52 protein-coding genes and 1 pseudogene (2 of these 53 cut by a window edge) are annotated in these 57095 nt (G+C 67.0%); 40 read left to right on the top strand and 13 right to left on the bottom strand.

Features of this window, described 5'->3' with window-relative positions; translation table 11 throughout:
* Positions 1-1535, top strand: the 3' portion of a protein-coding gene (locus HU735_RS14140; RefSeq protein ID WP_346655365.1) for a TonB-dependent siderophore receptor. The gene continues 700 nt to the left of window position 1, outside the view; the window shows 1535 of its 2235 coding nt (coding positions 701-2235); its start codon lies off the left edge, out of view; the stop codon is at positions 1533-1535.
* Positions 1536-1569: 34 nt separating this feature from the next.
* Here HU735_RS14140 and HU735_RS14135 read toward each other — a convergent pair whose 3' ends face one another.
* Complete coding sequence (locus HU735_RS14135; RefSeq protein WP_186713999.1) at positions 1570-2469, bottom strand: bile acid:sodium symporter family protein; 900 nt, start codon at positions 2467-2469, stop codon at positions 1570-1572.
* Positions 2470-2643: 174 nt separating this feature from the next.
* Between HU735_RS14135 and HU735_RS14130 the strand changes: the two genes are divergently transcribed.
* Positions 2644-3522, top strand: coding sequence for a Dyp-type peroxidase (locus tag HU735_RS14130; protein WP_186713998.1), 879 nt, complete (start codon positions 2644-2646; stop codon positions 3520-3522).
* A gap of 121 nt (positions 3523-3643) precedes the next feature.
* Here the strand turns inward: HU735_RS14130 and HU735_RS14125 are convergent, their stop codons facing one another.
* The 6 genes from HU735_RS14125 to HU735_RS14100 form a co-directional block, all read right to left on the bottom strand.
* Positions 3644-4930 (bottom strand): alginate export family protein, encoded by a 1287-nt coding sequence (locus tag HU735_RS14125; protein ID WP_238349819.1) that lies wholly within the window; start codon positions 4928-4930, stop codon positions 3644-3646.
* 168 nt (positions 4931-5098) lie between these two features.
* Positions 5099-5866: an SDR family oxidoreductase gene (locus HU735_RS14120; RefSeq protein WP_186713996.1), complete on the bottom strand. Its 768-nt coding sequence runs from the start codon at positions 5864-5866 to the stop codon at positions 5099-5101.
* Positions 5863-6654 carry an SDR family oxidoreductase gene (locus HU735_RS14115; RefSeq protein WP_346655364.1) on the bottom strand — a complete coding sequence of 264 codons (792 nt, stop codon included), beginning with the start codon at positions 6652-6654 and terminating at the stop codon, positions 5863-5865. Before HU735_RS14115 ends, HU735_RS14120 begins: the two co-directional genes overlap by 4 nt.
* Positions 6651-7469 carry a molybdenum cofactor biosynthesis F family protein gene (locus tag HU735_RS14110; RefSeq protein ID WP_186713995.1) on the bottom strand — a complete coding sequence of 273 codons (819 nt, stop codon included), beginning with the start codon at positions 7467-7469 and terminating at the stop codon, positions 6651-6653. Before HU735_RS14110 ends, HU735_RS14115 begins: the two co-directional genes overlap by 4 nt.
* 76 nt (positions 7470-7545) lie before the next feature.
* On the bottom strand, positions 7546-8205 hold the full coding sequence (locus HU735_RS14105; protein ID WP_186713994.1) for a helix-turn-helix transcriptional regulator: 660 nt from the start codon (positions 8203-8205) through the stop codon (positions 7546-7548).
* 2 nt (positions 8206-8207) lie between these two features.
* On the bottom strand, positions 8208-9695 hold the full coding sequence (locus HU735_RS14100; RefSeq protein ID WP_186713993.1) for an aldehyde dehydrogenase family protein: 1488 nt from the start codon (positions 9693-9695) through the stop codon (positions 8208-8210).
* Between the two features lie 287 nt (positions 9696-9982).
* Between HU735_RS14100 and HU735_RS14095 the strand changes: the two genes are divergently transcribed.
* The 7 genes and pseudogenes from HU735_RS14095 (at position 9983) to HU735_RS14065 (ending at position 18537) form a co-directional block, all read left to right on the top strand.
* On the top strand, positions 9983-11152 hold the full coding sequence (locus tag HU735_RS14095) for a p-hydroxyphenylacetate 3-hydroxylase oxygenase component (protein ID WP_186713992.1): 1170 nt from the start codon (positions 9983-9985) through the stop codon (positions 11150-11152).
* 120 nt (positions 11153-11272) lie between these two features.
* A pseudogene (locus HU735_RS14090) lies at positions 11273-11779 on the top strand (flavin reductase family protein); the annotation flags it as partial.
* A gap of 302 nt (positions 11780-12081) precedes the next feature.
* Entirely contained in the window at positions 12082-13428 is a 1347-nt protein-coding gene (locus tag HU735_RS14085) for a hypothetical protein (RefSeq protein ID WP_186713991.1), read from the top strand.
* A gap of 26 nt (positions 13429-13454) precedes the next feature.
* A complete protein-coding gene (locus HU735_RS14080; protein ID WP_186713990.1) occupies positions 13455-15689 on the top strand; it encodes an Ig-like domain-containing protein in 2235 nt (744 codons plus the stop codon).
* Between the two features lie 16 nt (positions 15690-15705).
* Positions 15706-16176, top strand: coding sequence for a curlin (locus HU735_RS14075; RefSeq protein ID WP_186713989.1), 471 nt, complete (start codon positions 15706-15708; stop codon positions 16174-16176).
* Positions 16177-16206: 30 nt separating this feature from the next.
* Positions 16207-17652 carry a curlin gene (locus tag HU735_RS14070; RefSeq protein WP_186713988.1) on the top strand — a complete coding sequence of 482 codons (1446 nt, stop codon included), beginning with the start codon at positions 16207-16209 and terminating at the stop codon, positions 17650-17652.
* A 156-nt stretch (positions 17653-17808) separates the two neighbouring features.
* Positions 17809-18537, top strand: coding sequence for a thioredoxin family protein (locus HU735_RS14065; protein WP_186713987.1), 729 nt, complete (start codon positions 17809-17811; stop codon positions 18535-18537).
* 49 nt (positions 18538-18586) lie between these two features.
* Here HU735_RS14065 and HU735_RS14060 read toward each other — a convergent pair whose 3' ends face one another.
* Positions 18587-19468 carry a LysR substrate-binding domain-containing protein gene (locus tag HU735_RS14060; RefSeq protein WP_186713986.1) on the bottom strand — a complete coding sequence of 294 codons (882 nt, stop codon included), beginning with the start codon at positions 19466-19468 and terminating at the stop codon, positions 18587-18589.
* A gap of 158 nt (positions 19469-19626) precedes the next feature.
* Here HU735_RS14060 and HU735_RS14055 point away from each other — a divergent pair, with 158 nt between their 5' ends.
* Entirely contained in the window at positions 19627-20271 is a 645-nt protein-coding gene (locus HU735_RS14055) for an ankyrin repeat domain-containing protein (RefSeq protein ID WP_186713985.1), read from the top strand.
* Between the two features lie 48 nt (positions 20272-20319).
* Here HU735_RS14055 and HU735_RS14050 read toward each other — a convergent pair whose 3' ends face one another.
* Positions 20320-20892 carry a LuxR C-terminal-related transcriptional regulator gene (locus tag HU735_RS14050; protein ID WP_186713984.1) on the bottom strand — a complete coding sequence of 191 codons (573 nt, stop codon included), beginning with the start codon at positions 20890-20892 and terminating at the stop codon, positions 20320-20322.
* Positions 20893-21026: 134 nt separating this feature from the next.
* Here HU735_RS14050 and HU735_RS14045 point away from each other — a divergent pair, with 134 nt between their 5' ends.
* The 21 genes from HU735_RS14045 to HU735_RS13945 all read left to right on the top strand — a co-directional run bounded on the left by HU735_RS14045 (position 21027) and on the right by HU735_RS13945 (position 42752).
* Entirely contained in the window at positions 21027-22205 is a 1179-nt protein-coding gene (locus HU735_RS14045) for an acetyl-CoA acetyltransferase (RefSeq protein ID WP_186713983.1), read from the top strand.
* A gap of 2 nt (positions 22206-22207) precedes the next feature.
* The gene (locus tag HU735_RS14040) at positions 22208-23749 is read left to right on the top strand and encodes an AMP-binding protein (RefSeq protein WP_186713982.1); all 1542 of its coding nucleotides are present in this window, start codon (positions 22208-22210) and stop codon (positions 23747-23749) included.
* Positions 23750-23791: 42 nt separating this feature from the next.
* Positions 23792-25126, top strand: coding sequence for an MFS transporter (locus HU735_RS14035; RefSeq protein WP_186713981.1), 1335 nt, complete (start codon positions 23792-23794; stop codon positions 25124-25126).
* Positions 25127-25299: 173 nt separating this feature from the next.
* On the top strand, positions 25300-26304 hold the full coding sequence (locus HU735_RS14030) for an AraC family transcriptional regulator (protein WP_186713980.1): 1005 nt from the start codon (positions 25300-25302) through the stop codon (positions 26302-26304).
* A gap of 90 nt (positions 26305-26394) precedes the next feature.
* The gene (locus HU735_RS14025; protein ID WP_238349815.1) at positions 26395-27759 is read left to right on the top strand and encodes an FAD-binding oxidoreductase; all 1365 of its coding nucleotides are present in this window, start codon (positions 26395-26397) and stop codon (positions 27757-27759) included.
* Positions 27760-27954: 195 nt separating this feature from the next.
* Complete coding sequence (locus HU735_RS14020) at positions 27955-29292, top strand: DUF1329 domain-containing protein (RefSeq protein WP_186713978.1); 1338 nt, start codon at positions 27955-27957, stop codon at positions 29290-29292.
* 18 nt (positions 29293-29310) lie between these two features.
* Positions 29311-31137: a DUF1302 domain-containing protein gene (locus HU735_RS14015; RefSeq protein WP_186713977.1), complete on the top strand. Its 1827-nt coding sequence runs from the start codon at positions 29311-29313 to the stop codon at positions 31135-31137.
* A 45-nt stretch (positions 31138-31182) separates the two neighbouring features.
* The gene (locus HU735_RS14010) at positions 31183-33543 is read left to right on the top strand and encodes an efflux RND transporter permease subunit (protein WP_186713976.1); all 2361 of its coding nucleotides are present in this window, start codon (positions 31183-31185) and stop codon (positions 33541-33543) included.
* A gap of 13 nt (positions 33544-33556) precedes the next feature.
* Positions 33557-34534 (top strand): YCF48-related protein, encoded by a 978-nt coding sequence (locus HU735_RS14005; RefSeq protein ID WP_186713975.1) that lies wholly within the window; start codon positions 33557-33559, stop codon positions 34532-34534.
* A 37-nt stretch (positions 34535-34571) separates the two neighbouring features.
* A complete protein-coding gene (locus HU735_RS14000; RefSeq protein ID WP_189657034.1) occupies positions 34572-35792 on the top strand; it encodes an amine dehydrogenase large subunit in 1221 nt (406 codons plus the stop codon).
* Positions 35786-36340, top strand: coding sequence for a MauE/DoxX family redox-associated membrane protein (locus tag HU735_RS13995; protein WP_186713974.1), 555 nt, complete (start codon positions 35786-35788; stop codon positions 36338-36340). Before HU735_RS14000 ends, HU735_RS13995 begins: the two co-directional genes overlap by 7 nt.
* Positions 36337-36939 carry a methylamine dehydrogenase accessory protein MauD gene (gene mauD, locus HU735_RS13990; protein WP_186713973.1) on the top strand — a complete coding sequence of 201 codons (603 nt, stop codon included), beginning with the start codon at positions 36337-36339 and terminating at the stop codon, positions 36937-36939. Before HU735_RS13995 ends, mauD begins: the two co-directional genes overlap by 4 nt.
* A complete protein-coding gene (locus tag HU735_RS13985) occupies positions 36936-37460 on the top strand; it encodes a methylamine dehydrogenase light chain (RefSeq protein ID WP_186713972.1) in 525 nt (174 codons plus the stop codon). The genes mauD and HU735_RS13985 overlap by 4 nt, the downstream gene beginning before the upstream one ends.
* Positions 37461-37463: 3 nt before the next feature.
* The gene (locus HU735_RS13980; RefSeq protein ID WP_186713971.1) at positions 37464-37910 is read left to right on the top strand and encodes a hypothetical protein; all 447 of its coding nucleotides are present in this window, start codon (positions 37464-37466) and stop codon (positions 37908-37910) included.
* Positions 37907-38512: a c-type cytochrome gene (locus tag HU735_RS27270; RefSeq protein ID WP_186713970.1), complete on the top strand. Its 606-nt coding sequence runs from the start codon at positions 37907-37909 to the stop codon at positions 38510-38512. The genes HU735_RS13980 and HU735_RS27270 overlap by 4 nt, the downstream gene beginning before the upstream one ends.
* Before the next feature lie 95 nt (positions 38513-38607).
* Entirely contained in the window at positions 38608-39132 is a 525-nt protein-coding gene (locus HU735_RS13970) for a hypothetical protein (protein WP_186713969.1), read from the top strand.
* Complete coding sequence (locus HU735_RS13965) at positions 39129-39833, top strand: NAD(P)H-dependent oxidoreductase (RefSeq protein WP_186713968.1); 705 nt, start codon at positions 39129-39131, stop codon at positions 39831-39833. The genes HU735_RS13970 and HU735_RS13965 overlap by 4 nt, the downstream gene beginning before the upstream one ends.
* A gap of 15 nt (positions 39834-39848) precedes the next feature.
* Positions 39849-40631: an enoyl-CoA hydratase-related protein gene (locus tag HU735_RS13960; RefSeq protein WP_186713967.1), complete on the top strand. Its 783-nt coding sequence runs from the start codon at positions 39849-39851 to the stop codon at positions 40629-40631.
* Positions 40632-40812: 181 nt separating this feature from the next.
* Complete coding sequence (locus tag HU735_RS13955) at positions 40813-41448, top strand: LysE family translocator (RefSeq protein ID WP_186713966.1); 636 nt, start codon at positions 40813-40815, stop codon at positions 41446-41448.
* Positions 41449-41476: 28 nt separating this feature from the next.
* Entirely contained in the window at positions 41477-41773 is a 297-nt protein-coding gene (locus HU735_RS13950) for a DUF3144 domain-containing protein (RefSeq protein ID WP_050706039.1), read from the top strand.
* 157 nt (positions 41774-41930) lie between these two features.
* Positions 41931-42752, top strand: a complete 822-nt coding sequence (locus HU735_RS13945) for a MipA/OmpV family protein (protein WP_186713965.1) — start codon at positions 41931-41933, stop codon at positions 42750-42752.
* A gap of 1 nt (position 42753) precedes the next feature.
* Here HU735_RS13945 and HU735_RS13940 read toward each other — a convergent pair whose 3' ends face one another.
* On the bottom strand, positions 42754-43218 hold the full coding sequence (locus tag HU735_RS13940; RefSeq protein WP_186713964.1) for a VOC family protein: 465 nt from the start codon (positions 43216-43218) through the stop codon (positions 42754-42756).
* A 41-nt stretch (positions 43219-43259) separates the two neighbouring features.
* Entirely contained in the window at positions 43260-43442 is a 183-nt protein-coding gene (locus HU735_RS13935; RefSeq protein WP_186713963.1) for a DUF2986 domain-containing protein, read from the bottom strand.
* Positions 43443-43595: 153 nt separating this feature from the next.
* Here HU735_RS13935 and HU735_RS13930 point away from each other — a divergent pair, with 153 nt between their 5' ends.
* From HU735_RS13930 to HU735_RS13910, 5 genes are all read left to right on the top strand, one after another.
* Positions 43596-44363 (top strand): ribonuclease, encoded by a 768-nt coding sequence (locus HU735_RS13930; RefSeq protein ID WP_186713962.1) that lies wholly within the window; start codon positions 43596-43598, stop codon positions 44361-44363.
* A 22-nt stretch (positions 44364-44385) separates the two neighbouring features.
* Positions 44386-46077, top strand: coding sequence for a phospholipase D-like domain-containing protein (locus HU735_RS13925; protein WP_186713961.1), 1692 nt, complete (start codon positions 44386-44388; stop codon positions 46075-46077).
* A gap of 238 nt (positions 46078-46315) precedes the next feature.
* Positions 46316-46951 carry a lytic polysaccharide monooxygenase auxiliary activity family 9 protein gene (locus tag HU735_RS13920; protein ID WP_028689290.1) on the top strand — a complete coding sequence of 212 codons (636 nt, stop codon included), beginning with the start codon at positions 46316-46318 and terminating at the stop codon, positions 46949-46951.
* Between the two features lie 37 nt (positions 46952-46988).
* Positions 46989-48038: a chitinase gene (locus HU735_RS13915; RefSeq protein ID WP_186713960.1), complete on the top strand. Its 1050-nt coding sequence runs from the start codon at positions 46989-46991 to the stop codon at positions 48036-48038.
* A 186-nt stretch (positions 48039-48224) separates the two neighbouring features.
* Entirely contained in the window at positions 48225-49691 is a 1467-nt protein-coding gene (locus HU735_RS13910; protein WP_186713959.1) for an AlkA N-terminal domain-containing protein, read from the top strand.
* A gap of 28 nt (positions 49692-49719) precedes the next feature.
* Here HU735_RS13910 and HU735_RS13905 read toward each other — a convergent pair whose 3' ends face one another.
* The gene (locus HU735_RS13905; protein WP_186713958.1) at positions 49720-50517 is read right to left on the bottom strand and encodes a helix-turn-helix transcriptional regulator; all 798 of its coding nucleotides are present in this window, start codon (positions 50515-50517) and stop codon (positions 49720-49722) included.
* Between the two features lie 205 nt (positions 50518-50722).
* On the opposite strand from HU735_RS13905, the gene HU735_RS13900 reads away from it, so the two are divergent.
* Both HU735_RS13900 and HU735_RS13895 read left to right on the top strand, forming a co-directional pair.
* Positions 50723-52087 carry an APC family permease gene (locus tag HU735_RS13900; RefSeq protein WP_186713957.1) on the top strand — a complete coding sequence of 455 codons (1365 nt, stop codon included), beginning with the start codon at positions 50723-50725 and terminating at the stop codon, positions 52085-52087.
* A gap of 17 nt (positions 52088-52104) precedes the next feature.
* Positions 52105-53214: a P1 family peptidase gene (locus tag HU735_RS13895; protein ID WP_186713956.1), complete on the top strand. Its 1110-nt coding sequence runs from the start codon at positions 52105-52107 to the stop codon at positions 53212-53214.
* Positions 53215-53313: 99 nt separating this feature from the next.
* Here HU735_RS13895 and HU735_RS13890 read toward each other — a convergent pair whose 3' ends face one another.
* Entirely contained in the window at positions 53314-54642 is a 1329-nt protein-coding gene (locus HU735_RS13890; RefSeq protein ID WP_186713955.1) for an MFS transporter, read from the bottom strand.
* Positions 54643-54797: 155 nt separating this feature from the next.
* Between HU735_RS13890 and HU735_RS13885 the strand changes: the two genes are divergently transcribed.
* Complete coding sequence (locus tag HU735_RS13885; RefSeq protein WP_186713954.1) at positions 54798-55901, top strand: sugar diacid recognition domain-containing protein; 1104 nt, start codon at positions 54798-54800, stop codon at positions 55899-55901.
* Between the two features lie 101 nt (positions 55902-56002).
* Positions 56003-57095 carry the 5' portion of a glycerate kinase gene (locus HU735_RS13880; protein ID WP_186713953.1) on the top strand. The gene runs 47 nt beyond the window's last position, so 1093 of the gene's 1140 nt are visible here — the first part of the coding sequence; the start codon lies at positions 56003-56005; the stop codon falls past the right edge of the window.

Raw genomic sequence — 57095 nt, 5'->3', positions numbered from 1 at the left:
GCCTGGTCACGGCTTACGAGGACGGCCAGTCGTTCATGGACAACCTGTCCGAGAAGAAGCAGGTGATGTACGGCATCGTCGAGGCCGACCTGACCGACGACACCCTGCTCAGCGTCGGCCTCAGCCGCCAGAGCAACCGCCCCGAAGGTTCATCCTGGGGGCCGTCGACGCCGTTGCTGGACAACCAGGGCAACCGTTTCGGCATGCCGCGCTCGTTCAACCCCGGCGCCAAGTGGAGCGCCTGGGACAATACCGCCGACAACCTGTTCGTCACCCTCGAGCAGCGCCTGGCCAACGACTGGACCCTCAAGGCCTCGGCCAGCCGCAGCGAGACCGACGCGCCGATGCGCCTGGGTTCGGCGGCCAACGGCTACCCCGACGCGGCCAGCGGGGATGGCATGGGCGTGTGGCTGGGCCGCTACCGTTACCAGACCGACCAGAACGCCTACGACCTCTATGCCAGCGGCCCGTTCCAGCTGCTCGGGCGCGAGCACGAACTGGTGGCGGGCATTTCCCACCGCGATGTGCGCGCCCATGAAAGCAACTGGCCGTTCCTGTTCGGCAGCGCCAACATCTATCAGTGGCGCGGCGAGTATCCCGAGCCCGACTGGGGGCGGCCGCTGTCGAAGGTCGACACCCGCGTGCAGGAAGATGCTGCCTACCTGACCGGTCGCTTCAAGCCTACCGACAAGCTGTCGATCATCCTCGGCGGCCGCCTGTCCAATTGGCAGCTCGACAGCACCCGCCTGGACACCACCACTGCCCAGCGCAGCAAGACCCAGGACCTGGAAGAGAACGGCGTGGTCGTGCCCTACGCCGGGGTGGTCTACGACCTGGACGACAGCTGGTCGGTGTATGGCAGCTACACCAGCATCTTCAAGCCCCACGAGAGCGAGCAGGATGCCAGCGGCAAGATGATCGAGCCGGAGGAGGGTGATGCCTACGAGCTGGGCCTGAAGGGCGAGTTCTTCGACGGTCGCCTCAATGCCAGCCTGGCGCTGTTCGAGGTGCGCCAGGACAACCTGGCCGAGTTCGACCGTACCGATCCGGACACCAACCGTGGCGTCTACCGGGCGATCCAGGGCGCCAAGACCCGTGGCTTCGAGCTGGAAGTGGCGGGCGAGCTGACCACGGACTGGCATGTGCAGGGTGGCTTCACCCATCGCATCACCCGCGATGGCGAGGGCGACAAGATCTCCACCATCGAGCCGGAGAACCTGCTGCGGCTGTCCACCACCTACCGTTTGCCGGGGGTCTGGAACAAGCTCACCGTGGGCGGTTCGGCCAACTGGCAGAGCAAGGTGTGGAAGGACCTGGACAGTCCGGTCACGGCGGGCGAGACCATTCGCTATACCCAGTCGGACTACCTGACCCTGGACGCCATGGCCAGGTACCAGGTGACCGAGCAGTTGTCGGTGACCCTCAACGGCAACAACCTCACCGACAAGAAGTACTTCAACAACCTGGGCTTCTACAGTGGGGGGTACTATGGCGATCCGCGCAACTTCATGCTGACTACCCGCTACACGTTCTGACGGGGCTTGCAGCGCGTCCCAGAAGGTAGGGCGATCACCTGGAGGGACGTTGCTCCAGGACGGTGCCGGCGGCCTTGTGCCCCCGGCTCACCCACCAGCCAAACCCCGCCGCCGTGAAGAACATGATCAGGCTGTAGATCGCCGCCGGCACGGCCATGGTCGCGTTGTTGAGCAGCGTCGGGCTCAGGGCCAGGGCGATGGCCAGGGTGCCGTTGTGGATGCCGATCTCCATGCCGATGGCGATCGCCTGGCGCTTCGGGATGCTCAGCAGGCGCGGCACCCAGTAGCCCACCGCGAGACTGAGCAGGTTGAACAGCAGCGCGGCGCCACCGACGATGGGCGCGTACTCGACCACGGTCTGCCAGTCCTTGGCCAGGGCCAGGACGATGGTGAAGGCCAGGAACAGCGCCGCGACGATTTTCATCGGCTTTTCCATGCGCGCGGCGAAGCGCGGCGTCCAGTGGCGAATCAGCATGCCCAGCGCCACCGGCAGCAGGACGATGGCGAACACCTGCATGACCTTGGCGAACTGCAGTGGGATGGCCTGGTCCGACTCCATGAACCAGATCAGCGACAGGTTCACCAGCAGCGGCATGGTGAGGATGGCGATCAGCGAGTTGACCGCGGTCAGGGTGATGTTCAGCGCCACGTCGCCATGGGCCAGGTGGCTGAACAGGTTGGCGGTGGTGCCGCCCGGAGAGGCGGCCAGCAGCATCAGGCCCACCGCCAGCGCCGACTCGAGGCCGAAGCCGTTGGCGATCAGGAAGCACACCAGCGGCAGCAGCAGGATCTGGCAGACCAGGCCGATCACCACCGGCCTGGGGTACTTCACCACCCGGGCGAAGTCGGCCAGGGTCAGCGACAGGCCCAGGCCGAGCATGATGATGCCCAGGGCCAGCGGCAGAAGGGCGGTGAGCAGCGGGGAGGCGGTCATGGGCGGTCTCTCGGGCGAAGGATTCCGAGGAGTGTAGGTGGTGGCGCAACGATAGCTAATCGCAACTGGCCTGCCTTGGTAACCGATTGTTACCGGGGCGAGCGGCCCTGTGTCACGTTGCGATGCATTGCCCGGCGCAGTAGCATTCGCCCTTTTGCCGAGGATTCGCCTGTCATGCCGTTCCAGCCAGGTCTGCTTGCCACTCCGGTGCCGGCCCATGCCCGCCACCTGTTCTTCGCCCTCGATTCGCTCGAGGCCTTGCCCGCCGTCCTCGACCAGCTGTTGCCGCAGGTCGATGGGCAGCGCCTGATCCTGGGCGTCGGCGCGCCGCTGGCCAAGGCCCTGGGCCGCGAAGTGCCGGGCCTGCGTAGCTTCCCGCAACTGGATGCGGTGGTGGAGAACCCGGCGACCCAGCACGCCCTGTGGCTGTGGCTGCGCGGCGCCGAACGCGGCGAGCTGTTCCTGCGCGGCCAGGCCCTGCAGCAGGCGCTGGCGCCGGCCCTGCGCCTGGTCGACAGCGTCGACGGTTTCCTGCACCGCGGTGGCCATGACCTGACCGGCTACGAAGACGGCACCGAGAACCCGGTGGACGAAGACGCCGTCGCCGCCGCCATCGTACCGGGCGATCAGCCTGGCCTGGCGGGCTCCAGCTTCGCCGCGTTCCAGCTGTGGAAGCACGACCTGGAGTACTTCAAGTCGCTGCCCCAGGCCGAACAGGACAACATCATCGGTCGCCGCCTGAGCGACAACGAAGAGCTCGACGACGCGCCGGAGTCGGCCCACGTCAAGCGCACCGCCCAGGAAAGCTTCGCGCCGGAGGCGTTCGTTGTGCGTCGCTCGGTGGCCTGGACCGACGAGCGTGGTGCGGGCCTGGCGTTCGTCGCCCTGGGCTTCTCGCTGGATGCCTTCGAGGTGCAGCTGCGGCGCATGAGCGGGCTCGAGGATGGCGTGATCGATGGCCTGTACCGCTTCAGCCGGCCGTTGACAGGGGGGTACTACTGGTGCCCGCCGTTGGCTGAAGTCGGTGCTGACCTGCGACTGTTGCTGGGCTGATGGATACTGGGGCTGCTGCGCAGCCCTTTCGCGGCGCAAGGCCGCTCCTACAGGGGATTGCATTCTGCTGTAGGAGCGGCCTTGTGCCGCGAAAGGGGCGCAGGGCGCCCCCGGTACCCCTTCAGAACGGCACCGCCACCGTCAGCTGGCTGTAAACGTTGGTCCCGCTCCCCACCTGGTTGCCGCCATTGCTTTGATCCTTGCGCGGCTTGAACAGCCCCAGCAACGGAGTGACGATCAGGTGCTCGTTGACCGCCCACTCCACATACAGGTCCAGCTCCTGGGCATCCAGGTTCAGGGTGTCGCGGGTGCGTACGGTGTCGAAGTCGAAGAACAGCGCGCCGACGGTGAGATCGTCCCGTGGCGTGGCCTTCAAGCCCACATGGTGGATGCCGCTGTTGGTGTTGAACGGCCCGGCATAGTTGCCGGCGACCTCGCCCTGGATCCAGGTGCCGTAGCCGCTGGACAGGCCGGTGAACAGCAGGTCCCAGCCTGCCGAATAGCGGGTGTAGCGGTAGGTCAGTTGTGGCGCCCAGGGGGCTTCGGCGAAGGTGTAGGCGGCCTCGGCGTACCAGGCGGTCTCGCGGCCGCCGCGCTTGTCCTGCCAGGCATACTCGAAGGCGAAGCGGGTGTTTTCCAGCCCGACGCCACCTTCGCCACGCAGGCTGTACACATCCATGCCTTCACGGGCCTTCTGGAACTCGCTGGCCCACTGGTCGGTCACGTCGATGCCGTGGATATAGGTCAGGCCCAGGGTGCCCAGGTCATGGGTGTAGTCCAGGGTGCCCGCCGCCAGCTCGGTTTCGGCCTGGGCGCGGTTGTCGGACTTGAGCCACAGCACGCTGCCATGCAGCCCCTCCTTGCCGCCCAGGCGCAGCACCGCGGTGCGGTCGAAGGCGTGGCGCGCGCCCAGATAGAAGCCGCCGCCGCGGTTGAGCTGGCCGTCGGCCGGGCCCTTGCCCAGGTTGGGGCCATCGTCGTTGATCAGGAAACCACTGCCCAGGCGGATCACCTGGCGGCCGCCGGACAGGTCCACGCCATCCTTGCCCAGCAGCGGGAACAGGTCGCCCGAGCGCCAGCCCAGGTAGGCGTCCTCGATCTTGGTGGTGCGTTCGGAGCCGTCCTGATTGCCGCCGGCATCGCCGTCGCCCCAGGCACCGGAGCTGACCCAGTTGAGGGCGCCATACAGGGTGCCGTTGCCGCCCAGGCCCTGGTCGCCGCTGAGGCCGTACTTGATGAAGCCCTCGCGCCAGGTCGAGCCGCCGGGAGTGCCGTCGTAGTTGTGGCGGCTGTTGAACATGCCCCAGACCGCGAGCAGGTCGGCGTTCAGGTGGCTGTCGTCGTCGGCGTACAGCTCGTAGGCCGGGCTGGCCTGGCCATGGACCAGCAGGGCCAGGGCCGTGGCCATTGCGGTGCGACGTGGGGTGAGACGCATGGATCGATCCTCGTTTGTTGTGTGCGGTCTTGAGTGCCGCGTCGTTGTGGAGGCAGTGTCGAAAGGCGACGGGCTATTAGCGCGTGGAACGCTGGCGGTGGTCTTGCCCGTGGCTGCCAGGGGTCTTGCATATCACCGCCATCACAGGCTCGCGGCGATCTCAGGCAAGGTGGCGCCGCCGTCGACCACCAGGGTCTGGCCGGTGATGTAGCGGGCGGCATCAGAGGCCAGGAACAGCATCGCCGCGGCGATATCGGCCGGCTCGCCCAGCCGCCCCAGGGGCACGCCGGCGGCGATCCGGGCGTTCAGGGCGGTATCGCCGAGGTTGTCCATGGCCGGTGTGCGCACCATCCCCGGTTCCACGCCGTTGACCCGCACGTTGAACGCCGCCAGTTCCAGCGCGGCATTGCGAATGAAGCCATTGACCCCGGCCTTGGACGCCGCGTAGTGGCTCAGGCCCGGGTAGGCGACCCGGGGTCCGGTCACCGACGAGGTGGCCAGCACGCATCCGCCACCCTGGCGGCGGAACAGCGGCAGGGCGCCCTGGGTGAGCCAGAACAATGCCCCCAGGTTCACCGCCAGGGTGCGCTGCAACAGGGCCGGGTCGATTTCGGTGAATGCGGTGAGCGGGAAGTAGGCGGCGTTGTGCACCAGTACGTCCAGGCGTTGCAGCCCGGCCAGCAAGGCGCGGATCGCGCCGGGGTCGGCCAGGTCGAGCATCTCCCCACGAACCTCGTGGCCCAACGCCAACTGCTCCTCGACCAGGCGCTGCAACACCTGCGGCTCGAGGTCCAGCGCCAGCACCCGGGCGCCGCCACGGGCGAAACCCTCGACGATGGCCTGGCCGATACCGCCCGCCGCGCCGGTGACCAGCACCGTGCGACCTTGGAAGTCGTAGCGCGCGTTCATGCCGACGGCTCCAGGCGGGTGTAGGCCAAAGTCGGCACGTCGACCACGGTCGAACCGCCATCGGCGGTGATCACCGCGCCGGTGACGATGCTGGCCTCGGCGCCGACCAGGAACTGGCACACGGCGGCAATCTCGTCGCTGCTGGCCGGGCGGCGCAGCGGCACGTCGGCGGTGACCCGGCGGTAGGCGGCGTCGAGATCTTCCTGGTAATGATCCATCAATGGCCGCATCTCCTGGTCGGCCATGGGCGTGCGCACCCAGCCCGGGCAGACGCAGTTGACCCGCACGCCGAACGGCCCGTAGTCGCGGGCCAGCGAGCGGGTCAGGCCGATCAGGGCATGCTTGGCGGTGGTGTAGCCGCAGACCTCGGGGCCGGCCGCCAGCGAGGCGATGGAGCCCAGCAGCACCAGGCTGCCGCGCCGCTCGCGCAGCAACGGCAGGCAGGCCCGGGCAGTGTGGAAGGCGCTGTCGAGGTTACTGCGCAGGGCCTCGCCCCAGGCCGCGTCGCTGGTCTGCTCGGCCGGTCCCAGGCCATGGCCGCCGGCGCAGGCGATCACCGCGTCGAGGCCACCGAAGCGGGCGCGAACCTGCTCGATGAAACCCGCCCAGGTGGCGCTGTCGGCGGCGTCGCCGGCCAGCACCAGGCCATTGCACAACTGCGCGACACGCTGCAGCGCTTCACGGCGGCGGCCCACCAGTGCCACCTGCCAGCCCTGGCGAGCCAGGCGCAGGGCGCAGGCTTCACCGATGCCGCTGCCGGCCCCGGTGATCAGCACGCTGCGGCTCACTGCGCAGGCTCCGTGCGGTTGAGCACCCGGCAGTGGGACGACACCGGGAAGTTGGCCAGCGCATCGAAGCCGCCGCCCTGGTAGCCGAAGATCTTGCCGTCGCTGCGGTGCCGCGCCAGGTCGATCATCACCAGGCCCAGGGTGGGCACGATCTTCTCGCACCAGACGAACAGGTACAGCTGTTCGGCGATCTTGTAGTAGTACGCCCGGTCGGTGTCACACAACCCCTGTTCGACGCCCTTGAGGCACTGCCAGCTGTAGTAGTTGGCGTTGAGGTAGATGTGCTCGTACTCCTCGGTGGGGCTGTAGCGGTAGTGGTTGCGCAGGCCGACCAGCTCGGTGGTCGGCGCGTGGGGGCAGGCGCCGGCCTGCCAGGGGCGGTCGAGGCTGCCGTGCAGGAAGCAGGCCTCGACGCCGGTCAGCGCTTCGCCGGCCAGGGCCAGGGCGTACAGGCCGCGCTGGGTGCGGGCCTGGTCGGGCAGGCGGCCGAGCACGGCGGTGAAGGCGTGTTCGAGGGTGTCGAGTACCAGCGACACCGACCAGGCCTGGCCGCCCTCGTGCTTGATGAAATCGACCAGGTAGATGCCGGGGCGCACCGAGGTGGCCCGGTAGCCGGCGCTGCCGCTGCTGTGGCCGTCCGCGGCGCGCCAGTGCAGGCGCTCGCTGTCGAAGCGGTGTTCGATGACCCAGCCATTGGCGAAGTGCAGGGTGAGCGTGCGCCCGGACAGGTCGGCCAGTTGCGGCAGGATGAAGGCCTCGGGCGCGAAGCCGTCGGCGAGGGCACCCACGGTAATCCAGTCGGCGGTGTTGGGCATGGCGGTGACTCCTGTGGTTGGGGTTGCCACAGGGTGCAATGGCGCGCCGGGCGGCGGTATCAACCGGAAGGTTGAGTCACAGGTAGAGGCTGGCTACCAGCTCGGTGCGGTTGCGCACGCCGAGCTTGCGGAACAGGTTGATCAGGTGGGTCTTCACCGTCGGCAGGCCGACGCCCAGGGCGCGGGCGATCAGCTTGTTGCTGCTGCCTTGGCGCAGCAGCTCGGCGATCTGCCGTTCCCGTGGCGTCAGTTCGACGGGTGCGGGCGCGCTCGCCTGCGGCTGGCTGGCCACGGCGAGCTGCATCAGTCCGTGCAGGGGCAATAGGCGTTCGAGTTCGTCGCCGCGAAACTCTCCGAGGCTGGCGCAGCGCAGCAGCGAGACGCCGGCCACGGGGCGGCCATCGGCCTGGGCGATGATCTCGACCACGTCCACTACCTGATGCTGCGCGAGGAAACGCCGGTAGGTCTGGCCCTGCGCTTCGGGCAGGCAGTCCAGGCCCTGGCGCAGCGACACCACCGGGCGGCCGATGGCCAGGCAGCGCCCGGGCTGCAGCGGGTCGAAAGCCCGGTAGTGCTCGAGGTAGCGGGCATGCATCGGTGCCTGCAGGTCCTGCAACAGGAAGTCGCAGGCCTGCTGCCCGGCATCGATGCGATAGAACGCCGCCAGCGAGGCCGGTACCTGCTGGCTGAAGGCCTGCAGGCAGTAGCGGCCCAGGTCGTGGTTGGCGCGGGTCATGGTCAGTAGCGGATCATCACCGACTTCAGCTCGGTGAAGTCGTCGATGAACGCCGAGCCGAACTCGCGGCCGACACCCGAGGCCTTGATGCCGCCGAACGGCACCGCCGGGTCGAGCAGGGTGTGCATGTTGACCCACAGGGTCCCGGCCTGGATTTGCGGGATCAGGCGCATGGCCTTGCCCAGGTCGTTGGTCCACAGGCTCGCGCTCAGGCCGTAGGGCGAGGCGTTCATCAGGTGGATCAGTTCGTCCTCGTGGTCGTAGGGCAGGAAGGTCGCCACCGGGCCGAAGGTTTCCTGGTTGAGCAGGGTGTCGCCCGCGTTGTTGGCGAGGATGACGGTGGGCTCGACGAAGCAGCCCGGGCCGTCGCCGAGGCGACCGCCATGGACGATGCGGTTGCCCTCGGCACGGGCGGTGGCGAACAGCTCGCCGAGCTTCTGCTGGTGCGGCTTGTTGGCTACCGGGCCGAACTGGGTGGTTTCGTCCAGGGGCGAGCCGATCTTCAGCTGACCCAGGCGCTGGGACAGGGCTTCAAGCAGCGGATCGAGGCGCGAGCGATGGACGTAGAAGCGCTCGCCGGCGGCGCAGATCTGCCCAGAGTGCAGGAAGCCGGCCTCGATGATGCCGTCCACCGCCTTGTCGACGGCGACGTCGGGCAGGAACGCCACCGCGTTCTTGCCGCCCAGCTCCAGGGTCGCCCGGGTCAGCTTGGCGCCCATGGCCGCCTGGCCGACGGCGATGCCGGTGGGCACGGAACCGGTGAACGACACCTTGTCGGTGCCGGGGTGTTCGACCAGCGCCTTGCCCACCAGGCCGCCGCCGGTCAGCACATTTAGCGCGCCCGGCGGCAGGCCGGCTTCGCTGGCCAGCTCGGCGATGCGCAGCAGGGTCAGCGGGGTGAACTCGCTGGGCTTGAGCACGATGCTGCAGCCGGTGGTCAGGGCCGAGGCCAGTTTCCACAGGGCGATCATGGTGGCGAAGTTCCACGGCACGATGCCCACCACCACGCCCACCGGCTCGCGCAGGGTGAAGGCGTTGTAGCGTTCGCCGGCGAAGGAGGGCAGGGATGGGGTGATGGTCTGGCCGGTGATCTTGGTGGCCCAGCCGGCGTAATAGCGCAGGAAGTGCGCGGCTTGCTCCACCTCGAAGGCGCGGGCGATGCCGATCAGCTTGCCCGACTGCAGGGTTTCCAGCTGGGCCAGCTCCTCGCGGTTGGCCTCGAGCAGGTCGGCCAGGCGGAACAACACCGCGGCACGGTTGGCGGGGCTGGTGCGCGACCAGCTGGCAAAGCCCTGGCGGGAGGATTCGACGGCGCGCTCGACGTCGGCCAGGTTGGCATCGGCGACCTGGGCGATGGCTTCGCCGTTGGCTGGGTTGTGCACGGTGATGCGGGCGCTGGATTGGCTGGCGACCGATACACCATGGATGTACAGACCGTGGTCGCGGGCCAGGAAAGCGCTGACGCTGGGGAGGAGGGCGATGTCGCTCATGGCAGTGCTCCGGGTGGTTTGCCGAGGGCTTCGTGGGAGCGGGCTTGCCCCGCGATGGGCCGCGTCGCGGCCCGATTTCCCCCAGCTTAAAGCGCAACACACTGGTGATCTTGTCTGCCCATGCCGCCCCCATGACCCTGCCTGCCAAGCGCCACGAAAAGTGCAATCCGAGGTGCGGAAGTTGCATTTTCCACCTCGGCCACGGCTCCCATACTGAACCGGCATTCATCAGCGAGCGGCTCCTTCCAGGCAGCGTTCGCCAGGGTCCAATAACAATGAGCCAGACCATGAAAAAGCCAAACTCCCTGCTCGAAGACCTCAAGCCCCTGTTGCCGGCCATCGCCGCCCGCGCCGACCAGGCCGAGCGCGAGCGCAGCGTGCCCGCCGAGAACATCGCCGCGCTCAAGGCCATCGGCCTGCACAAGGCCTTCCTGCCCAGGCATTACGGCGGCCTGGAAATCAGCCTGCCGCAGTTCGCCGAATGCATCGCCGCGCTGGCCGGTGCCTGCGCCAGCACCGCCTGGGCGATGAGCCTGCTGTGCACCCACAGCCATCAGCTGGCGATGTTCCCGGCACGCTTGCAGGACGAGATCTGGGGCCGTGACCCGGACGCCACCGCCAGTAGCAGCATTGCGCCGTTCGGCCGTACCGAAGAGGTCGAGGGCGGTGTGCTGTTCAGCGGCGAGATGGGCTGGAGCAGCGGCTGCGACCACGCCGAGTGGGCGATCATGGGCTTTCGCCGGGCCAACCCTGAAGGCGGCCAGGACTACTGCTTCGCCGTGCTGCCGCGCAGCGACTACCAGATCCGCGACGACTGGTTCGCCGCCGGCATGCGCGCCAGTGGCAGCCGCACGCTGATCGTCGAGCGCGCCTTCGTGCCCGAGCACCGTATCCAGAAAGCCAGGGACATGATGGAGGGACAGTCCGCAGGTTTCGGGCTGTACTCGGACAGCGCGATCTACTTCAACCCGTACCGGCCGTACTTCGCCAGCGGGTTCTCCACGGTCAGCCTGGGCGTCGCCGAGCGCATGCTCGAGGTCTTCAGGGACAAGACCCGCAACCGCGTGCGCGCCTACACCGGCGCCGCCGTCGGCGCGGCAACCCCGGCGCTGATGCGCCTGGCCGAGTCCACCCACCAGGTCGCCGCGGCGCGGGCGCTGCTGGAAAAAAGCTGGGAGCAGATCGCCGAGTACAGCGCCCGGCACCAATACCCGACCCGCACGGAACTGACGTACTGGCGCACCAACCAGGGCTATGCGGTCAAGCTGTGCATCCAGGCCGTGGATCGGCTGATGGAGGCGGCCGGCGGCGGCGCCTGGTTCGACGGTAACGAGCTGCAGCGGCTGTTCCGCGATGCGCACATGACCGGCGCGCATGCCTACACCGACTACGACGTCTGCGCGCAGATCCTCGGGCGCGAGCTGATGGGGCTGGAGCCGGACCCGGCGATGACCTGATCTGCAACCGATAAACATGGACGGAACAACGTGGGAGCGGGCTTGCCCCGCGATAGCGCTCGACCAGACAAGCCCGCGCCCGCAAACCGACCCAGCCCGATAACAATGACGGAGCCTTGCATGTCCACTCCCTTCGATAGCCGCGCCTTCCGCCGCGCCCTGGGCAACTTCGCCACCGGCGTCACCGTGATCACCGCCGCCGACGCCTCGGGGCGCAAGGTCGGCGTCACCGCCAACAGCTTCAACTCGGTATCCCTCGATCCGCCGCTGGTGCTCTGGAGCATCGACAAACGCTCAGGCAGCCATGCGGTGTTCGAAGCTGCCGGGCACTTCGCGGTGAACGTGCTGGCCGCCGACCAGATCGACCTGTCCAACACCTTTGCCCGCCCCAGCGAAGACCGCTTCGCCGGAATCGAACACGAGACCGGAGAGGGTGGGGCGCCCTTGCTGCCAGGCTGCGCAGCGCGTTTTCGCTGCGAGAAGTTCCAGCAGATCGATGGCGGCGATCACTGGATCCTCCTCGGCCGGGTGCTGGCCTTCGACGATTTGGGTGGCTCGCCACTGCTCTATCACCAGGGTGCGTATTCCAGGGTCCTGCCGCACACGCTGATGGAGCGTCGTACCGAGAGGTAGCGTATTCAAGGCGTTCGCTGCACGCCTTGTAACGCCGGCCAGATTGAGCACCACGCGCACAGCGCTCGATCTGACCGGCGCACAAGCCCTTGCGGTGAATACCTCGCCACCCTGGCCCCATTCCCCAATGCTGGGTCCACCCGCCCATCCGCAACACTTCCCCGGATCCGGGTCAGGTACGCTGGAACCCTTGCTCCAGAGCCATTTCTCAACGCCATGGGAAACCTGGCACAACAGTTGCCGATGCCTCTGCAGACGCCCCAACCCATGGGCCCGTTTGCAGGAGGAAGCAACTCATGCACCGACCGACTCCCCACCCGCTGGCCGTGGCGATCTTCGCCGGTCTGCTCCAGCTACCGGCCCAGGCTGCGCTGTATGCGGTCGACAGCGGCCCGTATACCTTGCCCACCGGCAAGTTCCCCGCCTGGTACCAGGACAGCCATGGCCGAGTGCTCGACCTGTGCCTGTCCAAGGCGGTCAGTTCGCGGGTCGCCGGTGCTCCCGGCGCGCCTTCGTACATGTGCACGCTGCTGCCCACCCCCGGGGTGTTCGACGACACCCAGCCGATCGTCTTCCCCAGCAACTTCCCCGACGAGGCCTTCTGGTTCACCGCCGACGCCGCCATCGTCGATGCCGCCCGCGGCATCGACCTGAGCTTCGGCTCGGCCATCGAGGCGGCCTTCGCCGCCGAGGAACCGGTGGATGGCGACCAGGTCAGCTTCGCCCGGGTGCGCATCCGCGTCGATGTGCCGGTGGCCGGCACCTACACCATCACCCATCCCTACGGCGTCGACGTGTTCGACGTGCCGGCAGGAGGGCGCCGGGCGATCAACATGACCCGCGACATCGGCATCGGCTCTCCCGGCGACTACAGCGGTGCGCTCAAAGGCGACGTCGGGCCGTTCCTGCGCAGTGTCAACGGCCCCTACAGCGAAACCAACCCGGGCACCGGCGCCAGCGAACGCTACATCGGCGACCCGAACCTGGAAGAGCCGGTCACCGGCAGCCCGTTCAACACCAACTTCGTGCGCATCGAGGGCCCCAACGGCATCGACCTGCGCACCGAGCTGTTCGCCATCTCCGGCAAGCTGTCCACGGTCAACCGCCCGACGCCGTTGATCCCGCAGCGCAGCACCTACTCGCGGCACACCGTCAACGGCGACCTGCGCGCCCAGCAGGATGTATTCGTCATGGCGCCGCCGGCGCCGGCCACGGTCACCCTGACCAGCCAGACGCCGAGCCTGCCCCTGGGCGAGGCCAACGGCACCGGCGCCTGGTACGCCCAGTCGGCGCTCAATCCAACCCTGCCGCTGACCCTGCAGGTGACCGCCGACAACAGCCTGGCCATCGCCACCAGCACGCCGACCAGCGCCGCCATGCCGCTGACCGACCTGGTGACCATCAGCCGCGCCGAATACAGCCTGGCCAGCGGCCAGCTGACCCTGGTCGCCAGCAGCAGCGACGAGACCAGCCCGCCCGCACTCACCGCCCGCACCGGCAACGGCGCGCTGATCGGCAACCTGAGCGGCAACGGCGCGGTCAAGTCCCTGACCACCGGGCTGTCACCCATCCCGCCAGCGCAGGTGCAAGTCACCAGCAGCCACGGCGGCAGCGACAACGAAGACGTGGTGCTGGTGCCATGAACAGACACCGCCTTCAAGGAGGCCGCATGAATACTTGGTCGCGTCGGGCGCTGTGCGCCGCCGGTTTCACCCTTACCGTCAGCAGCGCGGCCTGGGCCGCCCTGAGCGAGGTCGATCCCGGCCCCTACACCTTCGCCACCGGGGGTTACCCGATGTGGTACAAGGACGCCAACAACCTTGCCCTGGAGCTGTGCCAGTCACGCGCCACCAGCTCGCGGGCACCGGGTGCGCCGGGTGCCCCGGCCTACATGTGCACGCTGCTGCCCGAGCCCGGGGTCTACGACGACGCCCTGCCGCTGGTGTTCCCGGACAACTGGCCGCCGGAGATGTTCTGGTTCCTGGCCGAGACCGAGATCCCGCAGGTGGGCAACAGCGGCTACGAGCTGGAGGTCTATGTCGCCGGCCTCGAGGCGGCCTTCGCCGCCGAGAACCCGGTCAACGGCGACCAGCAGAGCTTCGCCCGCATCCGCATCCGCGCCTCGGTGCCGCGCACCGGCACCTACACCATCACCCACCCGTTCGGGGTCGAGACAGTCAACGTGACCACCGCCGGCCGACGGGCGATCAACATCACCCGCGACATCGGCATCGGCGCGCCGGGCAACTTCAGCGGCGCCCTGAACGGCAACCTCGGCCCGTTCCTGCGCGGCGTCGGCGGCCCGTACACCGAGGTCAACCCGGACACCGGCGCCACCGAGACCTTCGTCGGCGACCCGAACATCACCGAGGCGGTGACCGGCAGCCCGAACAACACCAACTTCGTGCGCATCCAGGGCCCGGCGGGCACCATCCAGACCAACGTCTTCACCGTCTCCGGCAAGGTCCTCGACCAGCGCCAGCAGACCCCGGTGACGCTGGAGCGCGCCACCTACCAGCGCAACGCCGCCGGCACCCGCGTCGAGGTCTTCGCCAAGGCGCCGAACAGCGCCAGTCTGTGCCTGCGCAACGGCCTGGCGCTGATCGGCTCGCCGCCTTCACCGTGCCAGTTCAGCATGCTCGCCGACAACAACGGGCTGTTCTTCAGCCAGCAGCTGAGCCAGGCCGTGCCACCCTCGGTGGTGGTGGTCACCGCCAGCAGCCCGGCCGGCACCACGCGGCCGACGGCGCTGTCGAGCAAGCTCAGCGACGTGGTCAAGGTCGCCACCGCGCGCTACGACTGGGCCGCCAAGCGCCTGCTGGTCGAGGCCCGCTCCAGCGATGAGGTGGTGGTGCCCGACCTGCTGGTGCAGGGCTTCGGGCGCATGTCCAAGTCCGGCGTGCAGCAGAGCCTGACGGTCAACGACCTGGCCCAGCCACCCGCCAGCATCACCGTCAAGTCGGCCCACGGCGGTATCGACGTGGAGCCGGTGGTGGTGGTCGGCAATGCCCCGGTGCCAACCGAGAACCAGGCCCCCGTGGCCCAGGCCGACAGCGGCAGCACCAGTGTCGGGGTGCCGATCACCCTCAACCTGCTGGCCAACGACAGCGACCCGGACGGCAACGTGCCGTTGAGCATCACCGACCTTACCCAGCCGGGCACCGGCCTGGGCGGCGTGGTGCTCAACGGCACCACCGCGGTGACCTACACCCCGCCGACCGGCGCCACCGCGCCCGTGGTGGCGACCTTCAGCTACCGCGCCCAGGACGCCAAGGGACTGAAGTCGACCCCGGCCACGGTGACCGTCAACGTCGCGCCGAACCGTCCACCAAGCGCGGTGGCCGACAGCGTCGCCACCCTCGGCGTGCCCGTGACCATCAACGCCCTGGCCAACGACACCGACCCGGAAGGCAACCTGCCGCTGACCATCGCCAGCGTCACCCAGCCGACCCCGGCCGGGCGCGGCACGGTCAGCACTGACGGCAACGTGATCACCTACACGCCACCGGCCACGGTGAGCGCGGCGTTCACCACCAGCTTCAGCTACGTCGCCCGTGACTCGATCGGCGCCACCTCGACGCCCGGCACGGTCACCGTGCAGGTGTCGCCACGGCCGGCCCAGGAAACCTTCGCGGTCACCGCGGCGACGGTCACGGCGCGCTCGAACAACCGCTTCAACTGGGATATCAGCGGCACGTCCTCGGTGACCACCGGCAACACCATCACCGTGCGCGTGACCACCACCACCGGCGTGCAGACCCTCGGTACCACCACCGTGCCGGTCACCGGCCGCTGGCGCCTGACGGTGAGCAACAGCACGACCCTGGTGCCCACCGCCGCGCCGACCGCCACGGTGACCAGCAGCCAGGGCACCACGCGCACGGTCAACGTGGTGGTGCAGTAAACCCCGGAGGGATGCCATGAACGCCCTGTACCCACTGCTGCTGAGCCTGGCCCTCACCGGCCAGGCCCTGGCCGACGACCTGATGGACAACGCCGACCTCGCCGCCGGCAGCGACCTTGGCGCACCGATGGTACTGCGCCTGCTACCGACCGGTGCCGGCCAGGTGGCGGTGATCGAGCAGCTGGGCACGGGCAACCGCGCCGCCCTCGACCAGAACGGCCAGGCCCTGCTGGGCCGGATCGTCCAGGCCGGGAGCGCGCAGGAAGCGTACATCCTGCAGGAAGGCAGCGACCTTTCGGCCGCGATCAGCCAGCAGGGCCAGGGCAACAACGCCACGATCCGCCAGACCGGCAGCGACAACAGCGCCGCCATCGAGCAGATCGGCAACCACAACAGCGCCACCATCGACCAGCGCGGCACGGGGCTGAACAGCACCGTGACCCAGGCCGGCAACGGCCAGCAGGTCCATGTCAGCCAATACCGCTAGGCCCAACACGACAGATCTGGAGGCAACACCATGCACAAGCTCGCCCCCCTGAGCGCTGCCATCGTCCTGGCCCTTGCCGGCCAGGCCATGGCCGACGACAGCATCTCGACCCAGTCCCAGCAGGGCAACCAGAACATCGCCGAGGTCAAGCAGAGCCAGGCGCCGTTCGCCTCGGCCACGCAGGACCAGGCCGGCCACGACCACAACCACATGGCGCTGCAGGACAACAGCACCAGCCATATCCAGCAGAGCGCCACCGGCTCGTTCAATGCCGGCTACGCCGAGCAGCTGTACGAGAACGGCAGCCAGATCACCCAGCAGTCCGGCGGCAGCCTCAACGACGCCTTCGCCAGCCAGTCGGTGGGCGAGAACAACGAGTCCCTGCAGATCCAGCTGGGCAGCGGCAACCGCTCGGTCATCTGGCAGGACACCCAACTGGGCAGCCAGGCCACCACCCTGCAATCGGGCCATGGCAACGACGCCACGGTCGAGCAGCTGTTCGGTGGCAGCAACAACAAGAGCGTGATCATGCAGGGCGGCACCGGCAACCAGGCGGCCGCCGAGCACATGACTCACCAGGACGGCGATATCGCGATCTACCAGGAGGGCAAGCAGAACTGGGCCTATGGCGACCAGCGCGACGGCCTGGGCGGGACCATCGGCATCGACCAGTACGGCACCGGCAACTCGGTGGAGGTGTGGCAGGATAACCAGGCCGCCAGCCAGGCCAGCGTGTACCAGAATGGCCAGGCCAACGAAGGCTACATCGACCAGAGCTTCGGCCAGGGCAACAGCGCCGGCCTCAGCCAGACCGGCCGCGGCAACGCCAGCTGGTCGGACCAGTACGAGACCAACCAGGCGGTGACCAGTATTTCGCAGGTAGGCAACAACAACCTGCATTTCACCTACCAGACCGGCGACAACCACAGCCTGACCATCAGCACGGCGGGCAATGCCAACAAGATCATGGCCAGCAACTGGAAGGGCGAAAAATCCGGTGGGCAGTTCGGCGTCGGGCAGCAGGCACAGATCAACCAGACCGGTAATGGCAACGGCGTCAACATCACCCAGGAAGGCAACGCCCAGGTCGCGCGGCTGGACCAGAACGGCAACCGCAACCAGATGGAAACCCGCCAGGCCGACAGCAACAACGAGCTGTACTTCGAGCAGAACGGCAGCGACAACCTGCTCATCGCCGACCAGCGCGGCACCGCCAACTACGCCGAAGGCCTGGCCGCCGGCAATGGCGGCAGCATCACCCTCGACCAGTCGGGCAGTGGCAACCAGAGCTACACCTACCAGCTGTACGGCAATGGCAACGAGGCCACCATCAAGCAGACCGACGTGGCCAACCTTGCCTACGTGACCCAGGGTGGCAACGGCAACCAGGCGTTCGTCGACCAGAGCGGCGCAAGCCAGACCGCCACCATCACCCAGTATGGCAATGCCAACTCGGCGACTGTGACCCAACAGTAACGGGCTCCCCCCTTGGACCGCGGTGTTTGCTCTCCCTGGCGCCGCGGTTCCTTTTTCCCGGTGTGCGTGACCATCCGTCGGTAACGGCACAAGGCCTGTCGAAACATTCGCTAGCTGTTCGACCACCTGGTGAACCCCCAGCGTGGAGTCACGCCCATGAGCCATCCCATCCCCAAGCATGCCGTGGTCACGCGCAGCCAGTGGCTTGCCGCCCGCCAGCAGCTCTGGCTGCACGAGAAAGCCTTCACCCATCAACGCGATGAACTCGCCGCCGCCCGCCGCGCCTTGCCCTGGGTGCGGGTGGAACAGGACTATCGATTCCACGGCCCGCACGGCGAGCTGGGCCTGACCGAGCTGTTCGCCGGACGCAGCCAGTTGCTGGTCTATCACTTCATGTTCGCCGAAGGCTGGAACGAAGGCTGTCCGGGCTGTTCGTTCCTCGCCGACCACTTCGACGGCGCCAACCTGCACCTGGCCCACCATGACGTGTCGCTGGTGGCGGTGTCGCGGGCGCCCTATGCCGAGTTCCAGGCGTTCCGCCAGCGCATGGGCTGGCGCTTCCCGTGGTTCTCCTCGCATGGCAGCCCCTTCAACCAGGACTTCGGGGTCAGTGTCGCCACCGACGGCAGCGCCCAGTACAACTACGAACCCTATGCCGGCAACGAGGCGGAGCTGCCCGGGCTGAGCGCGTTCTACCGGGATGCCGACGGCAGCCTGTACCATACCTATTCCACCTATGCCCGGGGGCTGGACATCCTGGTCAACGCCTACAACTTCCTCGACCTGGCGCCACTGGGGCGCAACGAGGAGGGGACGATGGACTGGGTACGGCATCATGATCGCTATGACGGTGCCCAGGAAAAACCCCACTGCTGCGGGGAATGAAAAGACGCCCTCGCGGGGTACGTCGCATCAAGGCCCCGCGAGGGCGGCATCAGATCGCCCGCAGCGCCAGCAACTCCGTCAGCACCTCGGCCAGCGCCTTGACCATCACGTCCGCCGTCGGCCGATGCACGATCACGATCTCGTAGCTGTCCACGTCAGGCAGTCCCTGCTCGGCACCCAGCACCCGGTGCTCGGCCAGCGCCGCGCGTGGAGGAAGCAGGCTGATGCCCATGCCATCGGCCACCGCCGCCTGGATCCCGCTGAGGCTGGAACTGGTGAAGCTGATGCGCCAGCGCCGGCCCATGCCTTCGATCGCACTGATCATGTCGTCGCGGTACAGCCCGCGTGGCGGAAAGGTCACCAGCGGAATCGGGTCGAGTTCAAAGGACGGCGTGCGTACGCTGTCGATCCACTGCAACCGCTCCGGCCAGCAGGCCACGCCCTCGCGGCTGTTGCGCCGCTGCTTGAGCAGCACCAGGTCGAGCTCGCCGTTGTCGTAGGCCTGGCTGAGGTCGCGGCACAGGCCGCTGGTAACCTCCAGCTTGACCTGCGGGTGGCGCCGGCTGAACGCGGACAGCGCGTTGGTGGTGCGTCCGCCGACGAAATCCTCCGGCACCCCCAGGCGCACGGTGACGCCGACCATGGCCCCGGCCAGGGCTTCGAGCATCTGGTCGTTCAAGGCCAGCATGTGCCGGGCATAGCCGAGCAAGGTCTGCCCGGCATCGGTGGGCAGCACGTCGCGGTTGCCACGCACCAGCAGGCGGTGGCCGACCATGTCTTCGAGGCGGCGGACCTTCTGGCTGATGGTCGACTGGGTGGAGTGCAGCCGTGCGGCGGCGGTGGTGAAACTGCCGCAATCGGCCACCACGACGATGGCGCGCAGCAGGTCGAGGTCGAACAGGGCCCTATTCGGTTTTACGCTGGAAGACATCTCGGTATTCGGCTTCTGAATGACAAGCCTGACTTCTACCATGGGTGCCGGTACCCGGCAACATGCGCAAATACACTGGGTTGCATCCAGATAATTCACTTCTGCTACAACCACCAGGGCCCTACATTGGAACTTCGTCGCACAAGGAACCGATGCCCATGCGCCTGCCGTTCGCCGCCTTGCTGTTGAGCCTGAGCCTTGCCACCCATGCCGAGACCACGACCATGAACACCGCCTTGCTCGATGCCGCCCAACGGGGTGATGCGCCAGTCGTGCGCCAGTTGCTGGAGCAGGGCGCACCGCCGGACATCCGCGACGAGCAGGGCCAGACCGCGCTCTTGGTGGCGACCCATGCCAACCAGGTGGATGTGGCCAAGGCGCTGATCGAGGCCGGGGCCGACGTCAACGCCAAGGACAACATCCACGACAGCCCCTACCTGTATGCCGGCGCCCGCGGGCTGAACGACATCCTGCGCCTGACCCTGGCCCATGGCGCCGACCTGAGGAGTACCAACCGCTACGGCGGCACCGCGCTGATCCCGGCGGCCGAGCGTGGCCACGTCGAGACCGTGCAACTGCTGATCGATGCCGGCGTCGACGTGAACCACCTCAACCGCCTGCACTGGACCGCGCTGCTCGAGGCGGTGATCCTCGGCGATGGCGGCCCGCGGCATGTGGAGATCGTACGCCGGCTGCTGGCGGCCGGGGCAGATCCACGGATCGCCGACAAGGATGGCGTGACCGCGCTGGAGCATGCCCGCCAGCGCGGATACCAGGAGATGGTGGCCCTGCTGCAAAGGTAGGTCCGTTCAGGCAAGCAGACCTGTTTGCGGGCTGCTGATGACCCGCATTCAGCTGATGAAAATGATCTTCGACACCAACTCGGCGCTGTTCTTCGCCTGCAATTTCTTCATCAGCCGTGCCCGGTGCACTTCCACCGTCCGATGCGAGATCCCCAACCGCCGCGCCACCTCCTTGCAGGTCAGCCCATTGACGATATGCAACGAAATCTCGCGCTCACGCGGCGTCAGTTGCACCGTGGGCGCCGGCTGCCGGTCGAGCCGTTCGAAATGCCAGATCATCAGCTTGAACGGATCCTCCGCCGTCAGCGTGAAGCCCTGGGCCCGGGCCCAGAACACCTCGCCATTGCGGTGCTGCATGAAGCGTTCGTCGGAGTAGAAGGCGCCCAGCCCGTTGCGCAGCCAGTGCTCGCTACGTTCGCCGATGCTCTGGTAATCGGCATGGGACGGGTAGAGCAGCAAGGTCAGGTGCCCGCGCAGTTCTTCGCGGGTATAGCCGAACAGCCGGGCGAAGGCCTCGTTGCAGTCGAGCATGCGCCGGTGGCCGGTGATCAGCTGTGGCGCCGGTGAAACCCGGAACGCCAGGCGTTCGAGGTCAGGGGAGGCGAGGGTGGGTACGGTCATCAGGCTTCCTGCCTTGGGGTCATGTCCCGTACGGCTCACTACTTACTCGCGTACGTAGTTGCCCCAACTAGCGTGGGATTCGGGTACTGCCACATTGTATGCAATACCCGCTTCAAGGACAGAAGAAAATCACCATGCTCCACGATTCCATCTCCATCGTTGCCGCCGCGCACAGTCCCTTCGGCCGCCTGGATGGCCTGAACCTCGAGGACCTGATCGTCCAGGTCACCCGCGATGCCCTGCAGGACGCGGCCATCGACGCCGCCGAGATCGATGCGTTGTTCCTCGGCCACTTCAACTCGGGCCTGGTGGCCGACGGCTTCCCGGCTTCACTGATGCTGCAGGCCGACCCGCAACTGCGCTTCAAGCCCGCCACCCGTTGCGAGAATGCCTGCGCCTCGGGCTCGGCGGCGATCCAGGCCGGGATCAACGCGATCCGCAGTGGCGCGGCCGAGCTGGTGCTGGTGGTCGGCGCGGAGAAGATGACCGGCAACAGCACGGTCGAGGTCACCCGGGCGCTGGCCGGCGCCGGCTACCAGAATGCCCTGGCGGAGGCCGGACTGAGCTTCGCCCAGCTGTTCGGCCAGGTGGCGCAGCAGTACACCGAGCGCTACCACAGCCCGTTGGCGTCGATGGCGGCCATCGCCGTGAAGAACCATGCCAACGCCATGGCCAACCCGTTGGCGCAGATGCACCGGGTGATGGACTTCGAACACTGCAACCAGGTGTCGCCGGGTAACCCGCTGATCGCCGCACCCCTGCGCCTGACTGACTGCTCGCTGATCAGCGACGGCGCGGCGGCGATCGTCCTGGCCTCGCCCGAGCGCGCCCGCTCGATGCGCCGCCAGGTGGCGATTCGCTCGATGGTCCAGGTCAACGACTTCCTGCCGCTGTCGCGTCGCGACATGCTGGCCTTCGAGGGGCCGCAACGGGCCATCCACGGGGCGTTGCGCGAGGCGGGGGTGACCCTGAACGACCTGAGCTTCGCCGAGGTGCACGACTGTTTCACCATCGCCGAACTGCTGATCTACGAGGCCATGGGCCTGGCACCAAGGGGCGAAGGGCACCGGGCACTGGACGACGGCATCGTGCGCCAGGGCGGGCGCTTGCCGGTGAACCTGTCCGGCGGGCTCAAGGCCAAGGGCCATCCGGTGGGCGCCACCGGGGTGTCGATGCATGCCCTGGGCTTCGCCCAGCTGACCGGCAAGCCCATCGGCCTGGGCGTGCCCAACGCCGAGTTCGGCCTGCTGTTCAACATGGGTGGCATGGCGGTGGCCAACTATGCCAGCGTGCTGCAAGCGGTCAGGGTCTGAGGATGAACATCGCGCATTGGCTGCAGGATGCGGCCCAGCGCTGGCCCGAGCGTCCGGCGTTGTTCGAGGGGGCGCGCCAGGTTGCCGACTACCGGGCGTTCGCCGCCCTGGCGCGGGCACGGGCGCTGGAGCTGCGTCACACGCATGGCATCGAACCGGGCGACCGGGTGGCGTTGCTGATGAAGAACAGCTGCGCCTACCTTGAACTGCTCTACGCCATCTGGTGGAGCGGGGCGGTGGCGGTGCCGATCAACAGCAAGCTGCATGCCCTGGAAGCGGCCTGGATTGCCGGCAATGCCGGGGCGCGCCTGATCTATACCGACGAGGGCGAGGTCTTTGCCGGTGCGCCCCTGCCAGACGGCTGCCGTGAGCTGATCGCGCCTGCCCAGGCCGCGCCCGGCGTGCTCGACAGCGATCAACTGGCGCAGCCGCACCCGCGTCAGGACAGCGACCTGGCCTGGCTGTTCTATACCTCCGGCACCACGGGGCGTTCGAAGGGGGTGATGCTGTCCCATGGCAACCTGGTCGCCATGTCGCTGTGCTACCCGCTGGACGTCGACCCGGTGACCGCCAACGACGCGGTGGTCTACGCCGCGCCGATGTCCCATGGCGCCGGGCTGTACAACTTCGTCCACGTGCGCTGCGGCGCCCGGCACGTGGTACCGCTGTCCCGGGGCTTCCAGGCCGCCGAGCTGTTCGGCCTGGCGCAGGCCCTGGGACAGGTCAGCCTGTTCGCCGCGCCGACCATGGTCAAGCGCATGGTCGAGCAGGCCCGCCAGCAGGGCTATGACGGCGCGGGCATCAAGACCATCGTCTACGGCGGCGGCCCGATGTACCTGGCGGACCTCAGCGAGGCCTTGGACACCTTTGGCCCGCGCCTGGTGCAGATCTATGGCCAGGGCGAATGCCCGATGACCATCAGCGCGCTGTCGCGTGAGACCATCGCCGACCGTGAGCACCCCGACTGGCCCGCCATCGCCGCCTCGGTGGGGCGGGCCCAGGCCTGTGTCGAGGTATGCGTGGTGGACGGCGCGGGCCAGCCGCTGGCGACCGGCGAACCCGGCGAGATCAGCGTGCGCGGGCCGGTGGTGATGCAGGGTTACTGGGACAATCCGCAGGCCACCCAGGCGACCCTGGTGGACGGCTGGCTGCGCACCGGCGACATCGGTTATCTCGACGAGCGCGGCTACCTGACCCTGACCGACCGCAGCAAGGACGTGATCATCTCCGGCGGCAGCAACATCTACCCGCGCGAAGTCGAGGAAGTGCTGATCCAGCACCCCGAGGTGTTCGAGGCCTGCGTGGTGGGGGAGGCTGACGCCGAATGGGGCGAGTCGGTGGTGGCCTTCGTCGTGCCGCGCACGCCGGGCAGCCTCGATGCCCAGGCGCTCAACCAATGGTTCCTGGCGCGCATGGCCTCGTTCAAGAAACCGAAGAAATACCTGTTCTGCGCCGAGCTGCCGAAGAACAGCTACGGCAAGATTCTCAAGACCCAGCTGCGCCAGTGGCTGCAGAACCCCGACGGGGCGTTTGTCAGCCACTGACCGGCATCTTTCATGGAAAGCACCACGACAGGAGTTCCCGACATGGGCATGTCACCCGGCAACACCCAGCGCCAGCGGCGCCGCGCCTTTATCGGCGCCACCACCGGCCACTTGATCGAGTGGTACGACTACGGCGTCTACGGCTTCCTGGCCTTGTACATCGGCAAGGCCTTCTTCGTTTCCGACGACCCCACCAGCAGCCTGCTGGCGAGCTTCGCGGCCTTCGCCCTGAGCTTCTTCATCCGTCCGCTCGGCGGGTTGTTCTTCGGCCCGCTGGCGGACAAGATCGGCCGCCGCCGCACGCTGATCACGGTGCTGGTGATGATGGCCGGCTCCACCTTCCTGCTCGGTCTGCTGCCGACCTACGCCAGCATCGGCATCGCCGCGCCGGTGATCCTGGTGCTGATCCGCTGCGTGCAGGGCTTCTCTGCCGGCGGTGAGATCGGCACCATCACCAGCTTCATCTCCGAGTACGCCGGCCCCGGTCGCCGTGGCTTTGCCACCTGCTGGCTGATGGTCACCGCGGTGCTCGGCCTGCTGCTGGGCGGCGCCGTGGCCAATGGCATGACCTGGGCGCTGGGCGCCGAGCTGATGCAGGACTGGGGCTGGCGCATCCCGTTCCTGATCGCCGGTCCCTTGGGCTTCATCTCGCTGTACATTCGCCTCAAGCTCGAGGACAGCCCCGAGTTCCTCGCCCTGGTGGAAGCCGGGCAGACCTCCAAGGCGCCGCTGCGCGAGGTATGGCAGTGGAAGCGCTCGATCGCCCTGGTGTTCTTCATCATCACCCTGCACAGCTCGATCTTCTACCTGGTGCTGACCTTCGCCTCGACCTACATGTCCAACACGCTGAAGTTCGACAGCGGCACCACCTTGCTCTACGTGTTCGTCGCCAGCCTGTCGGCGGCGCTGGTGATGCCATTCGGCGGCGCCTTCACCGATCGCTATGGGCGCAAGCCGTTCCTGATGGTGATCGGTACCCTGGCGACCCTGGCCATGTACTGGTTCTTCAAGACCGCGCCCGGCGCCACCCCGGCCACCCTGTTCTGGCCGCTGATGGCGGTGGCGATCCTGTTCGGGCTGTACGCTTCGTCAACCTACGCGTTGATGAGCGAACTGCTGCCGACGCGGATTCGCTCCACCGGCATCGCCATGGCCTACAACATCCCGGTGGCGGTGTTCGGCGGCAGCGCACCGCTGATCTCCACCTGGCTGATCAAGGTGACCGGGGATATCACCGCGCCGTGGTACTTCTACGTGGGCACCGGTGTCGCGTCGCTGGTGGCGCTGGTGGTGCTGCGCAAGGAGGATTTCGTCGCCTGTGGCCACGCTGCGCGCCAGCCGGTTGAACCGAACCCATTGAACCTGCGTTCGGCCTGAAGGCAGGAGACTTCTGTGGGAGCGGGTAAACCCGCTCCCACAGGCTGGCATTCAGCGGTTGAGGGTTCGCTCGATCTCGGCAACAATCGGTTACATGCGCTGGGACAGGACGCCCCACGCAGCGCTGCCGCTTGCTGAGAGCGGCATGGAACCCATGGCCTGCGAAGAACAACATGAAATCAGCGCGCACTGTCATCTCGGAAAACTTCTTCCGTCGTTTCAAACCCATCTTCGCCCCGCATCTGGATGCCCTCGGCATCGACTTGCCATTGCTGGACCGCGCCGACATCGAAATCCCCGGTGACCAGTACCTGGCCCTGTGGGAAGCCGCCGGCACCCGCGACCCCGCCATCGGCCTGACCTTGGGCAGCCAGACCGAAGCCGATGACATCGGCGCCCTGGGCCATGCCCTGCATTGCGCGCCCAGCGTCGAAAAGGCGCTGATGACCCTGCACACCTACATCGTGGTGTTCGCCCAGGAGTCGTCCATCGACTACTGCTGCGAAAGCCGCCAGCTGCGCATCACCTACCAGGTCACCGACACCACGGTGGTCAACCGCCGCCAGGACGCCGAGTTCGCCATCGCCGCGATCCTGCGTCAGTTGCAGCTGATCACCGCCAACCCGTTGCGGCCGCTGCGGGTGGACTTCGAGCACCCGCGGCCGGCGGATGTCTCGGTGCACAAGCAGTTGTTCATGTGTCCGGTGTTCTTCGGCCAGCCGACCAACCGCATCACGTTTTCCATCGATGTCCTCAAGCTGCCGGTGGCCCAGGGCAACGAGCGTCTGTTCCAGGCCCTGGAGCCTTACCTGCAACGGGAGCGTGAGCAGCGCAGCATCAGCGATGAGCTGCTGCCCCAGGTCACCCGCATGATCGCCCTGGGCATGGCCAGCGGCGTGCCGTCGCTGGACGAGGTCAGCGCGCGCATGGGCCTGAGCCGGCGTACCCTGCAACGCCGGCTGAAGGAGCAGGCCATCGAGTTCTCGGTGCTGGTGGAGGAGGTGCGCCGCGACCTGGCGCTGGGTTACCTGAACCACTCCGACTACTCGATGACGCAGATCTCGCTGCTGCTCGGCTACGCCGAATCCGGCTCGTTCACCCGGGCCTTCCGGCGCTGGACCGGGCAGTCGCCGCAACAGTTTCGTCAGGCCGGGCGCGGGCCTGGCACGGTGTGCTGAAAATCTGGCGTCCGTGGTCAATCCCGTTGCCGCGCCGCTCGATAGGCTCGAAGGGACCGCATGTCCGTGTGCGAAACCCGAGAGTCCAGCATGAACGACAACAACAACGACGCTGTGCATGAACATCGCTCCTTCTGGCAACACGACTACGGCGCCTACGCGCCCAACACGCGCCTGACCGAAGACCTCAAGGTCGATGTGGCGGTGATCGGTGGAGGTTTCACCGGACTCAACGCCGCCTGGCAGTTCAAGCGCGACAACCCCGGCGCCCGGGTGGTGGTGCTGGAGGCGGCGCAGATCGGCTTCGGCGCCAGTGGGCGCAACGCCGGCTTCAGCACCAGGCTGTTTGGCCTGGAGCCGGAGCTGGTGGTGCTGCGCTGGGGCCGGCAGAAGATGATCGACGCCCACCATTACCTCGAAAAGGCCGTGGCCTATACCCGCGAAGTGATCGACAGCCACGGCATCGATTCGGATTACCGCCATGCCGGACTGCTGCGGGTCAGCTATTCGCCGCAGCAGGTGGCGCGCCTGGGCAAGACCCTGGAGCTGTACGACTCGCTGGGGCTGGCGGCGGACATGCGCTGGCAGGACAGCGACGCGCTGCGCCAGCAGTACGATTCACCGCGTCTGCTGGGTGGTATCCGTGAAGCCGAGACCGGCTACCTCGACCCTTGCAAACAGGTGCGTGGCCTCAAGGGCCTGGCGGCTTCGGCGGGCGTGCGCATCCACGAGTCCACGCCAGTGCTGGACATCGACCCCAGTGGTAGGGGCATCGTGCTGCGCACGCCCGTGGCCAAGGTGACCGCCGACAAGCTGGTACTCGCCACCAACGCCTACTCGCGGCAGGTGCCCGGTTCTCGTGCGCTGGAGCGTCGCCAGTTCCCGCTGTGGACCTACCAGGTGGTCACCGAGCCCCTGGGCGATACGCTGTGGCAACGCCTTGGCTGGCAGGGCCGGGAGGCGTTCGGCGACAACCGGCAGATGCTGCACTACTTCCGCCCGACCTTGGACGGGCGCATCGTCATGGGCGGCGGCGATGTGCTGGCCTACACCGGCAGCGCCATGGACGAGCAGCCGTCACCGGCCAGCTGGGCGCACTGCGAGGCGCACCTGAAGTGGATCTACCCGCAACTGCGTGATGTGCGCATCGCCTACCGCTGGGGCGGGCCGGTGTCGGTGAACGCCGACATGGTCCCGGAAATCAGTTATGTCGGCGATGAGCGCATGATCTACGCCGGGGGCTGCTTCGGCCATGGGGTTGCATTGAGCCACCTCAACGGGCGGACCATCGCCGACTTGCTGCAAGGGCGGCGCAGCGAATTGACCGACTTCTGGATCGTCAACCGCAAGGCCATCGCCATGCCCGGCAACACCCTGTCGTGCTGGGCCGGGCGCACGGCACGCCAGGCGCTGCGGGCGTGGGATTGGTGGGAGGAGCGCACGCTCAAGGCCTGACACGCAGCCTGCTGGCACCGGATGACAAACACCCTGGCGCATGCGGCCAAGCCGCTGGCCAGCGCCATTGAATACTGTCTGTCACGCAGAGCCGGAAACGCATTTTGGGCCGTCCCTCGGCGGCCTCTTTTTCCGCGCCCTTGCCCGTTACGAACTGCCTTTCGATAACCACAACAATCCCGCAAGGAAAAGTTCATGAAACCACGCCCCCTGTCCCTGTTGGGCGGCGCGCTGTTGGCGCTGCTCGGTACCACCACCTCCCTCACGGCCCTTGCCGACCTTACCCCCACGGGGGCCGAAAGGGTCGGCAACGCCGACGGCAGTATTCCCGCATGGACCGGCGGCCTGACCCAGGCGCCGGCTGGCTGGTCGCCGGGTCATGGCGACCCCTATGCCGGCGACAAGCGCCTGTATTCGATCGATGCCAACAACGTGGCCCAGTACCAGGGGCAGTTGCCGGAAGGCCAGGTGGCACTGATCAAGGCCTACCCGGGCTATCGCCTGGACGTGTACCCCACCCATCGCAGCTGCGCGATTCCGGGCGAGGTGGCCAAGCGTACCCAGGACTTCGCCGGCCAGGCACGCATCGGCGCCGATGGCTGGCGCCTGGAGCAGGCCGCCGGGGCCGCGGTACCGTTCCCGCAACCGAAAAGCGGCATCGAGGTGCTGTGGAACTACAAGCTGCGCTACATGGCCAAGGGCCGCAAGGCGCAGATCTCGTTCCTGCGCCGCGAGCCCAGCGGTGGGCTCACCGAGATCCGCCAGTGGGCCAGCGAGTACTACCCCTATAACGACCCGGCGGTGAAAGCGCCCGAGGACACCGGCGACATCGAAGCCAAGTTGCTCTACGACATCCAGTCGCCGTCCTCGCGCGCGGGTGAGATGTACCTGGTGCATGCCCGCCTGGACCAGCCACAGAACGCCTGGATCTACTTCCCCGGCCAGCGCCGTGTGCGCCAGGCGCCGACCTTCGCCTACGACAACCCGATCGCCGGCTCCGACAACCTGTACTTCGTCGACCAGATCAACATGTTCACCGGCGCCCTGGACCGCTACGACTTCAAGCTGCTGGGCAAGCGCGAGATGGTGGTGCCGTACAACTCCTACCGCCTGGTGGACAAGGCCAACACCTACGACAGGCTGATCGGCGAGCAGTACCTCGACCGTGATGCGCAGCGCTACGAGAAGCACCGGGTGTGGGTGGTCGAGGCCACGGTCAAGGCCGACAAGCGCCATGCCTTCGCCAAGCGCGTGTTCTATTTCGACGAGGACAGCTGGAGCCTGCTGCACGTGGACATGTACGACGCCAGGGGCAACCTGTGGCGGGTGCAGGAGGGCAGCCTGTGGGCCGACCCCGAGATCCAGGCCTGCACCAGCTTCGAGTACGTCAGCTACGACCTCATCGCCCGGCGCTACATCGCCGACGGCTTCACCCAGCAGGGCGCGGCCCTGGACCTCACTGCCGGCCTGCAGGGCCGGGTCGCTGACAAGCTGTTCAACGCAGGCGAGCTGCGCCGTCGCGGCGAGCGCTGATCCTCGGGAGACCACAGCATGAACAGACTCCCTTCGCGGGCATGGGCGAAGGCCGCCCCGTGCCCGGCGCTGGCCCTGGCGGCCGTCGGACTGCTCGGCGCACAGCCGTGCCAGGCCTTCACCTTCGGTAGCGAGGACGGGCTCTCGGGCAGTTTCGACTCGACCTTGTCCTACGGTTTCGCCAGTCGCCTGGAATCATCCGACTGCCACTTGTTGGGGAGCAACAATGGCGGTTGCAATACCGGTACTGGCAATGAGCTGGGCCGCTACTACAACCTCGAGCGTGGTAACGGCTACGCCAACGCCGACATCAACTACGCCAATGCCGACGACGGCAACCTCAACTACCACAAGCACGACGTGTTCTCCCAGGTGCTCAAGGGCACCCATGAACTGAGCCTGCGCTTCGGCGATGGTTGGAGCGCCCTGGGCCGGGTGGCCTGGGCGCGGGACTTGAAGATGGACGACACCCGTCGCAGCGACCTTCAAGGCCCGGCCCGACGCGACGCCACCCAGCGTTTCGACCTGCTCGACCTGTGGTTGGCGAAAAGCTTCGACCTCGGCGAGATGCCGGCCAAGGTCAAGCTCGGCAACCAGGTGATCAGCTGGGGCGCGGAGCTGTTCATCAGCGGCGGCATCAACCAGATCAACGCCCTGAGCCTGCCCAAGTACCACACCCCGGGCACCCAGCTCAAAGAGGTGTTCATCCCGGCGCCCATGGCCTCGTTCAGCCTGGGCCTGAGCGATACCCTGAGCCTGGAGGGCTACTACCAGTTCAAGTGGAATGCCTACGGCCTGGACCCGGTGGGCAGCTACTTTTCCACCGTCGATATCGCCGGGGAAGGACGCCGGGCGATCTACTACCCGACGAACTATATCGAGGGCCTGCAACCGGGAGTCTGCGCAGGCACGCCGACGGGGCGCTGCGGCGATCCGCTGAGCAGCGGGCTGAGCCACGAGCAGATTGTCGCCAATGGCCTGGCGGTGCCCTATGGCGGCGAGCGCAAGGCCAGCAACGGCGGCCAGTATGGCGTGGCCCTGCGCTGGATGGCCGAGTCGATCGGCACCGAGTTCGGCCTGTTCTACCAGCGTTACCACGACAAGCTGCCCTTCGTCGGCTACACCGCCCGCAGCAACCCGGATGCCCTGGTGGTGGATGACTACTTCATCAACTACGGCGAGGACAAGGACCTGTTCGGCCTGTCCGTGAGTACCCTGGTGGGGCCGGTGGCGGTGGCCGGCGAGCTGTCGTTCCGGCCCCGCGACAGCGTGGCCATTGATCCCACCGTGCCCTTCGGCCAAGCCTTCAGCGGCGGCTACAACCGCTACAGCGTGTTCGACACCGGCGAGCACAAGGGTTTCGTCGAGACGCGCAAGTGGCAGGCCGATGTGAATGCCACCTACACCTTCTCGGGCAACGATCCGCTGGGCTTCATTCCCGATGCCCTGGGGGCTTCCGACGCGTTCCTGCTGGCCGAGGTGGCGGTGGTGCGCTATCCGGGCCTGGACCTGTCGGGCGAGGTGCCCTACGTGCTGCCGGACTACTCGCTGCCCGACCGCACCTCGTGGGGCTATGTGACCGAGTTCGGGGTCAACTACCCGAACCTGTTCGGCAGCGGCGTCATCGTCACCCCGCAACTGGACTTCAGCCATGACGTCAAGGGCACCACGCCCAACGCGATGCCCTTCGTCGAGGGGCGCAAGTCGTTGACCGCCTCCTTGTTGTTCAACCACCGCGACCGCTGGAAAGGCGGCCTGCAGTGGGTGCGCTACTGGGGCGGGGGCGACAACAACCTGATGGCCGACCGCGACTTCGTCAGCGGCAATATTTCCTACTCCTTCTGATCCGGCCGCCACGCGCTTGCACGGCGCGTGGTGGGGAGGCTATTCATGCTGGCTAATCTGGTCTCGGCGCTCGAGCGCCTGGTCTTTCGCCATCGCCTGGCGACCCTCGGCCTGCTGGCCGTGGTCACCCTGGTGATGGGCCTGTTCGCCGCGCGTCTGGAGATGACGGCGGGCTTCGACAAGCAACTGCCGCAGCAGCATCCCTACATCAAGACGTTCAACCAGTACCGCGACGTGCTGTTCGGCGCCAACCGCGTCATCGTGGTGCTGCGGGCGCGGCATGGCGATATCTGGAACACGGCGGCGCTGACCCGCCTGCACGACCTGACCCAGACGCTGTTCTTCCTGCCGGGCATCGACCGGCGCAGCGTCACTTCGCTGTGGACGCCGAACACCCGCGCGGTGCAGATCACCGAGGAGGGCATGAAGGCCGAGGACGTGGTTGGCGGCGATGTCACCGTCGGCAACCTCGATGCCCGGGCCATCGCCGGCATTCGCGAGCGCACCCTGGCCGGTGGCTTCGTCGGCAGCCTGGTGGCCAACGACCAGCGTGGGGCGATGGTGGTGGCGGAGCTGGCCGACCCGGATCCGGTGACGGGCAGGCGCCTCGATTACCTGGCCTTCAGCCGTCAGCTGGAGGAGCAGGTGCGGGCGCAGTACGCCGACGCCGACTTCGACGTGCAGATCATCGGCTTCGCCAAGCAGATGGGCGATATCGGCGCCGGCGCCCGCAGCGTGGTCGAGTTCTTTGCCCTGGCTTTTGTGCTCACGGCGCTGGCGGTCTACTGGTACATCCGCTCCTGGCGCCTGACGGTGCTGGCGCTGGTGTGCTCGCTGGTGTCGGTGGTGTGGCAGTTCGGCACCCTGACGCTGCTGGGCTTCGGCCTCGATCCGCTGGCGATCCTGGTGCCGTTCCTGGTGTTCGCCATCGGCGTGTCCCATGGCGTGCAGCAGGTCAATTTCATCGCCAAGGAGGTCTGCGCCGGCGCCGATGGCATGACCGCCGCCCGACGCAGTTTCGTCGGCCTGATGATCCCCGGCACCCTGGCCTTGATCACTGCCTTCGTCGGCTTTGCGACGTTGGTGCTGGTGCCGATCCCGATGATTCGCGAACTGGCCATCACCGCGTCGGTGGGGGTGGCCTACAAGATCGTCACCAACCTGGTGATGCTGCCGGTGCTGGCCAGCTACTGCCGTTTCGACGGGCGCTACGTGACCAAGGTCGAGCGCCTGCGGGCGCGCCGCGAAGGGCTGATGACCGGCCTTGGGCGCATCGCCGAACCGCGCAACGCGCTGCGGATGACCGTGCTGGGCGTTGGCCTGATGGCGCTGGCGGTGTGGCAGAGCCAGGGCCGGCACATTGGCCATGTGCTGCCGGGCGCGCCCGAGCTGCATGCCGACTCGCGCTACAACCAGGATGTGGAGCAGGTGGTCAGCCATTTCGCCCTGGGCCTGGACCTGTTCACCGTGGCCGTGCAGACCCCGGCGGGCGGTTGCTACCGGCATGACGTGATGGCCTATGTCGACCGCCTGACCTGGTACCTGGGCACCTTGCCCGGGGTGCTGTCGGCGCAGTCGCTGCCGGCCATGGCCAAGCTGGCGGCCTCGGGGGTCAATGAAGGCAACCCGAAATGGGCGGCGCTGCCGGTCGACGAGCTGTCCCTGGGCGAAACCGTGCGCCAGGTGCCTGAAGCATTGCGCCTGTTCGATGCCGACTGCACCGTGCTGCCGGTCAACCTGTACCTGGCCGATCACAAGGCCAGCACCCTCAAGCAGATAACCGCGGCCGTCGAGCAGTACCGCGAGCACCATGTGCTGCCTGGGGTGAACGTGCGCCTGGCCAGCGGCAACGCCGGGGTGCAGGCCGCCACCAACGCGGTGGTGGAGGGCTCGGAGCTGCCGATGATGCTTTACGTGTACCTGACCATCGTGCTGCTGGTGGGGCTGGTGTACCGCGACTGGCGGGCGATGCTCGCCTGCTGCCTGCCGCTGACCCTGGCGACCTTCCTCGGGTATTGGTTCATGAAGGCCCTCGACATCGGCCTGACCGTGGCCACCCTCCCGGTGATGGTGCTGGCCGTGGGCGTGGGCGTGGATTACGCCTTCTACATCTACAACCGCCTGCAGCTGCACCTGGCAGAGGGGCGCGACATCGTCGCCGCATTCCAGCAGGCCCTGCGCGAAGTGGGCGTGGCCACGGTGTTCACCGCGCTGACGCTGTCGGTGGGGGTGGCCACCTGGTCGTTCTCGGCGCTGAAGTTCCAGGCTGACATGGGCCTGCTGCTGACCTTCATGTTCATGGCCAACATGCTGATGGCGGTGACCTTGCTGCCGGCGCTGGCCGTGGTCCTGGAAAGGCTGGTTCCGCGACGGGGGCCGGTTCGCGCGCCCCTGATCGCTCATTGAGAAGGGCTGAGGGATGAAGACTGTTCAGGTGTTGCCCTGGTTGCTGGGGTTGGTATGGACGGGGCAGGCCGTTGCGGCGCCGGCCATTGCCCTGAGCGATGTACGCCACGCGCCCCTGGTGGCGGTGGCGCGGGCCGGGGACGGGTTGGTCGCGGTGGGCGACCACGGCGTGGTGGCGTTGTCCGCCGATGGCCAACAATGGCGCCAGGCGCTCAGCGTGCCGGTGGATGGTTTGCTGACCGCCGTGAGCTTCGTCGATCAGCGCCAGGGCTGGGCGGTGGGGCATGGTGGCGTGCTGTTGCACAGTGTCGACGGCGGTCAGAACTGGACCTTGCAACAGCGCCTGGAGGGCAAGCCAGTGCTGCTGTCGGTGCTGTTCACCGACGCCCACCACGGCATGGTTGTGGGTGCCTACGGCTATGCGGCGCGCACGACCGACGGCGGCGTCAGCTGGCAGCCGATGTCGATCGGCGAGGAGGGCGACGACTTCCACCTCAATCAGGTGTTCCAGGCCGCCGATGCCAGCCTGTTCATCGTTGGCGAGGCCGGTCATGCCTACCGCTCGAGTGACCAGGGGGCTTCTTGGCAGGTGCTGGACACTGGCGTCAGTGGCTCGCTGTGGGCCGGCACCGGCCTGCGTGATGGCCGCGTCCTGCTGGCCGGCATGAGCGGGCGGGTGCTGCTGGGTGACAGCCATGGCCGCCACTGGCGCGTGCTCGACAGTGGCAGCCGCGAGGCGATCAGCGCCGTGACGCAACTGAATGACGGCCGGGTGGCGCTGGTGGGCAACTCAGGCCTGATGGCGATCTCCGACTCGCAGGTGACGCACTTCACCAGCGCACAACGGGAGGACCGTCTGAACCTGGCGGCCCTGGCCGCGCACTCTGGCCACCTGCTGCTGTTCGGCACAGCGGGCGTGATCGATGGCGTGGCACCGGATGCCAAGGCAGCTGTCACCGCGCGCCAAGCCGCTGAAAATGCCCCTCGATAGACTCAAGCCCAGGCCGATCGCCTGTTGCGGAGCCCCTATGTTCAAGCGTTCCTTGCGTCATCTGCTGTGTGGTCTGTGGTTGTTCGCCGGCGCCGCCTCGGCACTGGCCGACTTCGTGCCGGAGCAGGCCCGTGTCGAAGTGCTGGGCGATCATCGCGAGCAGCACTGGTTCTGGATCTGGGGCAGCAATGCGCCCAACATGGTCGATGGCCGCGCCTACCTGTTCGACGATCAGGGCCGCAACCTCGGCCAGCTGAGCACCGGCATCTGGTCCAACGGCCTGCAGCTGGCGCACAGCCGCGACGAGCTGTATGCCACCGAGATCTACTTCAGCCGTGGCGTGCGCGGCCAGCGCAGCGATGTGGTCACGGTGTACGACGCCAGGACCCTCAGCCCCAAGCGCGAGATCGCGATTCCGGCCAAGCGCATGACCGCGCTGATCTCCACAGGCCTCAGCGTGCTGTCCGATGACGAGCGCTTCCTGCTGGTGCTCAACTTCACTCCGGCGCAGTCGATCTCGGTGGTGGACCTGGAGAAGGACCGGTTCGTCACCGAGGTACCTATCCCTGGCTGTGCGTCGATCTACCCGGCCGGCCCCCGCGATTTCTACGCCATCTGCGGTAACGGCGGGTTCTTCCACTTGCGCCTGGATGAGCAGGGGCAGGTGGCGCTGCAGCAACGCACGCCCCCGGCGTTCGACCCGTTGCAGGACCTGCTGTTGACCACGGGCGTGCGCGATGGCGACACCTGGTATTTCGTCTCCCAGCACAACCGCGCCTATGCCCTGGACATGAGCGCCGAGGGTGTGCGCCCGCGCAAGCAGTGGTCGCTGTTGAGCAACCAGGAGCGCGCCGATGGCTGGGGCATTGCCGGCAACCATGGCGTGGCCCTGCACCGGCAGAGCGGGCGCTTGTACGTACTGATGCACAAGGACAAGCCGGAGAACTACCAGAAACCCGGCACCGAGGTGTGGGTGTTCGATGTGGCCACGCAGCAGCGGGTGGCGCGCCTGTCGCTCAAGGAACAGAGCACCGCCATCGGCGTCAGCCAGGGCGCGCAACCACGGCTGTACAGCCTGGACTGGATGGTGCCGATGCCGAGCCTGTTCACCCTGTGGGTCTACCTGACCGAAGGCGAGGCCGGGTTGACCCCGCTGCTACGCCAGGGCGTGAACCTGTACGACGCCGACAGCGGCGATCACCTGCGCAGCGTCGGGGACATCCCCCTGGGCTTCCTCAATGTGGTGATGCCATGGTGACCGTCGAACTGCTGCATGACCCCTTGGTGCATGTTGCCAGCGTCGGTGGGCTGGCCCTGCTGCTCGGCGCTGCCGCGCTGCACAAGCTGCACGATCCCCGGGCGTTCGCCGAGGTGCTGCAACGCTATGCCCTCGTATTGGGCCGCTGGTGCGCGGCGCCGCTGTGGGCGCACCTGTTGCCGGTGCTGGACGTGTTGGCCGCCGCCGGCTTGTTGCTGAGCCTGTGGTGGCCGTTGGCGACGCTGCCCGCCGTGGTGTTGCTGGTGCTGTATGCCGGCGTGCTGGCGGCGGCCGTGGGCGAGGGTACATCCCTGGAAGATTGCGGCTGCCACTTCGGCGGCCGTCGCCAGCCGCCGTCCCGGGCGCTGGTCTGGCGCAACCTGCTGCTGGCGCTGGTCGCCGGCAACCTGTTGGCACCGATGAACGAACGCGCGCTGACCTGGCTCGACGGCTGCACCCTGGTGTTCGCCTTCGTCTGTGTCGCCGCCCTGTACCTGCTGGCCAACCAGCTGATCTCCAACCGTGCACTCCCGAGGCAACGGCCATGACCTATGCACTGATCATTTCCAGCCTGCTGTCCTGGGCGATCATCCTGATGCTGATCCTTGCCGTGTGGGCCCTGGCGCGCCAGGTCGGGCTGCTGCATGAACGCATCCAACCGGTGGGGGCGCTGTCCCTGGGCAAGGCGATCAAGGCCGGTGACACGGCGCCGGTGTTCACCCTGCCGAGTCTGACCGGGGGCTCGGTCAGACTCGGCGGCGCCAGCGGGCAAGGGCAGGGCACCTTGCTGTTCTTCCTCTCCGAAACATGCCCGGTGTGCAAGACGCTGCTGCCGGTGCTCGATGCGCTGCGCCGCCAGGAACGCCTGAGGGTCGTGCTGGCCAGCGATGGCGCAGCCGACGAGCACCTGGCCTTCATCGCCGCCCATGGTCTGCAGGCATTCCCCTACCTGCTGTCGCGGGAAGTGGGCCTGGCCTACCAGATCAGCAAGTTGCCCTACGGCGTGCTGATCGACGAGCACGGCAGCGTTGCCAGCCATGGCCTGGTCAACACCCGCGAGCACCTGGAAAGCCTGCTGGAGGCACGGCGCCTGGGGCATGCCACGGTCCAGGCGTACAACGCCGCGCAACAGGAGCTGCAGCCATGACGATCCGTTGGTTCGACGAGGCCACCCAACTGCTGACCCGCCGTGTCGCCCGCGGCACTTCGCGCCGGGGCTTTCTCGGCGGCCTGGGTACCTTGCTGGTCGGCGCCGGGGCGACCACCCTGCTGCCGGTGTTTCGCGGCGGCGCCTTTGCCCAGTCCAGCGCCGGTCTGCAGGAGTCGGGTGACCCGAACAGTTGCGAGTACTGGCGCCACTGCGCCATCGACGGTTTCCTCTGCGGCTGCTGCGGCGGCACCTCCAGCAGCTGCCCGCCGGGCACCGTGCGCTCGGACATCACCTGGATCGGCACCTGCCGCAACCCCACCGACGGCAAGGACTACGTGATCTCGTACAACGACTGCTGCGGCAAGAGCAACTGCGGCCGCTGCGTGTGCCAACGCGACCAGGGCGACACGCCGCTGTACCGCCCGCAGAGCTCCAACGACCTCAACTGGTGCTCCGGCAGCCAGGCGGACATGCCTTACCACTGCTCGCTGTCGGTGGTGATCGGGGTCAAGGAGTAGCGCATGGCCGTGCGCCGGATAGGCCTGCTGACGCTGGCCGTGCTGCTGCTTGCCGGCAACGCCCAGGCCACCGAGCCTCGTCAGTTCGACTACATGCTCAACTGCCAGGGCTGCCACCTGCCCGACGGCAGTGGCAACCCGGGGCGCAGCGTGCCGGCGTTTCCCGGGCAACTGGGCAAGTTCCTCGGGGTGCCGGGGGGACGCGAGTACCTGGTACAGGTGCCGGGTTCGGCCTTGTCGGGGCTGTCGGACGAAGCCCTGGCCGGTGTCCTCAACTGGATGCTGGCGCGTTTCGACGCCCGCCATCTGCCCGCTGATTTCAAACCCTATACCGGTGCCGAGGTGCGGCAGTGGCGCGGGGCGGTGCCCGCCGATGTCGAGACCACGCGCAATCGCCTGCTGCAACGCATCACTGAACAAGAACAACGATCAGGGAACCCCGACCGATGAAGCAAAGCCTTTACGCTGGCCTGCTGGCCATGACCGCAGCCTTCGCTGCCCACGCCGAAGCACCACCGACCCAGGCCGCCACCTGTGTGGCCTGCCACGGTGCCCAGGGCCAGGGCAACCCCGCGCTCGGTGCGCCGCGGCTGGCCGGGCAGCAGGTCGAATACCTGCTCACCCAGCTGCGCGACTTCAAGGCCGGACGCCGTGGCTATGCCGCCGCAGACACCCATGGCGCACAGATGCGCGCCATCGCCACGACGATAGGCGATGGCGACCAGGAACCGCTGGCGCGCTACTTCGCAGGGCTGGGCGGTACTTCCAGCGCTGCGTCAGCGGTGCCCGCCGGTCAAGGCCAGGCGCTTTACCAGGGTACTTGTGCCGCTTGCCACGGGCCGCGGGGAGAGGGCTTCGCGCACTTGAAAACGCCCAATCTGCGCGTGCTTGACCGGGTCTATCTGGAGCGTCAGTTGACGGCGTTCAGCGATGGGGCACGAGGGGGCGAGCAGCATGGCAGCGAGCTGGCGATCTGGATGCGCGGCATTGCCTTGCAGCTGCATGACGAGGGGCAGCGGCGGGTGTTGCTCGACTACATCGCCAGCCCTTGAATCGGGGCTGCTGCGCAGCCCATTCGCGGCACAAGGCCGCTCCTACAGGGACCGTGAAGGCCCACTGTCCCACTCCAACGGAAATACCTCCTACCATGCCATCACCCAAGTTTCTCAAGGGCTTTCGCCACGAACTGGCCAACCGCGCCTTCGCCCTGGCGGCGGTACGGCGCATGGCTTCGCGCTTGCAAGGCCAGCCGTCCCATCCATTCTGGAAGACCTACGCCGACCTCGAGCGCTTCAACCAGCCGCGCTACCAGGCCGCCGCCGACCGCTGGGGGCTGGATACCACGCCCGGCGTGCTGACACGGCTCAAGGCCTGGCTGCTGTCCTCGGTCCCACGGCCCCTGCAAGGCCTGCTGCTGCGCATCGTCCATCGCGAAACCGTGAAGTACATGGCCTGGCTGCAGGGCCTGCGCAAGATCGGTCCCGCTGATGCGCAGCGCTTCCTCGACTACATGATCGAGCAGGAGCAACTGCAGCTGGACATGATGCGCCTGGCCCTCAATGGCCGCTACCGCGACGTGGTGCGCCAGGCCGATACCTTCTTCCTCAAATACAACGGTGTGCGGCTGCTGGCCGAACACCCCTTGCCACCTGCCACCGCGGAGCTGCCATGAACGTCCTGATCGTCCATGCCCACAACGAACCCCAGTCCTTCAACAGCGCCATGGCCCACCTGGCCGTGGAGGTCCTCGAGGGCCAGGGCCACAGCGTGCAGCTGTCGGACCTGTATGCGATGGGCTTCAACCCGGTCGCCAGCGCCGATGACTTCCGCCAGCGCGCCAATGCCGACTACCTGGTCTATGCCCTGGAGCAGCGCCATGCGGTCAACAACGGCACCCTGGCCGCAGACATCGCCACGGAGCTGGACAAGATCCGCTGGGCCGACCTGCTCATCCTCAACTTCCCCATCTACTGGTTCAGCATGCCGGCCATCCTCAAGGGCTGGATCGACCGGGTGTTCGTTTCCGGCTACTGCTATGGCGGCACGCGCATCTACGACCGTGGCGGGCTCAAGGGCAAGCGGGCGATGCTCAGTTTCTCCCTGGGCGGGCAGACCCACATGTTCGGGCCGGATGCGGTGCATGGCGAACTCGACGCGATGTTGCGCCCGATCCAGCGCGGGGTGCTGGGCTATGTCGGGTTGTCGGTGCTGCCGCCGTTCGTGGCGTTCCATGTGCCCTACATCAGCGAGCAGGCGCGCGAGCAGTATCTGGCGCAGTACCGCGAGCATCTGCTGACGCTCGATGAGCGGGCGCCGTTGGTGTTCCCGTCGCTGGATGATTTCGACGCCACCTTGCACCCGAGGGGCCTGTGAAGGGGAACGATGCTCATGCCTGTTCATGTCGAGCGTTGCGAAGGCATCGCGTTTCTCACCCTGGATCAGCCGCAGCGGCGCAACAGCTTCGACCTGTCCATGGCCGTCGCCCTGCGCGATGCGGTGCGTGGCCTGGCGCTGGAGGCGCCGAAGGTGGTGGTGCTGCGCAGCCGGGGTGAGCACTTCTCGGTCGGCGGTGACGTCCACCACTTCCAGCACCTGCTGCAAGGTTCGCCCGACGCCCGCAGCGCAGGTGTCGCGCAGCTGGTCGGCGCGGTGAACGAGGCGGTGCATGGGCTCACAAACCTGCCATGCCCGGTGCTGGGTCTGCTCAATGGCGCCGTGGCCGGCTTCGGCCTGTCCCTGGCACTGGGCTGCGATTTGCTGGTGGCCGCCGAGGACGCCCGGCTGGTCTACGCCTACGGTGCCATCGGCATCACCCCGGACGGCGGCGGCAGTTGGCACCTGCCGCGCCATCTCGGACTGCACCGCGCCCTCGCTTTGGCGTTGCTGAACAGGCCCTTGTCGGCCCAGGAGGCCCAGGCGCTCGGGTTGGTGGTCGAGGTGGTGCCCGCCGACGCCTTGCCGGCCACCGGTCTGGCGCTGGCCAGGCGCCTGGCCGGCGCCGCCGCCGCTGCGCAGACGGGGGCCAAGCGGTTGCTGCGTGCAGGCCTGGAGGGCGATCTGGCCAGCGCGCTGGACCGGGAGCGGGGCGTGTTCGTGAGTCTCTGCGCCAGTGATGATTTCGCCGAGGGGGTGGAGGCCTTCTGTGAGCGCCGTCCGGCGTCTTTTGGCTAGAAAGCCCATCGTCTTTGCAGGGCTGTGAAAATCGTTGGAGGGGAGGATGGCGGATCCTCGCCAGAGCCACTCCTGCAAGACAGCGCACCCGATCCAGCCTCCATTCGAAGCCCATTTCCGGAGTGGGGCAGCATTCTGTTACAGTCGCCGCCTCACTTTATCGGTCCGGGGATGTACAAGGATGTCGCTTCACGATTGGTTCGGTTTTGTCGTCGTCTCGATGCTGGTGACCCTGTCGCCAGGCCCAGGGGTCATCATGGCCCTGTCCAACTCGTTGTCCCACGGGCCGAGGCGGGCAATGCTCGGTTCGCTCGGCAACGCCTTCGGCCTGCTGGTGGTGTCCACCGCCACCAGTGCCGGCCTCGGGGTGCTGCTGCAAACCTCGGCCACGGCCTTCCTGCTGCTCAAGGTGCTCGGCGCGAGCTACCTGATCTACCTGGGCATCAAGCAGTGGAAGCGTCGCACCAGCGCCTTTGACCAGCTGGAGCAGCCGACCAAGGCCATCGCCAGCAATCGCCGGCTGCTGCTCAACGGCGTGACGGTGGCGCTGACCAATCCGAAGGCGATCCTGTTCTTCGCCGCCTTCCTGCCGCAGTTCATGCGCACTGGCCACGGCGCCGACGGCCAGCTCGGTCTGTTGGTGGTCACCTTCGCCCTGTGCTCGATGCTCTCCCATGCCTTCTATGTCACCCTGGCCCAGGCCTTGAAACGCCAGCTGGCCGCACCGAACCGTGCGCGCCTGATGAACCGCCTGTTCGGCGTGTCGTTCATGACGCTGGGGGCCAGCCTGTTCACTGTTCAGGCCAAGACAGCCTGAAGCAAACGTCTCCAATAGGTATACCGCCATGGCACAAGCCACCGACCAGGCCTTCTACGACCGCGCCGACGCGCATATCGAACTGGCCAACCAGCAGATCGAAAAGCTCGAGGACCTCGGCAAGGTCAGCGCTTCGATGACCTTCGCCGCCAGTCGCTTCAATGCCTGGATGACGGCACGCAGTTTCAAGTCCGCGCAGGAGATGGCCGCGGCGCGGGAGGAGCTGTTGAAGTACTTCTGCGAGCAGTACCGGATGATGCTTGAGGACAACCTCGATGAACATATCCAGCAGTTCGACCGCTATGTGCTGGGCAAGGACAGCTGAGGTCCGCCCAGAAAATCTGGCCATCTTCACACGACCTTGACAATCGCTGGAAGGAACGTTGACAGAGCCTCGCTAAAGTTCGCCCCCGTTGAAATGCACCGCGCAATGCCGGTGCGTTTCCCGTGGTGTCGAAAACCTTATCCAGCGAGTCATGATCATGTTCGAATCAACGTCCATCAGGAAGATACTGGGCACTTCGCTTGCCCTCAACGCGGCGCTTGCCTGCAGCCAGGCCAGTGCCCAGGAAAAGACTGCGCCGGACATCATCTGGGGCGACGAGACCCAGGTCAGCGCAGGCTTCGCCCTGCATGCCGCGCCGCGCTACATGGGCGCGAAGGGCAGCCAGGGCCACCTGTTGCCATCGGTGACCCTCCAGCGCGGCATCTTCTTCGCCGACAGCCTCAAGGGCGTGGGCGTCCAGCACCAGTTCGACAGCGGCTTCAGTGCCAGCCTCTCGGTTGGCTACGACTTCGGCCGTGCCGACGGTGACAGCAAGTACCGCAATGGCTCGGACTATTTGAAAGGCATGGGCGAGGTCGGCGGTGCGACGGTGGTCGACATCAACCTGGCCCAACAGGTCCTGCCCTGGCTGGCGATCACCGCCGATGCCGAGCTGCGCACCGGTGGCTACAAGCGCGGCAACAGCTACCAGTTCGGCCTGCTGAGCACGCTCCACCACAACGACGCCGACACGGTGACCCTGGGCGTCAACGCCCATGCGGGGCAGGCCAGGTACAACCAGACCTACTTCGGCGTCACCGGCCAGCAAAGCGCCAACACCGACTTCGATCGATTCAAGGCCGACCAGGGCATCTATGCCTACTCGGGCGAGCTGTCGTGGATGCACCGGTTCGACCCGCACTGGTCGACCATCGCCAGCGTGAATGTAATGCACTACACCGATCAGGTCCGCCACAGCCCGATCATCCGCCAGGATACGCCGGTCACCTCGACCGTCGGGGTGCAGTACGCGTTCTGACTCAGGCCTGCGGGAGGAACGCCTCCTCGATGAAGCTTTCGAGTGCCTGCGCTTCGATGATCTCGATCGAGAAATGCCCGAAACGCTTTGGCAGCCAGATGATGCGGGCACCGGCAGGCGACTGCAGGTGCTCGCGCGCCAGCGGCTTGCCGTTCTCGTCCTCGGGCTGGACGCCGTTGGCCGTCAGTTGGTCATAGGCCTGTTCGATGTCCGGGGTGGAGTAGCAATGGCGATAGATCATCCCTTCGCCGTGGCTATCGAGCAGGTCCTTGAGGTTGCCCGCCAGCGGCTGCACCAGCATGAAGCGCTCCTGACCGATCCGGGCGATGGCGTAGTGCACATGCAGGCCGCCGCGCTCCCAGACGAGCGTGCGCGAGATCTCGGCGCCCAGCACCTGGGCGTAGTAGGTACAAGCGGCCTGCAGATCGGCGACCAGCACATCCACATGGCTGAATTTCAGGTCCATCGCATCGCTCGCTATCTCGGCAGGTGTTGTCATCATCAGGCTCAGGGCTGTGCGGGGGAGGCGCTGTCCGCCGTGGTCGGTTCGGCCTGCTGGCTGGCTTCGGCCGCCAGTTTCAGCCGGTCGGCCTTGGAGATGTAGGTGTTGCGGTTTTTCGGCGCCAGTTTGGCGCTAGCCTTCTTGGCGTGGGCTTTCAACAGCTGGTTGATCTTTTTACGACGGTTCATGTTTTTCGCTTCATTGGCGCCTGGTGGTACGGCAGGGACGAACGATACAACAAAGTGCCACTGACGAATCGTCATATTCGCGCTACACCATCACCTGACGGGTTTGCACGAAGGGCAGGCACGGAGCCTGTCGAACCCGACAAGGAGGTCATCATGCAAGGATCACCACGGCATTGCGCCTGGGCTAGAACACTGCTTTGGGGCTGGCTGGCCGCCGCCTCGCCAATCTTCGCCGAGGAAATCTGCGCGTTGCCCGACGTCGTCGAGCCCGCGCCGGTGCGCCCGGTGGACTACGTCAACAAGGACTTGCCCACCGACTACCTGGCGCTGGTGCTGTCCTGGTCGCCGGAGCACTGCGAGACCCAGCGCAACAAGCCCAAGGCGCAACGGGACAAGCATGCCTTCCAGTGCTTCTCCGGCAACCGCTTCGAGTGGGTGGTGCATGGCCTATGGCCGCAGAACCGCTATGCCAAGTCCAACCAGGACCATCCTCGCAACTGCCAGAGCGTCGGCTCGCTGCCGGCGCCACTGGTCAGGCAGCACTTGTGCATGATGCCGGGGCCGGACCTGATGCAGAACGAATGGCAGGCCCACGGCACCTGTGGCTGGTCGTCCGCCGACCGTTACTTCGCCGATATCCAGCGGGTGTACGACACGCTGCGCCGCCCCGACACCCAAGCCATGCTCGGCAGCGACCCTGGCCCCAATCAACTGGTGAACGCCAAGGTCAGCGACATCAAGCAGGCCTTCCTGGCCCGCAACCCTGCATTGCCGGCACAGAGCCTGCGGGTCTCGGTGGGTTCGGGCAACCGCCTGAAGGAGCTCTGGGTGTGCCTGGACAAGCAGCTCGCTCCGATCCCGTGCCCGAGCGGCGGGACCCCCGACAACCAGCAGATCAAGGTCAGGACGCCGTTCCAGTAACCGGCCTGCAAGGAGTGCACCCATGCGAGCATCCGCCACTGGCGACTACCTGCGCATCCGCGCCATCGCCGGCACCCATGTCGTGTTCCTGGCCTGGGACTTCGTCACGCCGCCGAGCCTCGAGGCACTGGTCGGCGAGCAGAACCTGCTGGGTTTTGCCGTACACCGCCGGTACTTCGATGCGGCCGGCAAGCTGCGGACCCAATACTACCTGCGCGGCCTCAAGCGCTTCGCCGACAAGGACAAGGGGCTGCCACCGGGCACGCTGGTGCCGACCAGCGAGCATCCGATCCAGAGTTTCCTGTGGGCCGACTACACCGTCGCGCCCGAAGGGGAGTACGCCTACACGGTGCAACCGGTGTTCGGCGAACCCAGGAACCTGCGCATCGACGAAGCCCGTGGCGTCTCGGTGCGCGTGCGCTGTGAACCGACGCTTGCGCCGGTCAGTGATGGCCTGAGGCACGATATCCATTTCAACCGCGGCGTGATCGGCTCCCAGGCTTATGCCAGGGAGTTCGACAACGTCGCTCCCGATCCCAATGCGCCGGCCTCCAAACCGATGAAGTGGCTTTCGCGGGGTCTGTACGAGGCCCTGCTCGACTTCATCGGGCGCGGCGGCGCGAAAGGCATGGGCCTGCGCGCGGCGTTCTACGAGTTCCAGTACCTGCCGGTTGCCCAGGCCCTGCGCGAGGCCGCCCGTGAAGGCGACGTGCAGGTCGTCTTCGATGCCCAGAGCAAGTACAAGGCGAACAACCTGGCCACCATCGAGCAGGCCGGCCTGCAGGCCTGGGTGCATCCGCGCACGGTCAGCGAAGGCATTCGCCACAACAAGTTCATCGTGCTGGTCAAGGACGGCCAGCCGGTCAGCGTCTGGACCGGCTCGACCAATATCTCGGCTGGCGGGATCTTCGGCCACTCCAATGTCGGCCATGTCGTCCACGACCCCATCATCGCCCGGCAATACCTGGACTACTGGACACGGCTGCAACAGAACATGACTCCGGCAAGCTTGCGAGTGCCCAACGCCCAGGCCAGCCCGTTGCCCGCCTTGCCGTTGCAACCGGGCACCTACCCGCTGTTCAGCCCCCGCGAGCGCAAGGAAGCGCCCCAGGTGCAGAAGACCTTGCAGTGGTATGCAGACCTGGCCGGCTCCGCCCGTCAGCTGGTGTGTTTTACCGCCGCGTTCGAGATCGCTCGGGAGTTCCAGGAGGTGCTTCAGGCGCAGAACGATGTGCTGCGCTACGTGATCAAGGACGACCCGCTCAGGAAGACCGAGGACATCGGTACCGACGGTGACGTGATCTTCGCCGCCGGCAGCTACCTGGGCGAGGACAACCCGCTGACCAATGCGCTCAAGGAGCGTGACAACCCGCTCAACAGCAACGACTTCGTGCATACCAAGTACCTGCTGGTCGACCCGTTGGGCGAGCAGCCCACGGTGGTGACCGGGTCGGCGAACTTCAGCGCCGCCTCGCAGGAGAAGAACGACGAGAACATGCTGGTGATCCACGGCGACACCCGGGTGGCGGATATCTACTTCGGCGAGTTCATGCGTCTGTTCGATCACCACTACGCGCGCTACCTGGCGGCGAAGTACCAGGCCCGACCCGGGAGCACCGGCAACTACCTCAAGGCGCAGGCCGGGCAATGGCTGCCTGCGCACCTGGATCCGTCTAACTACCGGTCGAAGCGGCGGCGCTATCTGGTCGGCTGACAGTCCCCTCAGGCCGCTCCTATAGGGCTATGCGCCGCTTGGGCATGTAGGTGATTTGCTCCATGATGGGTAGGAGAAGCATAGTGATACTGTATAAATATCCAGTATTCATTGGGGTTTCTCCCCACGCCCGGCTTCGGTGCGCAAAATCGCCCCGTGGACAATAAATCCAGCTCCGTTAATTTGAAGACCTCTTCCTAGGAAAGGGAGAGTTCTTAAACCTTATGGAGCTATGAACATGAACCAACCACAAAACCAGAACCCACTCCGCCACGGCCGCGTCACTTCCCCGGCCTCCCGCGGCGCCGTCGCCATCGACCTCGGCGTGCTGAGCGGCTGGCAGGTCGACGAAATGGAAGGCGGCAAGAACTTCCCGGCCCTGGCGGCCGGCCCGTTCCCCGCACCGTTCCAGTCGGATAACCCGAGCGTCGCCCCGCCCGCCGACGGCTACATCCTCAGCGGTGGCAAGACCGACGCCCGCGACTGCGTCAATTTCACCGACGAGGAGATGAGCAAGAAGCTCAACCGCGCCTTCACCTGGCCGCTGGTGAACGTCGACCCCGGGCAGCTGTTCAAGGTGACCTGGCGCTACACCGCGCCGCACACCACCCGCGGCTACCGCTGGCTGATCACCAAGGACGGCTGGGATCCGAAACAGCGCATCACCCGTGCGCAGCTGGAGGACAAGCCGTTCGCCGAGGACTTCTACCCGCAGGTGCCGTACTACAGCCATGCCGGCGAGCTGAAGGCCAAGGTCGACCACGAAGTGAAGCTGCCGGCCAACAAGAAGGGCCGTCATGTGATCGTCCTGATGTGGATCGTCGCCAACACCGGCAACGCCTTCTACCAGGCCTTCGACGTCGACTTCAAGTAAGTCCGCGAATCTTCCACACGTTCTAAAGGATTGGAACATGTCAAAGATTGACTTTACCCAACTGAAGGCCGCGCGCGACGACGCCGCCTCGCGCATGCCCAGCCTCGAGGGCAAGAAGATCCTCATGGGCTACTGGCACAACTGGCCGGCAGGCCCTGCGGACGGCTACCAGCGCGGGCAGTTCGCCAACATGAGCCTGGAGGAGGTGCCGCGCGACTACAACGTGGTGGCCGTGGCGTTCATGAAGGGCAGCGGCATCCCGACCTTCAAGCCGTACAACCTGTCCGATGCCGAGTTCCGCCGCCAGGTCGGCGTGCTCAACAGCCAGGGCAGGGCGGTGCTGATGTCGCTGGGCGGTGCCGATGCGCATATCGCACTGAACCCGGGCCACGAACAGCCGCTGGCCAATGAAATCATCCGCCTGGTGGAAACCTACGGTTTCGACGGGCTGGACATCGATCTTGAACAGAGCGCGATCGACTTCGCCGCCAACAAGACCGTCCTGCCCGCCGCGCTGAAGCTGGTTAAGGATCACTATGCCGCCGAGGGCAAGCATTTCATTATCAGCATGGCACCGGAGTTCCCCTACCTGACCAGCGCCGGGCGTTACGTCGATTACCTCAAGGCACTGGAGGGGTACTACGACTTCATCGCCCCGCAGTTCTACAACCAGGGTGGCGACGGGCTGTGGGTGCAGGAGGCCAACAACGGCAGGGGCGCCTGGATCGCCCAGAACAACGATGCGCTCAAAGAGGACTTCCTCTTCTACCTGACCGAAAGCCTGGTCAGCGGCACCCGCGGCTTCACCCGGATCCCGGCCGACAAGTTCGTCATCGGCCTGCCGGCCAACGTCGATGCCGCCGCCACCGGCTATGTGGTCAACCCGACGGCGGTGACCAACGCGTTCAAGCGCCTGTACGCCAAGGGCGTGTCGATCAAGGGCCTGATGACCTGGTCGGTCAACTGGGACAACGGGGTCAACAAGGACCACGTGCCCTACAACCAGGAGTTCAGCCGACGCTACGGGCCGCTGATCAACGGCACCAAGGCGCCCGCACGCACCCGCCAGGCACCGACCGGCGCCTGATCGAACCTGCTTCGGGCAGACGTGCCTGATGCCCGGCAGTCGAGGCCTGCCGAGGTGATCGATCGATGAGAATCCGATGCCGCAAGGCATCGGATTTTTTGTTGTCTGCGGGACAGGGGAAACCCTGCAAGCCATATGTCCGAAAATGGCGAGCCTCAAGCGCATCCAGGGCATAGGATGTCGCTCATGACCAACCTCATCGATTCCCCCGAAAGCGACGCCTGCTACCTGGCCCTGAAAGCGCACGACGCGCGCTTCGATGGCGCCTTTTTCGCCGCGGTCACCAGCACCGGCATCTATTGCCGGCCGGTGTGCCGGGTGAAGACGCCACGGCGCGACAACCTGCGTTTCTACCGGCATGCCGCCCAGGCCGAGGCGGCGGGCTTCAGGCCGTGCCTGCGCTGCCGCCCTGAGCTCGCGCCGCGTGCGGTGGCGTGGAGCACCGAGGATGCCTCGCGCATCCTGGCCGTGCAGGCGGCGCGCATGCTGGACGAGCCGCAGAGCGTGCGTACGATGGTCGACATCGCCCGGCACCTGGGGGTGAGCGACCGTCACCTGCGACGCATCTTCGAGGCGCATTTCGGGGTCTCGCCGCTGCAGTACTTGCAGACACGTCGGCTGCTGGCGGCCAAGCAACTGATCGCCGACACGCAGCTGCCGATGACCCAGGTGGCGTTGGCCAGTGGCTTTGGCAGTGTGCGGCGCTTCAACGATGCGTTCTTCCAGCATTATGGCCTGAACCCCAGCACGTTGCGCCGCGCCCGCTCGAACGCCAATGGGCAAGGGGTGAGCATTCGCCTGGGCTGGCGCCCGCCCTATGACGCGGAGGCGATGCTGGGCTTCCTGCGCCTGCGCGCCATCCCGGGCCTGGAATGGGTGGAGGGCCGGCAGTACATGCGCACCCTGCGCCTCGTGCAAGGCCAGCAGGCGTGCAGCGGCTGGCTCAGTGTGAGCCTTGACGACCAGCGTGCCCAGGCGCAGGTGACCATCAGTGACAGCCTGGCAGGCGTACTGCCCACGCTGATCAACCGCGTGCGGGCCGCGTTCGACCTGGATGCCGACCCGTTGGCGATCCACAGTGTGTTGCAGGCCGCGTTCCCGGCGAGCGAAGGCATGCGTGTGCCCGGTACGCTGGACGGTTTTGAGCTGGCGGTGCGTGCCGTGCTTGGCCAGCAGATCACCGTGGCCGCAGCGCGCACGCTGGGCGCGCGCCTGGTCGGCGCTTTTGGCGAACCCATCCAGACCCCCGTTGCAGCGTTGGACCGTCTGTTCCCCACGCCGGCCAGCCTCGCGGCGGCCAGCGGCGATGCCCTTGGCCGCCTGGGCATCACGCGCCAGCGCCAGGGCGCGCTCAAGGCCCTGGCCGAGGCCGTGGGGGAAGGGCGCCTGGTGCTGAGCCCCGGCGTCGATGTCGCGGCCACCTGCGCCCAGTTGCGTACCTTGCCCGGCATCGGCGACTGGACGGCCCAGTACATCGCCTTGCGCGCATTGCGCTGGCCCGATGCGTTTCCGGCGGGTGACGTGGCACTGCAGAAGGCCTTGGGCGTCAACAGCGCCAGGGCCGCGATACAGGCCGCGCAGGATTGGCGGCCCTGGCGTGGCTACGCCGTGCTGCGTGCCTGGCAGGGGCTGGCAGATCCGGCGCGTCCGTGAGTGTCTTGGCAAACGCTGTGCGGCGGGCTCAGGGATCCTGCGGATCATGCCCCAGCGATTGCAGGAACAACGAGAACAACTCCGGTTGCGACGAAATATCCAGCTTGGCGTAGAGATGCCGGCGATGGACCTTGATTGTTTCCGGGGAAATGGCCAGGCGCTCGGCCATGGCCTTGGATGAATACCCCCGCAGGATCAGCCGGGCAATCTCCAGCTCGCGCTCCGACAATACCTTGGCCCCAAACAGGCTCATGGCGTCGCGCACCTGATGGGCCATGCCTGCCACGGGCGCTGGGCGCAGGCTCTGCTGCAGCCAGTGCTGGGCCATCAGCGCGACCACCCACGGGCACACCACCGCCAGCAAGCCATGGCTGGCGCTGTCGAACCGCTCGCGGCGTCCCAGCGACAGCGACAGGGCGCCACTGTCAGCCAACTGCACGATGAACTGCACCTCGTCTTCCAGCACATGGTCGTGGAAGTACTTGAGGTAGTACTCGCTCTGGCGGAACTGGTCCGGTGCCACTTCCTCGAGCCGGTGCAGGCCGTCGCCGATGCGCTCCTGGCAGGCCTGGTAGAACGGGTCGAGCTGGTACAGGCCGCTCAGGTACATGGCCATGGCCTCGGGGTTGCCTTCGCCCTGGGCATCGAAGATCTCCAGTGTCCGGGGCAGGCCGGCGCGGGGGTAGAACATTGCCAGCGCATTGTCGAACGCCAGCCACTGCTGCAACAGCAGGATCAACTGGCGCCAGAAGCGTGGCTGACCGATCTGCTCGACGGTGCGGGCGAGGCCTGCGTGGGTGCTGGCTTCGGTGAACAGGTTGTGCATGCGGTGGCGCCATGAGGATTGTGGAAGCGGACTTGCCCGCGACAAGGCACCTGCAGTGTTCAGATCTTTCCACCTCTGCGTCAAGGGGCGTACCCCCTAAGGGTAATTGGCCCAGCTATCCATTCGCCCTACATTCCAGCCCAGGTCCTGCGGCCGCGTGACCGGTTTTCCCCTCACAACCAATAACAACCAGAGGAAAAACGCCATGAGCTCCAGCGCAGCGCCCACGGGCGCACTCCAGCAACGGCTGGGGGTGTTCGACGTGGTCGCCATCACCGTGTCGGCGGTGACCCCGGCCAGTTCCGTGTTCGTCATCGCCCCGTTCGCCATCCAGCAGGCCGGCAGCGGCGCCTTTCTCTCGTTCATCATGGCGGCGGTCCTGGCGCTGATGTTCGCCTGGTGCTACGCCGAGCTGGGGCGTGCCCACAGCTCCGCCGGTGGCGAATACGTGTACGCCAAGCGGGTGTTCGGCGGGCTGGCCGGCTACGCCACCTTCCTCACCGTGCTGGCTTCGATGCTGTTCATCCCGCCGGTGCTCGCCGCCGGTGCCGCCACCTACCTGAACAACGCCCTGGGTACCACGTTCGACACCCAGGCGGTGGCCCTGGTGATCGTGGTGTCGAGCTATGCGCTGGGCATTCTCAATATTCGCCTGAACGCCTGGATCACCGGGTTGTTCCTGTTCTGCGAAGTCGCCGCGCTGCTGGTGATCGTGACACTGGGGTTCGGCAATGCCAGCCAGCCGGTGGCAAGCCTGCTGCAACCGCAGATGCTCGAGCAGGGCAGCCTGGTCGTCGCGCCTTGGGCGCTGGTGCTGGGGGCGGTGGGCATGGCCCTGTTCGCCTTCAACGGCTACGGCGGCGCGGTGCTGCTGGCCGAGGACATGAAGGACCGTGGCCGTACCGTGCACCGGGCGGTGTTGTGGTCGTTGGTCGTCGTGGTGGCGATCGAGGTGATTCCACTGGCGGCGCTGCTGATCGGCGCGCCGTCGCTGCAGGCGATGCTGGCCAGCGGCGACCCGATCGGCTACCTGCTCACCGCCCACGGCAACCAGACCCTGGCGCGGCTGGTCAGCGCCGGGATCTTCCTCTCGGTGTTCAACGCCATCGTCGCCATCGTCATCCAGGTCGGCCGGGTGGTGTACAGCAGCGGCCGCGATGCGATCTGGACACCATCGCTTAATCGCGCCTTCACGCTGATCCACCCGCGCTGGGAGTCGCCGTGGCTGGCGACCCTGTTCCTGGCCGTGCCGTCGGCGTTGCTGAGCCTGTCCGGCAGCCTGGAACAACTGACCTCGTTCACCGTGCTGCTGTTGCTGCTGATCTACCTGGTGGTGGCGGCCTGCGCGCTGTGCAGCCGGGTACTGCGACGCGACCGCGAGCACCCGTACCGCATGCCGCTGTGGCCATTGCCGGCCCTGCTGGCGGTCAGCGGCGCCGGCTGGCTGCTGGTGACCTTGCTACGCGAAGCATCGCTGCGCGACCTGTCGATCATTCTCGGGCTGCTGGCTGTGTCGGTGACGCTGTACAGCACCCACGGCCGGCTCAGCCCGACCTTCCAGAAATTATGAGCAACCAAGGAGTACACATGCGTGCGCGTCAACTGGGCATCACCCTCGGCCACGGCACCCCGGGCCCGTTCAATGCCATCACCGACGTACCGGGGGTACGGGTCGGCCACAGTACCCTGATCGATGAACAACGCCCGGCGCCGATCCGCACCGGGGTGACCCTGATCGAGCCGCGTGCGGGCGCGGCCCGGCAGCAGCCGTGCTTCGCCGGCTGCCATGTGCTCAACGGCAACGGCGACGCCACGGGGCTGGAGTGGATCCGCGAGGCCGGGCTGCTGACCACGCCGATCGCCATCACCAACACCCATAGCGTCGGCGTGGTGCGCGACGCGCTGATCGCCGCCGAGCGCGAGCGTCTGCCGGACGACGCGGTGTACTGGTGCATGCCGGTGGTGATGGAAACCTACGATGGCCTGCTCAATGACATCTGGGGCCAGCACGTGACGCCGGCGCAGGTGCGCCAGGCGCAGCAGGCCGCGGAGTCAGGACCGGTGCAGGAAGGCCCGGTGGGTGGCGGCACGGGGATGATCTGCCACGAGTTCAAGGGGGGCATCGGCACCGCCTCGCGGCGCCTGGAGGACGGGCAGGGGGGCTGGACCGTCGGTGTCCTGGTCCAGGCCAACCATGGCCAGCGGCGCGAGCTGCGGGTCGACGGGTACCCGGTCGGGCGTCAGCTGGGGCATCTGCCGTCGCCCTTTGCCGAGGCCGAGGCGGGCACTCCGGGGATGGGTTCGATCGTGGTGGTGATCGCCACCGACGCGCCGTTGCTGCCGCACCAGTGCCAGCGCCTGGCGCAGCGGGCGTCGATCGGCATCGCCCGCACCGGTGGCGGTACCGAGGACTCCAGCGGCGATATCTTCCTGGCGTTTTCCACCGGCAACCAGGGATTGCCGCCCGCTGACTACGGGCGCAAGGGGCTGGCCCAGTGCACAGGCGTGCAAATGCTCAACAACGACCATATCTCGGGGTTGTTCCTGGCGGCGGCGGAAGCGGTGGAGGAGGCGATCGTCAATGCCTTGCTGGCGGGGCGGACGATGCAGGGCAAGGGCGGGATGGTGGTGCCGGCGCTGGAGGGGGATTTGCTGTTGACGGCGTTGCACGAGGCGGGGTGGAAGCCTCGCAACTAGCGTTATGACCATCGCGGGGCAAGCCCGCTCCCACAGATCCTGTGCCGGCTGGCTACGGGCGTGGGAGCGGGCTTGCCCCGCGATGAGGTTGTCTGCTGTCTAGCGGGCTCCAGCCAACACGGCACTACCACCCCGCGATACCCGCAACGCCACCAGGCTGCCGACCACGATCAACCCCGCCAGCGCATACAGCGCCGCGTCGGTCGAACCGGTCTGGTCCTTGATGAACCCCACCAGGTAAGGGCTGAGGAAACCGGCCATCTGCCCCACCGAGTTGATGATCGCCAGGCCCGCCACGGCGGTGCCGGCGGTCAGCAGCGCGGTCGGCATCGGCCAGAACATCGGCAGGCCGGTCAACGCGCCCATGGTGGCGATGGACAGGCCGAGGATGGCGATGGGCGGGTTGCCGGCGAAGTTCACCGCGATCAGCAGGCCCACGGCACCCATCAGCATCGGCACCACCAGGTGCCAGCGGCGCTCGTTGCGCAGGTCCGCCGAACGGCCGACCAGGATCATGAACACACCCGCCAGCAGGTACGGGATGGCGCTCAGCCAGCCGATCAGCAGCGGGTTGTCGAAGCCCATGTTCTTGATGATCGACGGCAGCCAGAAGTTGATGGCGTAGACGCCGCTCTGGATGCAGAAGTAGACGAAACCGAAGGTCCAGATCAGCGGGTTGGCCAGCACCGACAGCACGCTGTCACCGCGGGTGGCCGGCTTGCTGGCGGCGTCGGCCTTGAGGTCCGCCTCGATCAGCTGGCGCTCGGCCGGGCTCAGCCACTTGGCGGTCTGGTAACCGTCGCTGAGCAGCACGATGGCCAGCGCGCCGAGCACCACGGTAGGCAGCCCCTGGATCAGGAACATCCACTGCCAGCCGGCCAGGCCATGCTGGCCGGCGGCGAAGTGTTCGAGGATCCAGCCGGAGAACGGGCCGCCGAGCAGGCCGGACACCGGGATCGCCGACATGAACAGGGCCATGATGCGGCCGCGGCGGTCCGCCGGGAACCAGCGCGAGAGGTACAGCACCACGCCGGGGAAGAAGCCCGCCTCGGCGGCGCCGGTGAGCAGGCGCAGGGCATAGAACTCGGTGGGGGTGGTGACGAACAGCAGGCAGGTGGACAGGCTGCCCCAGGCGATCATCATCAGCGCGATCCAGCGCCGCGGGCCGAAGCGGTTGAGCGCCAGGTTGCTGGGCAGGCCGCAGAGCACGTAGCCGATGAAGAAGATGCCGGCGCCGAGGCCGTACACGGTTTCGCTGAATTTCAGCGCGTCGAGCATCTGCAGCTTGGCGAAGCCGACGTTGACGCGGTCCAGGTAGTTGAACAGGTAGCAGATGAAAATGAACGGGATCAGCCGCAGGGTGATGCGCCGGTACAGCGCGTTGCGGGTGATCTCGATGCCTTGGTCAGGGGCGGGGCTGTGTGCCATGATCGGGTTCTCTGTTGTTATGGTTGTCACCGCGTCGCCTGTGCCGGCGCTCGCCTTGAGCAGTCTCGGGGAGTGTAGCGCGGCTGTCTTTGTGCTTTTGCACAGCTTCAGGTACAGGCTGCTGTGCCGCCGACCAAAGTCGAAGGACCCTTGCAATGTTCGAGCTGGACCACGACCTGGCCCAGGACATCGTCAACCGGGCGATGGCCATCCTGCCGTGCAACGTCAACGTGATGGACAGCCAAGGCCTGATCCTCGGCAGTGGCGAGCCCGAGCGCATCAATACCCGCCACGAAGGCGCGCAGCTGGTGCTGGCCAACGGCCGCATCGTCGAGCTGGACGGGGAGGCGGCCAAGTGCCTGAAGGGCGTGCAGCCTGGCGTCAACCTGCCGCTGATGCTCGATGGCCGGCTGATCGGCGTGCTGGGGCTGACCGGTGATCCGCAGCAACTGCGCACCTACGGGGAACTGGTGCGCATGACCGCCGAGATGCTGCTGGCCCAGCGTCACCTGCAGGTGGAACAGCAATGGCGCCGCCAGCGCTGTGACGACCTGCTGGCGCTGCTGCTGGGCGGCAGCGGTGAGTCACCGCGCCTGGTCGACGAGGCCCAGCAACTGGGGCTCAAGCCTAACCTGCCACGGATTCCCTCCCTGTTCGAGCTGCGCGCCGGGCCTCCAGCCGAGGTCCTGTCGGCCTGGCTGATGAGCCGCTATCCGGACAGCTGGTGCGTCAGCCCCGCGCGCCAGTCGCTGCTGTGGTGCCGCCCGGCGGGCGTGGTGCTGGATGAGCCGCGCCTGTTCGAGCGCCTGCAGCGCCATGGCTGGGACGTCGAACGCCTGGCCCTGGGCAGCCCGGCGCAGAGCCTGGAGCAATTGCGCCGTGGTTACCGGCGGGTTCGCGACCTGCTGGCCTATGGCCGCGAAGTGCTGCCCGATGAGCGTCTGCTGAGCCTGGCGCGCTACCGCCTGCCGGCGCTGCTCTGGCGGCATCGCAACGATGATGCGCTGGATGAGCTGCTCGAACCGTTGCAGCGCATCCGCGCCAGGGATGCCAGCGGCCAGCTGCTGCTCACCCTGCGCGCCTGGTGCGCCCATGACGGGCAGAGCCAGGCCTGCGCCGAGGCGCTGGGGATCCATCGCAACAGCCTGCGTTATCGGCTGGAGCGGATCGCCGAGCTGGGGGAGGTGGATCCGTTGCGGATGGAGGGGATGCTGAGCCTGTATTTGGGATTGCAGTTGTTGCCGGCAAAGGGGCTGTAGAGGCATCCGCCCAATCAACGCCCCTGCGTTTTGTGCATTCGACCGAGGCTGGCGTGGCGTACACCTGTCAGCATGCACGGCAACAGGACAGGAGAATCCCCATGAAGATCGTCATCGCCCCCGATTCGTTCAAGGACAGCCTCGACGCCGCCGGTGTCGCCCGCGCCATCGCCGCCGGCCTGGCCGAGGTCTGGCCGGCGGCCGAGTGCATCGAATGCCCGATGGCCGATGGCGGCGAAGGCACCATGGAGGCCATCGTCGCCGCCAGCCATGGCGAACTGCGCCGCCAAGTGGTGCGCGGCCCATTGTGCGAGCCGGTCGAGGCGGGCTGGGGCTGGCTGGCCGAGAGCCGCACGGCGGTGATCGAGATGGCCCAGGCCAGTGGCATCCAGCTGGTGCCCAACGGCCAGCGCGATGCTTGCCGCAGCAGCACCTGGGGCACCGGCGAACTGGTGGCGGCGGCGCTGACGGCCGGTGCCTCGCGCATCGTCCTGGCCATCGGCGGCAGCGCCACCAACGACGGTGGCAGCGGCATGCTGCGGGCGTTGGGCCTGCGCTTGCTGGACGCCCAGGGCGAGCCGTTGGCCGAGGGCGGACTGGCCCTGGCGCAATTGGCGCGCATCGACGCCAGCGACCTGGACCCACGTCTGGCGCAGGTCCAGGTGGAGGTTGCCGCCGATGTCGACAACCCGTTGTGCGGTGACAACGGTGCCTCGGCAATTTTCGGCCCGCAGAAGGGCGCCAGCCCTGAGCAGGTGCAGGCCCTGGACCGGGCCCTGGCGCATTTCGCCGATCATTGCGCGGGTTTGCTGGGCAGGGATGTGCGTGACGAGCCGGGTAGCGGCGCGGCCGGGGGCATGGGGTTTGCCGCCAAGGCGTTCATGGGCGCGCAGTTCCGCCCGGGCGTCGAGGTGGTTGCCGAGCTGGCCGGGCTCGATGGCCTGGTGCAGGGGGCGGACCTGGTGATTACCGGCGAAGGGCGCTTCGATGCCCAGACCTTGCGCGGCAAGACGCCGCTTGGGGTGGCGCGGGTGGCCAAGCGTCACGGCGTGCCGGTGGTGGTGTTGGCGGGGACCCTGGGTGCCGGTTACGAGCAGTTGTACGCACAGGGCATCGATGCCGCCTTTGCCTTGGCCAGCGGACCGATGACCTTGGAGCAGGCCTGTGTCCAGGCCGAGACGTTGCTGCAGGCGC

It is taken from the genome of Pseudomonas sp. BW16M2, from assembly GCF_014268865.1.
Classification (GTDB): Bacteria; Pseudomonadota; Gammaproteobacteria; order Pseudomonadales; family Pseudomonadaceae; genus Aquipseudomonas; species Aquipseudomonas peradeniyensis.
This window is presented reverse-complemented; position numbering and strand designations above follow the sequence as displayed.

Coding starts and splice junctions, on each gene's coding strand:
- HU735_RS14030 (WP_186713980.1), top strand. CDS start 25,300: ATGAAATCAGCGCGCACTGTCATCTCGGAAAACTTCTTCCGTCGTTTC.
- HU735_RS13980 (WP_186713971.1), top strand. CDS start 37,464: ATGGCCGTGCGCCGGATAGGCCTGCTGACGCTGGCCGTGCTGCTGCTT.
- HU735_RS13970 (WP_186713969.1), top strand. CDS start 38,608: ATGCCATCACCCAAGTTTCTCAAGGGCTTTCGCCACGAACTGGCCAAC.
- HU735_RS13910 (WP_186713959.1), top strand. CDS start 48,225: ATGACCAACCTCATCGATTCCCCCGAAAGCGACGCCTGCTACCTGGCC.
- HU735_RS14100 (WP_186713993.1), bottom strand. CDS start 9,695: ATGAGCGACATCGCCCTCCTCCCCAGCGTCAGCGCTTTCCTGGCCCGC.
- HU735_RS14130 (WP_186713998.1), top strand. CDS start 2,644: ATGCCGTTCCAGCCAGGTCTGCTTGCCACTCCGGTGCCGGCCCATGCC.
- HU735_RS13900 (WP_186713957.1), top strand. CDS start 50,723: ATGAGCTCCAGCGCAGCGCCCACGGGCGCACTCCAGCAACGGCTGGGG.
- HU735_RS14000 (WP_189657034.1), top strand. CDS start 34,572: ATGTTCAAGCGTTCCTTGCGTCATCTGCTGTGTGGTCTGTGGTTGTTC.
- HU735_RS14025 (WP_238349815.1), top strand. CDS start 26,395: ATGAACGACAACAACAACGACGCTGTGCATGAACATCGCTCCTTCTGG.
- HU735_RS13905 (WP_186713958.1), bottom strand. CDS start 50,517: ATGCACAACCTGTTCACCGAAGCCAGCACCCACGCAGGCCTCGCCCGC.
- HU735_RS14060 (WP_186713986.1), bottom strand. CDS start 19,468: ATGTCTTCCAGCGTAAAACCGAATAGGGCCCTGTTCGACCTCGACCTG.
- HU735_RS13955 (WP_186713966.1), top strand. CDS start 40,813: ATGTCGCTTCACGATTGGTTCGGTTTTGTCGTCGTCTCGATGCTGGTG.
- HU735_RS14035 (WP_186713981.1), top strand. CDS start 23,792: ATGGGCATGTCACCCGGCAACACCCAGCGCCAGCGGCGCCGCGCCTTT.
- HU735_RS14040 (WP_186713982.1), top strand. CDS start 22,208: ATGAACATCGCGCATTGGCTGCAGGATGCGGCCCAGCGCTGGCCCGAG.
- HU735_RS13985 (WP_186713972.1), top strand. CDS start 36,936: ATGACGATCCGTTGGTTCGACGAGGCCACCCAACTGCTGACCCGCCGT.
- HU735_RS13940 (WP_186713964.1), bottom strand. CDS start 43,218: ATGGACCTGAAATTCAGCCATGTGGATGTGCTGGTCGCCGATCTGCAG.
- HU735_RS13945 (WP_186713965.1), top strand. CDS start 41,931: ATGTTCGAATCAACGTCCATCAGGAAGATACTGGGCACTTCGCTTGCC.
- HU735_RS13895 (WP_186713956.1), top strand. CDS start 52,105: ATGCGTGCGCGTCAACTGGGCATCACCCTCGGCCACGGCACCCCGGGC.
- HU735_RS14125 (WP_238349819.1), bottom strand. CDS start 4,930: ATGGCCACGGCCCTGGCCCTGCTGGTCCATGGCCAGGCCAGCCCGGCC.
- HU735_RS14135 (WP_186713999.1), bottom strand. CDS start 2,469: ATGACCGCCTCCCCGCTGCTCACCGCCCTTCTGCCGCTGGCCCTGGGC.
- HU735_RS14120 (WP_186713996.1), bottom strand. CDS start 5,866: ATGAACGCGCGCTACGACTTCCAAGGTCGCACGGTGCTGGTCACCGGC.
- HU735_RS13965 (WP_186713968.1), top strand. CDS start 39,129: ATGAACGTCCTGATCGTCCATGCCCACAACGAACCCCAGTCCTTCAAC.
- HU735_RS14015 (WP_186713977.1), top strand. CDS start 29,311: ATGAACAGACTCCCTTCGCGGGCATGGGCGAAGGCCGCCCCGTGCCCG.
- HU735_RS13995 (WP_186713974.1), top strand. CDS start 35,786: ATGGTGACCGTCGAACTGCTGCATGACCCCTTGGTGCATGTTGCCAGC.
- HU735_RS13935 (WP_186713963.1), bottom strand. CDS start 43,442: ATGAACCGTCGTAAAAAGATCAACCAGCTGTTGAAAGCCCACGCCAAG.
- HU735_RS13890 (WP_186713955.1), bottom strand. CDS start 54,642: ATGGCACACAGCCCCGCCCCTGACCAAGGCATCGAGATCACCCGCAAC.
- HU735_RS14045 (WP_186713983.1), top strand. CDS start 21,027: ATGCTCCACGATTCCATCTCCATCGTTGCCGCCGCGCACAGTCCCTTC.
- HU735_RS13885 (WP_186713954.1), top strand. CDS start 54,798: ATGTTCGAGCTGGACCACGACCTGGCCCAGGACATCGTCAACCGGGCG.
- HU735_RS14075 (WP_186713989.1), top strand. CDS start 15,706: ATGAACGCCCTGTACCCACTGCTGCTGAGCCTGGCCCTCACCGGCCAG.
- HU735_RS14020 (WP_186713978.1), top strand. CDS start 27,955: ATGAAACCACGCCCCCTGTCCCTGTTGGGCGGCGCGCTGTTGGCGCTG.
- HU735_RS14055 (WP_186713985.1), top strand. CDS start 19,627: ATGCGCCTGCCGTTCGCCGCCTTGCTGTTGAGCCTGAGCCTTGCCACC.
- HU735_RS14105 (WP_186713994.1), bottom strand. CDS start 8,205: ATGACCCGCGCCAACCACGACCTGGGCCGCTACTGCCTGCAGGCCTTC.
- HU735_RS13915 (WP_186713960.1), top strand. CDS start 46,989: ATGTCAAAGATTGACTTTACCCAACTGAAGGCCGCGCGCGACGACGCC.
- HU735_RS13930 (WP_186713962.1), top strand. CDS start 43,596: ATGCAAGGATCACCACGGCATTGCGCCTGGGCTAGAACACTGCTTTGG.
- HU735_RS14010 (WP_186713976.1), top strand. CDS start 31,183: ATGCTGGCTAATCTGGTCTCGGCGCTCGAGCGCCTGGTCTTTCGCCAT.
- HU735_RS14095 (WP_186713992.1), top strand. CDS start 9,983: ATGAAAAAGCCAAACTCCCTGCTCGAAGACCTCAAGCCCCTGTTGCCG.
- HU735_RS14050 (WP_186713984.1), bottom strand. CDS start 20,892: ATGACCGTACCCACCCTCGCCTCCCCTGACCTCGAACGCCTGGCGTTC.
- HU735_RS13925 (WP_186713961.1), top strand. CDS start 44,386: ATGCGAGCATCCGCCACTGGCGACTACCTGCGCATCCGCGCCATCGCC.
- HU735_RS13950 (WP_050706039.1), top strand. CDS start 41,477: ATGGCACAAGCCACCGACCAGGCCTTCTACGACCGCGCCGACGCGCAT.
- HU735_RS14070 (WP_186713988.1), top strand. CDS start 16,207: ATGCACAAGCTCGCCCCCCTGAGCGCTGCCATCGTCCTGGCCCTTGCC.
- HU735_RS27270 (WP_186713970.1), top strand. CDS start 37,907: ATGAAGCAAAGCCTTTACGCTGGCCTGCTGGCCATGACCGCAGCCTTC.
- HU735_RS13920 (WP_028689290.1), top strand. CDS start 46,316: ATGAACCAACCACAAAACCAGAACCCACTCCGCCACGGCCGCGTCACT.
- HU735_RS14110 (WP_186713995.1), bottom strand. CDS start 7,469: ATGCCCAACACCGCCGACTGGATTACCGTGGGTGCCCTCGCCGACGGC.
- mauD (WP_186713973.1), top strand. CDS start 36,337: ATGACCTATGCACTGATCATTTCCAGCCTGCTGTCCTGGGCGATCATC.
- HU735_RS14065 (WP_186713987.1), top strand. CDS start 17,809: ATGAGCCATCCCATCCCCAAGCATGCCGTGGTCACGCGCAGCCAGTGG.
- HU735_RS14005 (WP_186713975.1), top strand. CDS start 33,557: ATGAAGACTGTTCAGGTGTTGCCCTGGTTGCTGGGGTTGGTATGGACG.
- HU735_RS14080 (WP_186713990.1), top strand. CDS start 13,455: ATGAATACTTGGTCGCGTCGGGCGCTGTGCGCCGCCGGTTTCACCCTT.
- HU735_RS13960 (WP_186713967.1), top strand. CDS start 39,849: ATGCCTGTTCATGTCGAGCGTTGCGAAGGCATCGCGTTTCTCACCCTG.
- HU735_RS14085 (WP_186713991.1), top strand. CDS start 12,082: ATGCACCGACCGACTCCCCACCCGCTGGCCGTGGCGATCTTCGCCGGT.